The 43,687-nt window shown below is 57.9% G+C and carries 43 protein-coding genes and 1 pseudogene (1 of these 44 running past the window's edge); 12 read left to right on the top strand and 32 right to left on the bottom strand.

The features are described from left to right. The 4 genes from H4Q31_RS07380 to H4Q31_RS07365 all read left to right on the top strand — a co-directional run. A partial coding sequence (locus H4Q31_RS07380) for an MnmM family RNA methyltransferase (protein ID WP_221626760.1) occupies positions 1-235 on the top strand: 235 nt, incomplete at its 5' end. Between the two features lie 34 nt (positions 236-269). Next, a complete protein-coding gene (locus H4Q31_RS07375) occupies positions 270-674 on the top strand; it encodes a VOC family protein (protein WP_185178431.1) in 405 nt (134 codons plus the stop codon). Further along, the gene (locus H4Q31_RS07370) at positions 671-1,648 is read left to right on the top strand and encodes a type I phosphomannose isomerase catalytic subunit (RefSeq protein WP_185178430.1); all 978 of its coding nucleotides are present in this window, start codon (positions 671-673) and stop codon (positions 1,646-1,648) included. The genes H4Q31_RS07375 and H4Q31_RS07370 overlap by 4 nt, the downstream gene beginning before the upstream one ends. Before the next feature lie 92 nt (positions 1,649-1,740). Then, positions 1,741-2,271 (top strand): MogA/MoaB family molybdenum cofactor biosynthesis protein, encoded by a 531-nt coding sequence (locus tag H4Q31_RS07365; protein WP_185178429.1) that lies wholly within the window; start codon positions 1,741-1,743, stop codon positions 2,269-2,271. A gap of 433 nt (positions 2,272-2,704) precedes the next feature. On the opposite strand, the gene H4Q31_RS07360 is transcribed toward H4Q31_RS07365, so the two are convergent. The 5 genes from H4Q31_RS07360 to H4Q31_RS07340 all read right to left on the bottom strand — a co-directional run bounded on the left by H4Q31_RS07360 (position 2,705) and on the right by H4Q31_RS07340 (position 9,167). Continuing rightward, positions 2,705-4,228 (bottom strand): MDR family MFS transporter, encoded by a 1,524-nt coding sequence (locus H4Q31_RS07360; RefSeq protein WP_185178428.1) that lies wholly within the window; start codon positions 4,226-4,228, stop codon positions 2,705-2,707. 209 nt (positions 4,229-4,437) lie between these two features. Continuing rightward, on the bottom strand, positions 4,438-6,171 hold the full coding sequence (locus tag H4Q31_RS07355) for a B12-binding domain-containing radical SAM protein (protein WP_185178427.1): 1,734 nt from the start codon (positions 6,169-6,171) through the stop codon (positions 4,438-4,440). An 87-nt stretch (positions 6,172-6,258) separates the two neighbouring features. Further along, positions 6,259-6,438: a hypothetical protein gene (locus tag H4Q31_RS07350; protein WP_245347383.1), complete on the bottom strand. Its 180-nt coding sequence runs from the start codon at positions 6,436-6,438 to the stop codon at positions 6,259-6,261. Between the two features lie 191 nt (positions 6,439-6,629). Continuing rightward, the gene (locus tag H4Q31_RS07345) at positions 6,630-7,976 is read right to left on the bottom strand and encodes a GH1 family beta-glucosidase (protein WP_185178425.1); all 1,347 of its coding nucleotides are present in this window, start codon (positions 7,974-7,976) and stop codon (positions 6,630-6,632) included. 120 nt (positions 7,977-8,096) lie between these two features. Continuing rightward, positions 8,097-9,167 (bottom strand): hypothetical protein, encoded by a 1,071-nt coding sequence (locus H4Q31_RS07340; protein WP_185178424.1) that lies wholly within the window; start codon positions 9,165-9,167, stop codon positions 8,097-8,099. Positions 9,168-9,334: 167 nt separating this feature from the next. Between H4Q31_RS07340 and H4Q31_RS07335 the strand changes: the two genes are divergently transcribed. Together H4Q31_RS07335 and H4Q31_RS07330 are read left to right on the top strand one after the other, a co-directional pair. Next, a complete protein-coding gene (locus tag H4Q31_RS07335; RefSeq protein WP_185178423.1) occupies positions 9,335-10,183 on the top strand; it encodes an alpha/beta hydrolase in 849 nt (282 codons plus the stop codon). Continuing rightward, entirely contained in the window at positions 10,180-10,983 is an 804-nt protein-coding gene (locus H4Q31_RS07330; protein WP_185178422.1) for a Cof-type HAD-IIB family hydrolase, read from the top strand. Before H4Q31_RS07335 ends, H4Q31_RS07330 begins: the two co-directional genes overlap by 4 nt. 113 nt (positions 10,984-11,096) lie before the next feature. On the opposite strand, the gene H4Q31_RS07325 is transcribed toward H4Q31_RS07330, so the two are convergent. The 5 genes from H4Q31_RS07325 to cysT all read right to left on the bottom strand — a co-directional run bounded on the left by H4Q31_RS07325 (position 11,097) and on the right by cysT (position 16,038). After that, positions 11,097-12,098, bottom strand: a complete 1,002-nt coding sequence (locus H4Q31_RS07325; RefSeq protein WP_185178421.1) for a GNAT family N-acetyltransferase — start codon at positions 12,096-12,098, stop codon at positions 11,097-11,099. 101 nt (positions 12,099-12,199) lie between these two features. Continuing rightward, positions 12,200-13,303 carry a sulfate ABC transporter substrate-binding protein gene (locus H4Q31_RS07320; RefSeq protein WP_185178420.1) on the bottom strand — a complete coding sequence of 368 codons (1,104 nt, stop codon included), beginning with the start codon at positions 13,301-13,303 and terminating at the stop codon, positions 12,200-12,202. Positions 13,304-13,345: 42 nt separating this feature from the next. Further along, a complete protein-coding gene (locus tag H4Q31_RS07315; protein WP_185178419.1) occupies positions 13,346-14,410 on the bottom strand; it encodes a sulfate/molybdate ABC transporter ATP-binding protein in 1,065 nt (354 codons plus the stop codon). Between the two features lie 21 nt (positions 14,411-14,431). Further along, on the bottom strand, positions 14,432-15,226 hold the full coding sequence (locus H4Q31_RS07310; RefSeq protein WP_185178418.1) for a sulfate ABC transporter permease subunit: 795 nt from the start codon (positions 15,224-15,226) through the stop codon (positions 14,432-14,434). After that, positions 15,223-16,038, bottom strand: coding sequence for a sulfate ABC transporter permease subunit CysT (gene cysT / locus H4Q31_RS07305; RefSeq protein WP_185178417.1), 816 nt, complete (start codon positions 16,036-16,038; stop codon positions 15,223-15,225). The genes H4Q31_RS07310 and cysT overlap by 4 nt, the downstream gene beginning before the upstream one ends. Before the next feature lie 322 nt (positions 16,039-16,360). On the opposite strand from cysT, the pseudogene H4Q31_RS07300 reads away from it, so the two are divergent. Beyond that, positions 16,361-16,456, top strand: a pseudogene (locus tag H4Q31_RS07300) (YjbQ family protein); the annotation flags it as partial. Between the two features lie 21 nt (positions 16,457-16,477). On the opposite strand, the gene H4Q31_RS07295 reads toward H4Q31_RS07300, so the two are convergent. Beyond that, complete coding sequence (locus tag H4Q31_RS07295; protein WP_185178416.1) at positions 16,478-17,110, bottom strand: YigZ family protein; 633 nt, start codon at positions 17,108-17,110, stop codon at positions 16,478-16,480. 160 nt (positions 17,111-17,270) lie between these two features. Further along, entirely contained in the window at positions 17,271-18,620 is a 1,350-nt protein-coding gene (locus tag H4Q31_RS07290) for a glucose-6-phosphate isomerase (RefSeq protein ID WP_185178415.1), read from the bottom strand. 239 nt (positions 18,621-18,859) lie between these two features. Between H4Q31_RS07290 and H4Q31_RS07285 the strand changes: the two genes are divergently transcribed. After that, complete coding sequence (locus tag H4Q31_RS07285; RefSeq protein ID WP_185178414.1) at positions 18,860-19,747, top strand: NAD(P)-dependent oxidoreductase; 888 nt, start codon at positions 18,860-18,862, stop codon at positions 19,745-19,747. Between the two features lie 396 nt (positions 19,748-20,143). Here the strand turns inward: H4Q31_RS07285 and H4Q31_RS07280 are convergent, their stop codons facing one another. The 7 genes from H4Q31_RS07280 to H4Q31_RS07250 all read right to left on the bottom strand — a co-directional run bounded on the left by H4Q31_RS07280 (position 20,144) and on the right by H4Q31_RS07250 (position 26,486). Further along, positions 20,144-20,641 (bottom strand): DinB family protein, encoded by a 498-nt coding sequence (locus H4Q31_RS07280; RefSeq protein WP_185178413.1) that lies wholly within the window; start codon positions 20,639-20,641, stop codon positions 20,144-20,146. Positions 20,642-20,842: 201 nt separating this feature from the next. After that, positions 20,843-21,145, bottom strand: a complete 303-nt coding sequence (locus H4Q31_RS07275; protein ID WP_185178412.1) for a putative quinol monooxygenase — start codon at positions 21,143-21,145, stop codon at positions 20,843-20,845. After that, the gene (locus H4Q31_RS07270; RefSeq protein ID WP_185178411.1) at positions 21,142-22,152 is read right to left on the bottom strand and encodes a helix-turn-helix transcriptional regulator; all 1,011 of its coding nucleotides are present in this window, start codon (positions 22,150-22,152) and stop codon (positions 21,142-21,144) included. The genes H4Q31_RS07275 and H4Q31_RS07270 overlap by 4 nt, the downstream gene beginning before the upstream one ends. Positions 22,153-22,367: 215 nt before the next feature. Continuing rightward, positions 22,368-23,300: a glycoside hydrolase family 43 protein gene (locus tag H4Q31_RS07265; protein WP_221626759.1), complete on the bottom strand. Its 933-nt coding sequence runs from the start codon at positions 23,298-23,300 to the stop codon at positions 22,368-22,370. Between the two features lie 44 nt (positions 23,301-23,344). After that, entirely contained in the window at positions 23,345-24,178 is an 834-nt protein-coding gene (locus H4Q31_RS07260) for a carbohydrate ABC transporter permease (RefSeq protein WP_185178409.1), read from the bottom strand. Between the two features lies 1 nt (position 24,179). Continuing rightward, on the bottom strand, positions 24,180-25,073 hold the full coding sequence (locus H4Q31_RS07255) for a carbohydrate ABC transporter permease (RefSeq protein ID WP_185178408.1): 894 nt from the start codon (positions 25,071-25,073) through the stop codon (positions 24,180-24,182). A 78-nt stretch (positions 25,074-25,151) separates the two neighbouring features. After that, complete coding sequence (locus tag H4Q31_RS07250) at positions 25,152-26,486, bottom strand: extracellular solute-binding protein (RefSeq protein WP_185178407.1); 1,335 nt, start codon at positions 26,484-26,486, stop codon at positions 25,152-25,154. 475 nt (positions 26,487-26,961) lie between these two features. Between H4Q31_RS07250 and H4Q31_RS07245 the strand changes: the two genes are divergently transcribed. Next, positions 26,962-27,879, top strand: a complete 918-nt coding sequence (locus tag H4Q31_RS07245) for an ArsR/SmtB family transcription factor (RefSeq protein WP_185178406.1) — start codon at positions 26,962-26,964, stop codon at positions 27,877-27,879. Positions 27,880-27,936: 57 nt separating this feature from the next. Here the strand turns inward: H4Q31_RS07245 and ppnP are convergent, their stop codons facing one another. The 4 genes from ppnP to H4Q31_RS07225 all read right to left on the bottom strand — a co-directional run bounded on the left by ppnP (position 27,937) and on the right by H4Q31_RS07225 (position 32,525). Continuing rightward, a complete protein-coding gene (gene ppnP, locus H4Q31_RS07240; RefSeq protein WP_185178405.1) occupies positions 27,937-28,248 on the bottom strand; it encodes a pyrimidine/purine nucleoside phosphorylase in 312 nt (103 codons plus the stop codon). 28 nt (positions 28,249-28,276) lie between these two features. Continuing rightward, complete coding sequence (gene tkt / locus H4Q31_RS07235) at positions 28,277-30,292, bottom strand: transketolase (protein ID WP_185178404.1); 2,016 nt, start codon at positions 30,290-30,292, stop codon at positions 28,277-28,279. Positions 30,293-30,457: 165 nt separating this feature from the next. Continuing rightward, positions 30,458-31,354: a formyltetrahydrofolate deformylase gene (gene purU, locus H4Q31_RS07230; RefSeq protein WP_185178403.1), complete on the bottom strand. Its 897-nt coding sequence runs from the start codon at positions 31,352-31,354 to the stop codon at positions 30,458-30,460. A 40-nt stretch (positions 31,355-31,394) separates the two neighbouring features. After that, on the bottom strand, positions 31,395-32,525 hold the full coding sequence (locus H4Q31_RS07225; RefSeq protein ID WP_185178402.1) for a deoxyribonuclease IV: 1,131 nt from the start codon (positions 32,523-32,525) through the stop codon (positions 31,395-31,397). Positions 32,526-32,663: 138 nt separating this feature from the next. Between H4Q31_RS07225 and H4Q31_RS07220 the strand changes: the two genes are divergently transcribed. The 3 genes from H4Q31_RS07220 to H4Q31_RS07210 all read left to right on the top strand — a co-directional run bounded on the left by H4Q31_RS07220 (position 32,664) and on the right by H4Q31_RS07210 (position 35,045). Then, positions 32,664-33,101, top strand: coding sequence for a DUF2621 domain-containing protein (locus H4Q31_RS07220; protein ID WP_185178401.1), 438 nt, complete (start codon positions 32,664-32,666; stop codon positions 33,099-33,101). Between the two features lie 134 nt (positions 33,102-33,235). Further along, positions 33,236-33,676 (top strand): LytA/YqiH family protein, encoded by a 441-nt coding sequence (locus tag H4Q31_RS07215; RefSeq protein ID WP_185178400.1) that lies wholly within the window; start codon positions 33,236-33,238, stop codon positions 33,674-33,676. A gap of 22 nt (positions 33,677-33,698) precedes the next feature. Further along, positions 33,699-35,045 carry an epimerase gene (locus H4Q31_RS07210; RefSeq protein ID WP_185178399.1) on the top strand — a complete coding sequence of 449 codons (1,347 nt, stop codon included), beginning with the start codon at positions 33,699-33,701 and terminating at the stop codon, positions 35,043-35,045. A 146-nt stretch (positions 35,046-35,191) separates the two neighbouring features. Here the strand turns inward: H4Q31_RS07210 and H4Q31_RS07205 are convergent, their stop codons facing one another. The 9 genes from H4Q31_RS07205 to H4Q31_RS07165 form a co-directional block, all read right to left on the bottom strand. After that, a complete protein-coding gene (locus H4Q31_RS07205) occupies positions 35,192-36,904 on the bottom strand; it encodes a DUF6382 domain-containing protein (protein ID WP_185178398.1) in 1,713 nt (570 codons plus the stop codon). A 21-nt stretch (positions 36,905-36,925) separates the two neighbouring features. After that, positions 36,926-37,414 (bottom strand): prepilin peptidase, encoded by a 489-nt coding sequence (locus H4Q31_RS07200; RefSeq protein ID WP_185178397.1) that lies wholly within the window; start codon positions 37,412-37,414, stop codon positions 36,926-36,928. A 59-nt stretch (positions 37,415-37,473) separates the two neighbouring features. Next, positions 37,474-38,409, bottom strand: coding sequence for a pilus assembly protein (locus tag H4Q31_RS07195; protein WP_185178396.1), 936 nt, complete (start codon positions 38,407-38,409; stop codon positions 37,474-37,476). Further along, positions 38,372-40,654 (bottom strand): hypothetical protein, encoded by a 2,283-nt coding sequence (locus tag H4Q31_RS07190; RefSeq protein ID WP_185178395.1) that lies wholly within the window; start codon positions 40,652-40,654, stop codon positions 38,372-38,374. Before H4Q31_RS07190 ends, H4Q31_RS07195 begins: the two co-directional genes overlap by 38 nt. Positions 40,655-40,685: 31 nt before the next feature. Further along, positions 40,686-41,399, bottom strand: a complete 714-nt coding sequence (locus H4Q31_RS07185; protein WP_185178394.1) for a pilus assembly protein — start codon at positions 41,397-41,399, stop codon at positions 40,686-40,688. After that, on the bottom strand, positions 41,386-41,592 hold the full coding sequence (locus tag H4Q31_RS07180) for a Flp1 family type IVb pilin (RefSeq protein WP_185178393.1): 207 nt from the start codon (positions 41,590-41,592) through the stop codon (positions 41,386-41,388). The genes H4Q31_RS07185 and H4Q31_RS07180 overlap by 14 nt, the downstream gene beginning before the upstream one ends. A 25-nt stretch (positions 41,593-41,617) precedes the next feature. Next, complete coding sequence (locus tag H4Q31_RS07175) at positions 41,618-42,451, bottom strand: type II secretion system F family protein (RefSeq protein ID WP_185178392.1); 834 nt, start codon at positions 42,449-42,451, stop codon at positions 41,618-41,620. 35 nt (positions 42,452-42,486) lie between these two features. Continuing rightward, positions 42,487-43,227, bottom strand: a complete 741-nt coding sequence (locus H4Q31_RS07170) for a type II secretion system F family protein (RefSeq protein ID WP_185178391.1) — start codon at positions 43,225-43,227, stop codon at positions 42,487-42,489. A gap of 84 nt (positions 43,228-43,311) precedes the next feature. Further along, on the bottom strand, positions 43,312-43,687 hold the 3' portion of the coding sequence (locus H4Q31_RS07165) for a TadA family conjugal transfer-associated ATPase (protein WP_185178390.1). It continues 866 nt past the right edge of the window; only the last 376 of its 1,242 coding nucleotides appear in the window; its start codon lies beyond the right edge, outside the window; it ends in the stop codon at positions 43,312-43,314.

The raw sequence follows: 43,687 nt of genomic DNA, 5'->3' as shown, positions 1-43,687 counted from the left end.
CGTCATGACGCGGCCGGAGACGACGCTGGGCGCCATGAACGCAGCGCTCGGGCTGCTCGCCCCGCGCGGCGTCTTGACCGCCGTCGTCTACCCCGGCCACGACGGCGGGGATCTCGAAGCCGCCGCGGTTGGCGAATGGACAGCGGCATTGCCCGCGTCCGTCGCGCAGACGGTTCTGTACCGTTTCCCGCAGAAGCCGGATGCCCCTTATTTGCTAGCGCTGGAGAAGAGATAATCGAACCCTGAGTTGCCTGAGAGGAGAGATTCGCATGTCCGTCCTGAAGATCGAGCATGTCGGCATTATGGCGAACAATCTGGAAGCTTCCATTACCTTCTACACGAACGTCGTTGGCCTTACGCATCTGGAGACGATCACGCACACGAACGGCGTCATCCGGCTCGCCTTTCTGTCGTTCCCCGGCAGCCGCGACACGGAGATCGAGCTGATCGAGGGCTATACCGGCCAAGTGGCGCCGGAAGGCCTCGTACATCATGTCGCGTTCGCAGTAGATGACATCGAGGCGGAATACCGCCGGCTGCAGGAGCTGAAGGTGAACGGATTAGACTCGGAGCTGACGACGCTGCCGAACGGCAGCCGTTACTTCTTCTTCGCCGGTCCGAACGGCGAATCGATTGAATTTTTCCAATCGACCCGAGGAGGCCGCCTCGCATGAGCCAGTCGATCAGACCCTATCCCCTGCGCTTCAAGCCGGAATTCAAAGAACGTGTCTGGGGCGGACGAGCGCTGGAACAATTCGGCTACGATGTGCCGGAAGGCCATATCGGCGAAGGCTGGATGATCGCCGACCACCCGAACGGCATCTCTCACGTGCTGAACGGCGAGCTTGCCGGACAAGGCTTGGACGCCATCCGCGAGAAGCTTGGAGCCGAATGGTTCGGCTCGAAGGGCAGCCGCTCCGGGAACGGGCGTTTCCCGCTGCTGGTCAAGCTGCTGGACTGCAACGACGACCTGTCGGTTCAGGTGCACCCGACGGATGATTATGAAGGCCTTCCGAAGGGCGAGCTCGGCAAGACGGAGATGTGGTACGTGCTGGGAGCCAAGCCCGGCGCCAAGATCATCTACGGACTGCAGCCCAGAGTGACGCGTGAGTCATTCGCAGCCGCCATCGCTGAGAACCGGATCATGGATACGCTGCAGGAAGTACCCGTGGAAGCCGGCGACACCTTCTACATACCAGCCGGCACCGTACACGCGCTGTGTGCGGGCGTACTCGTCGCGGAGATTCAACAGAATTCCGACACCACCTATCGTTTGTACGACTATGACCGCCCGGGGCTGGACGGCAAGCCGCGCGAGCTTCATATCGAAGATTCGCTGAATGTGACCGCCTACGAGGGCGCTGGCGCGACACGCATGAAGACCGATGGTGCGAAGCCGGGCGAATGGCTGACGCTGGCGAAGTCGCCGTACTTCGTCACCGACAAGGGTGTCGTTCGCGGCGAATGGACGACGGGGACGACACCGAACAGCTTCGACATCCTCATCGCAGCCGAAGGAGCCGGCTCGATTCGTTGGGAGAGCGGCGTCCTTGACGCCAAAGCCGGCGACTGCTTCCTGCTGCCTGCTCCTCTTGGCGACTATACGTTAGCCGGCGAAATGACCGTGCTGCGCAGCCGTATAGTATAGGACAAGAGCGATGCTTTAAGACGCATTCGGACGGAAGCTTGGCTAGTCAGGCTTCCGTTTCTTAATATACGGCATTTAAGGAGTGTTCAAGGATGACTATCCCTTCTTCCACCGAACAGCATCGAAGCGAGGCGCCTTCCTCCGTCTCCTGCCTCATCATTACCGTCTCCGACACCCGCACGCCGGAGACCGACCGCAGCGGTCAATTGACCCGCGATCTGCTCCTCGAGAACGGCTACACCGTAGCCGGCATGCGAATCGTGCCTGACGAATACGACCGCATCCAGTCGCTTCTGGTTGAAGCCGCGCAGGATCCGGCGGCGGAAGCGGTGCTGCTGAACGGAGGCACCGGCATCGCGGGGCGGGACACTACCTATGAAGCCGTGCGCGGCGTCCTCCACAAGGAGATGCCCGGCTTCGGCGAGATCTTCCGCATGCTCAGCTTCACAGAGGACATCGGCTCTGCCGCCATCCTCTCCCGCGCCATCGCCGGCGTAGTCGGCACGACCGCCGTCTTCTCGATGCCGGGCTCGACCGGCGCGGTCAGGCTCGCCATGACTCGGCTCATCGTACCGGAGCTGCGTCATGTCATGCGGGAGATCTACAAAGACTCGCCTAAGTAATCTGAAGCTGCCTAACCATCGACGTACTGGGTTTCAATTAATATACAATATTTTCCACAGTATACTCCGACGGGTTCATTTTTTTCATTTAGTAGGCTTATCCCCACTACTCAGCATAGCTTTGTGCTCGACTCCGTACTTAGCTCCGCTCCTGCTCCGTTCTTAGCTCCGCGCCGGCTCCATGTTAGCTCCGCGCCGGCTCCATGTTAGCTCCGTACCAGCCCCGTACGCAGCTCCCGGCTTAATAGCTCCGGATCGGCCATGTGTTCAACTCATCCGAACGCCGACGGCTGAGCTATGGGGATAAGCCTGCAAATGGCAAAAAAACAGTACCCCGCTCCCCCCCCCATCCGTTCGGATAAAGCAAAAAACATCGCACCCCCGCAGGAGCGCGATGTTTGATGTTGCGTAAGTTCCAACAATTCCGAAGCTGCTAATTTGTTTGACGCTCGGCTGAATGCATCCCCGTCGAGGCGGCTTCCTGGCCTTCCGGCACCTTCCCCCGGCGGATGAACAAGCCGATGACGAGAGCGACGATTGCCAAGATAAGCCCAATCCAGAACGCATCCGTGACGCCGGCTACGACGCCGTTCGCAGCTTCGGCCGGTGTCGGTGCCGTCGGGTCGCTGGTCGTGCTCAAGTAGTCCTTCGTCCCATTCGTCATGATGCTGATGAACAGAGCCGTTCCGATCGCGCCGGATACTTGCTGCAGCGTGTTGAGAATCGCCGTTCCGTGCGGATACAGCTGCGGCGGCAATACGTTGAGGCCTGTTGTCTGCGCCGGCATCATGACCATGGATAGACCGATCAGCATGATGATATGAGCTGTAATAACATAACCCGTGCTCGTCGAAGCGTCGAATCGGGTGAACAGCCATAGCGCAGCGACCAAGATAATAAGACCTGGTATGACGAGCACGCGCGGCCCGAATTTGTCGAACAGCTTGCCCGATATCGGCGCCATAATACCGTTCACGATACCGCCCGGCAACAGCACCAAGCCGGATCGGAAAGCCGTCATGAACAGCGCGCCTTGCAGATACAACGGGATAAGCGTCATCGAAGAGAATAGCGTCATCATTAGGACAAGCATCAGGATCGAGACGATGGTGAACATCGGGAACTTGAATGCCCGAAGATCCATGACGGGCGCCTTCAGCTTCAGCTGGCGCCAGATGAAGAACAAGAGCGCTACGCCTCCCACGATGATCGGCCAATAGACTTGTGGATGGTTCCACCCATTCTCCCCGGCCTTGCTGAAGCCGAAGACAACGCCGCCGAATCCGATCGTGGACAACAGAATAGACAATACATCCACTTTAGGTTTGGTCAAGTTCGAGACGTTCTTCATGTAGATCGCGGCGAAGACGATGGAGAAGGCCGCTAGCGGAAGAACCAGGATGAACAGCCAACGCCAGGCAGACGCGATGTCCGCCAGGAACGTCGAGTCAAGGATCAGTCCCGATACCGTCGGGCCGATCGCCGGGGCGAACATAATAACCAGTCCCATCAATCCCATAGCGCCGCCCCGCTTCTCCGGCGGGAAGATCACCAGAATCGTATTCATCATGACCGGCAGCATAAGTCCGGTGCCGAGCGCCTGAACGATCCGGCCGACTAGCAGCAGCTCAAAGCCAGGAGATACAGCCGAAATTAAAGTACCTGCAAAAAACAATATCATGGCGGACAAGAACATCTGTCTAGTGGAGAACCACTCCTGCAATATCGCCGTTACGGGAACCAACACCCCGACCACGAGCATATAGGCGGTTGCCAGCCACTGAATCGTTGAATAAGTCACGCCCAGTTCATTCACCAGTTCGGGAAGCGCATTCCCGAGGAGCGTCTCATTCAGGATGGCAACGAAAGCTCCGATAATGAGCGCGAATACAATCGGCCCGCGCTTAATCTTGCTTAGATCGATCGAAGCCTCTTGCTGAGTGCCTGCGGCATTCATTTTATTTCTCTCCTCCTGCTTCTATTTACATATTATTTTCTCTACATCTGTACACCTTAACCCACAAATGCACAGTCAATAATATACACTGCTAACTGGCTGTAAAGTCAAGTTAGATTGTACATACCAAGCAACAGGGCTTCCCATCAGCCTAAGCAGCGCTGTTGGAAAGCCCCGTTATATCTTCCTGATTATAATGTTGAAAATGCTTAATTATCCGCTGTCGCAACGGGCAGCGCAATAAGCTGCGGCGGCGTCTCCTCGCCACCATACAGAACGACCAGCAGCGTTCCGGCGCCTAAAGACAATCGGCCTTCCGACGTCCACGAACCATAATCGAACGGCACCTTCTCCAGCGCCGCCTTCTTCGCCAATTCCCTCTCCTCGATGCCAAGCTGCTCTGCGGCTCTCTTCAGTTCAGCTGACCAGACGGCTTTGTCCATCCGTTCTTCCCACCAAACCTTGCGCGGCTTGTACTTGTGCTGGAGGAAGTAGTCGACTTTAAGCAAGCCGAGCGCGAGCTCCGGTTCCAGCGCAGGGTTAGCGTCGTCTCGGAGGAACGACCAGAGACGCACGAACAAATCCTCGAGCTGATGGCCGATCCGCTGCCAGCCGCGCTCCTCCCAGTAATCGCCGAACAGCTGGAAGAAGTCGAACGGCGAAGGGTAAGCTTGCGACGTCAGGTACTCCATCGTCCGGTCCATCCGGTGCGCGTTCCAATATTTCTCGAGCACATCCTCGACCCGCTTGATCCGTACGATATCGGAGAACGGCATCAGGTCGTTGCCGAGCATCTCGTACGGAGCGCGGTCCATATAGATATACCCGAACTGAGCCGCGTCATTGCGCAGGCCTGTTCCGCGCAGCATTTTCAAGAACCCAAGCTGCAATTCCTCCGGCCGAAGCTCGAACACGTCGTTGAACGTCTGGCGGAACCGGTCATAGTCCTCGTGCGGCAGCCCGGCGATCAGGTCGAGATGCTGATCGATCTTGCCGCTCTCCTTGACCTTCGTGACGGTACGGACGAGCTTCGTCCAATTCTGGCGGCGCTTGACGGCCAGATTCGTCTCGTCGTTCGTCGACTGTACGCCGATCTCGAAGCGGAAGACGCCCGGCGGCGCATGCTCCGCGAGGAAGTCGAGCACCTCGGGACGCATAATATCGGCCGTGATCTCGAATTGGAATACGCAGCCGCGGTGATTGTCGATCAGGAAGCGGAACATCTCCATCGCATAATCGCGCTTAATGTTGAACGTCCGGTCAACGAACTTAATCAGCTTAGCTCCATTATCGATCAGGTACAGAATATCGGCTTTGACCTTGTCCATATCGAAGTATCGCACGCCGACTTCGATGCTGGAGAGGCAGAATTGGCAGTTGAAAGGGCAGCCCCGGCTCGTCTCGAAATAGACGATCCGATTCGCGAGTGACGGCAAGTCCTCCTTCATCCGGTAAGGGGACGGGATCGTCGTCAGGTCCAGCTTCGGCCTGCCCGGATTGATAACAGCTTCCCCGTTCTTGCGGTACGCGAGCCCAAACACGAAATGATACTTGCCGCTTCCGGCTATCTCGCGCAGCAGGTCGCGGAACGTCTCTTCCCCTTCGCCCATCACGATGAAGTCGACCGATTGGAGCCGGTTCATCCAATATTCCGTGTCATAGGACACTTCGGGGCCGCCGAGCACGATCTTCACATCAGGCAGCACCTTGCGCAGCATATCGATCACGGTAATGGTCTCTTCAATGTTCCATATATAGCAGGAGAAGCCGATCACGTCGGGCTGCCGGCGGAATAGGTCGGAGACGATCGTCATGGCCGGATCTTTGATCGTGTATTCGGCGATCTCCACGTCGAACTCACTCTCGGTGTACGCTTTCAAGTAACGGAGGGCGAGCGAGGTATGAATGTATTTGGCGTTCAGCGTCGTTAGCACGACGTTCATATGCGGTTATCCTCTCACTATAGAAGTCTCTCTCCTATTGTAACGGATTCCGCGAGCAAATAACAAAGAGGCTTGCCTCCTTCAGCCTCAGTCCTCCAGTTCTTCATCGGCCGCGTATACGTTCTCTGACCAAGGAACCTTCGTCATCTCCTCGGCCTCGCGAATTTGCTTCTTCATCGCGCGATACCATTCGTCGTACGATTGATCGAGTTGCGCCTCTCTCCCCGGATCCTCGTTCCGGTCGGAGTCGAATTCCAATTCGTCCACTCGCTTCACCGCCTTATATCGCATTTGAATAGGGGGGGCAATTACGCTTCGTCGTACGAAGTATGCTTCGCTTCTCTGCGAGATATCCGCTTCGAAGCGCTGCCAATGTTATGCCGGGAACATACAAAAACGAGCGAAGCCAAATGACTTCGCCCTGTTCTCTCGTTACAAGCCTAACCTGATCGCTGCTTCTACACCTCGAATCCGCTGTCCTTAATGACTTGCTGAATGAAGTAGTAGCTGTCCTTCGGGAAGCGCTCGAGCGTCTCGTAATTCGTGTACACGATGCCGAAGCGCTTGTTGTACCCTTCCGCCCACTCGAAGTTGTCGAGCAGCGACCAGGCGAAGTAGCCCTTCAGCGGCACGCCGGACTCGATGAGACGGTGGCATTGAATGAAGTGCTTCTTGTAATATTCCGCGCGTTCCAAGTCATGCACGGTTCCTTCCGGCGTCAGCACGTCATCGTAGCAGGCGCCGTTCTCCGTAATGTAGATCGGCGTATCGCCGTAAGTGTCCTTCACCCAAGAGAGCACCTTGTACAGGCCGTCTGCATAGACGTTCCAGCCGATGTACGTCTTGTCGAAGCCGATCTGCACCTCTTCGCAATCGAACAGACCCTCGTCCTTCTTGTAGCGGCCGAAGCCGCCGCTGTAGAAGTTGACGCCGATGAAGTCGATCGGCTGCGAGATGGTCTCCATATCGCCCGGCTGGATCGGCACGGTGACGCCCTTCGCCGCGAACCAGTCAACCATGAATTGCGGGTAGGAGCCCTTGAACGTCGGGTCCATGAACCATTCGTTGTTGTAAGCGCGCTGGCGATGGGCCGCTGCCACGTCTTCCGGCTTCGTCGTGTACGGCTCGAACCAATACAGGTTGTGCGTCGTGCCGATCTCGCCCTTCGTGCCAAGCGCGCGGAACTTCTTAACCGCTTCGCCGTGCGCGACCATGCAGTTGTGAGCTACGGTTACAGCCAGCTGCAGGTCGGTATTGCCCGGCGCATGCGCGCCGATATAGTTGGATAAGAACGATACGCACCACGTCTCGTTGAACGTGATCCACTGTTTGATCTTGCCGTCGAAGGCGTTGAACATCACTTCCGCATACTTCACGAACGCGTCGATCGTGTCGCGGTTCGCCCAGCCGCCCTTGTCTTGCAGCGCTTGCGGGAGGTCCCAATGATACAGAGTAGCGCAAGGTTCAATGCCCGCTGCGATCAGAGCGTCAACGACGCGGCGGTAATAATCCAACCCCTTCTCGTTCACCTCGCCCGTTCCTTGCGGGAAGATCCGCGGCCAAGCGATGGAGAAGCGGTACGCCTTAACGCCCAGTTTTTTGAGAAGCGCAATGTCCTCTTCATAGCGATGGTAGCTGTCGCACGCGACGTCGCCGTTATCGTTGTTCACGACTTTGCCCGGCGTATGGGAGAACGTGTCCCAGATGGACATTCCCCGGCCGTCCTCCTGATAAGCGCCCTCGATCTGATACGAAGCCGTTGCGGTGCCCCATACGAAGTCTTGCGGGAATTCTAATTTAGCCAAAGCTGATCCCTCCGCGAAAAATGGTGTGTTGGGTAGCGTGTGATAAAAAACGTTTTCCATGTACCATTGTAATTCATTTCTCGCGGCTGCGGTCGCAGAGTTACTATGCGATCTTGCCTACTATTTATTCGGATTGGCGATTCCAAGCTCCTCGAGGATCCGGCTCTCCATGCCGTCCCAGAACGCCTTCACCTCCGGAATATCCGTCTCCCCGCCGGGGCCTGTCTTGAACATCCTATCGTTCGTCTCGGCCATGATGTCGAGGAAGCTTTGAACCATACTTCCCGTCAGCGTGTCCGGCTGCTCGGCTGCGAGTTTCTCGTATTCCGTCTTAACGTCTGCCTTCAGCTGAAGCGAATCATCCCAGATCGGCGTGTTGGATAGACCGGTAAGCAGATAGGACATATACCGAAGATAATACCGGCCTGCGTCGTCCTTCTCCTTCGAATCGGGGTAGTCGCGAATGAACTTCTCGGCAGCCAGCGCACGGTTCCCCGTCTCTTCCCATGAGATGACGAGAGCGGCGTCGGAAGCAGGCTTCTGATCAGACTCCAACGCGAGGAGCGCGATGTAATCCCGCATCGCGGGGCTAAGCGCGTCATTGAAGCGCTTCAGCTTGCCATAATCGACGACGGTGAAAATCATGCCTTCCGACGTCTCCAGCTTGTAGCCGCCGTCGAAAGCTTCCTGAGCAGCCTGACGAATCCGCTCATTCTGAAGCTTCGGAATCTCGTCCTCCGTGAACGGCCATAGCTCCAGGAATTGCTCCAAGTCGCCCTGCTGCAGCTCCAGCAGCGTGTCTTGCACATGATCATTATAGTAGCCGAGCAGCTCGCGGATCAGCTCATCGGCTGTCTCCGGCGCTGTCTTGGGCAGATCCGCATCCAACTGCGCGTTCAGTTCTGCTGCAGCCGCGCCTGATGCGATCATGTCTTGGAATGCATCCAGCACCTCTTGGCCGGGAGCAAGCGGCAGCCCGGGCGACTCGACGGCCGGCGTTGGCGTTGAGTCAGCTGTTGCGGATGCGGATGCGGTGGCGGATGCGGTTGGAGACGATGCAACTGCTTGGGATGAAGAGGATACGGATGGGCTCGGCAATTCATTGTTATCAGAGCTGCAGCCTGCGAGCGCCGCACCGAGCAGCGCGGCTAAGGTTAGGCCAATCGCGCCTTGAACGATTCGGTTGTTCATTGGATTTTCCCCCTATTTATTCTCTATCGATATCAATCCCGATGAGGCTACTCTTCCAACGGATGATAATGGCAAAAGGTTGCTTGTGCGGATCGTTTCGGTTGCTTTCCCCGTGATTTTCGATTACAAAGAGAAGAGAACGAACGCAGGCGGGAGGTACAGGTAGAATGGCAGATCGGGAATGGGTGTGGGAGCTCGAAGACGGAACCCGCATGCACGCTTGCGAGTGGAAGACGGAGATGAGAAGCCCGATACGCGGCATCATAGGCATCGTACACGGCATGGGCGAGCATATCGGCCGGTACGAGCATGTCGCCGGGGCACTGACGGCGGAAGGGTATGCCGTCCTCGGCTTTGACCAATACGGCCACGGGCAAACGGCGGGACGCCGCGGCCATGTGCCGCATTACGAAGCGCTGCTGGAAGGGCCGGACCGAATGATCCGGGAAGCGCGGACGCGTTATCCGGGCGTGCCGGTCTTCCTGCTCGGACATAGCATGGGCGGCAACGTGACGATCAATTATTTGCTGCGCCGCCAGCCCGACATCGCCGGCGCGGTCGTGACCGGCCCTTGGCTGAAGCTGGCGTTCGACCCGCCGAAGGCGCAGGTCGTTGTCGGCCGCTTGCTGGAGCGGATCTATCCGCAGTATAACAACCATCGCCCGCTGGCCGTCGAACGGCTCACCTCGGATCCCGAGATGATCCAGAAGATTGCCTCAGACGAGCTCGGCCACGGCCATATCACCGCGAAGTTCTTCTTCGGCGTCCGCCGTGCTGGACTGTGGGCGCTTGAGCATGCGGACCGGCTGTCCGTGCCGATGCTGCTCATGCATGGCGGGGACGACAAGGTCACCGCGATTGCCGCCAGCCGGCTGTTCGCTGAACGAGCGGGTGCGATCTGCACATTCCTGGAATGGCCGGGTTATCGCCATGAGCTGCACAATGAGTCCGGCCGCTCCGCCGTATTCAAGACGATCTTCGATTGGCTGGAGAAGGAGAGAGAAACAACGAGATGACGAAGTACCGTTTGATTGCCATGGATTTGGACGATACGCTGCTGACAGACGAGCTGACTGTCGGCGATAAGACGCGCGAAGCGATGGCACGCGCGCTTGCCCAAGGGGTGAAGCTGACGATCGCGACGGGCCGCATGTTCGCTTCCGCGAAGCAAACCGCCGAGCAGGTCGGCCTTAACGTGCCGATCATTACTTATCAAGGCTCGCTGATCCGCAATCTGCTCGACGAGCAGGTGCTCTACGAGCGCGCGGTGCCAGCCGATGCGGCGCGGCAATTATATGATTTTACCCGGGAGCATGGGCTGCATCTGCAGACCTTCATTCACGATAAGCTGTACGCCTTCAACGATGGCGAGAAGCTGGTCGCTTACGCCAAGCAGTCGAACATTCCTTATACGTATGTGCCGAGCTTCGACGACCTGCCGGAAGGTTCGCACACGAAGCTGATCATTATCGACGATCCGGAGAAGCTCGACAAGCTCATCCCTGTGCTGCAGCCGCTGCTTGGGGACCGGGTACATATGACGAAGTCGAAGGCGAACTTCCTCGAGTTCCTTCATCCGGAAGGCACGAAGGGGCACGCGCTGCGGTTCCTCGCCGCGCACTTCGGCATTCCGATGGAGGAGACGATCGCGATCGGCGACGCATGGAACGACCGCGAGATGATCGAAGCCGCAGGCCTTGGCGTCGCGATGGCGAACGGCGTTCCGGCGCTGCGCGAGATCGCCGATTATGTGACGCTGAGCAACAACGAGGACGGCGTCGCGCACGTATTGGAGAAGTTCGTGCTGCACATGTGAGCGTAACGAGATGGCGGTGCAAGGGAACAACCCCTGCACCGCCATTTCAAATTTATGCCCCGTAAGGCCTCATGGAGGGCTAACGGGTTGCCGCATTGCGCTCGCGCGCTCCATCAATAGTTGGTCAGCCGCTTCTCCATCGTCAGCGTCTTGACGGAGCCTTCCGGACGAACGACGAGCTCTTGATTCGTGATCTCGTAGCCCATATTCTCGTAGAGAACGAGGTTGCGCGAGACGGACTGGCGCACCTTGCATCGGCTGAGCTCCCGCCCTTGGCTTCTTCCCCGCATCTCGATCCATTCGAGCAATTGCCGGGCATACCCGCGTTTGCGCCGTGCCGGACGGACCGACAACCGGAAGAAATAAATCGCATCCTCCTCTAGCCGATAGCGGACGATTGCTGCCGGTATGCCGTCCTCGCTCAGGATGGCCGCCGATTCGTTCTTCGACGCCAGCCCCTCACGGACAGATTCCTCCGTCTCCGACAGCGCGCTGGATGGCGGAACGGCCGCGCGGTATTCCTCGAACGCTTCGAGCATGATCCCGTGCACGATGGCCGCATCTTCGGCTCCCGCTTCGCGAATCTCGACGACTGGATCCGCGCTCGGCTTCACGTTCGGCCGCAGAGAAGACGCCGACGGAACCGCCGCATCGGATGCTCCCGCAGAAGCGTTCCGCCGATCTTCCGCATCAGATGCTTCCGCCGTCAGTTCTCCTCGCGCCAGCTCGTCCGACGCAGGGTCGCGGTCTTCCTCCTCGTCCACCGTATACCCTTCCGCGTCGACGGCTTCTCCGGTCTCCGGAGCCGGCGCAGGAGCCGCAGGCAGCGCATCTCCCAAGAAATACAGCCTGCTGGAGCGCGTGAACAGAAGAACGATGATCGCGAAGGACAGCACCAGGTTAATAATGTCGGCAGTGAAGTAGAGCGTGACCAGCGCCAGTATGAAGGCCCACATTCTCTTGCGCTTATGTATGGCGTACAAGTTCGCGGCAATGAGAATAACGATAAGTGCGATCATAGGGATCGGAAGTACAGGAAGCAGAATAGTAGCGGTAAGAATGAGCTTGAGATACAGCAAGATCTGCGCTGTTTTGATACTGCTCGGCTTCGGCAATGTGGAACCTCCCGGTGAATGGTTTAGCTTATTATAACCCAATACCGGAGCTTGGTCGACCACAAGTAAAAGCGCTCTCATGCGAAGCACGAGAGCCGGCCCTACCGGCCGGCCAACACTTGATACCATATGCCGCGGTCGGCGTACAGCTTGCTTCCCAGCGCGTCCCATCCGCCGAGATAGCCGATATCGAACAGCTCTCGCGGCTGCGGGAACTGATCGGCGAATTGGGCGGCCACGTCTGCCAGCACCGGCCGGAAGCCGTATTCCGCGAACACCCGCTGCGCTTGCTCGCCGTGCAGATAAGCGACGAATGCGTCCGCCGCGTCTCGCACGCCGTGCTTGTCAGCGTTCACGTCCACGACGGCGGCCGGATTCTCAATGAGAATCGTGCGGCTCGGCGTTACGATGTCGTACTTCACGCCTTGCGCGATTCGCGCGAGCAGCTCGTTCTCGTACGTTACGATCACATCGCCCACACCGTACTCGAACGCGGCCATCGAGGCTCTCCCGCTCTTATCCATCGATTCCACGTTGCGGTGAATCGAAGCCAGGAACGCCTTGGCTGCCGCTTCATCCTTCACGCCAGTTTGTTCCTCCGCTATCTTCAGGCCAGCGCCATAGATCGCGTTGATGTCCCACTGCGCGCCTCCGGATGTCTGCGGATTCGGATAGAGCACTTTGACGCCGGGCTTCGCCAGATCTTCGATATCGCGAATGCCGAGCGGATTGCCTTGCCGGGTCCCCATGACAACGATCGACCGGGTGATCATGCCGCCATCCGGTCCCGCCCGCCAATCGTCTCGGATCAAGCCTGCTCTCTCCACTTTGTCCAGATCGCCTTCCATCGACAGCACGGCTACATCCGCTTCGAAGCCGCCGGCGATCGCGCGAGCCTGCGTGCCGGACGCTTCATACGATTCCTGGAACTTCACATCCTGCCCCGTCTTCGCCTTCCATTCCGCGCTGAACATCGGCATAATCTCCTGCAGCGCATCCTTCGCGACAGAATAGGCGCCGATGACCAGCGTGACGCTGCCGCGGCCGCTGCCCGCCGTGCCGGGAGCCGCGTTCTCTCCCGCCTCTCCTTGCGCCGGAGCGACTGCGCCTTGACCGCCGCAGCCGGCGATGAGCGCCATCAGCAGCAGCCATACGGCCGCTGTGCTCAAGCCTATTTTCACCAGTTGCCGATTGTGCGGATTCATCCCTCTGCCCCCTTGGCGCCTGCGAAGGCTTCCTTCAGAAGATTAAATATGAACAGGCAGCGGATCGACTTTGAGCCGATTCTCGGTCACCCAACTGTCCGTCTCGTTGAAAAGGTAGGCTCTGTGCACGAGCACATGAACTTCTTCTCCCGGATGAAGCGCCGGCTTCTCCAGCGAGCGGTATGTCGTCAGCTTGATATCGCCGATCTTCACCTCGACGAGCCACTCGCTCCCCCGGAAGTGGATGTGGCTCACGGTTCCTGTCTCCGTCGCGGACAGCAGCGCGAATTCGTTCGCTCTGCCGACTTCCACGTACTCCGGCCGAACCAGTCCCTTCGTCCCTCCCAGAGCAGCCGCGTCAGCGAAGCCCCGCAATTGACCGATGTCTTCGATCAATGTGGATTCACCAATGAATGAAGCGACGAACGGCGTCTGCGGATCCTGATAGATCTCCCTCGGCGTTCCCTTCTGCTCGAGACGGCCCTTGTTGATGATCATAATCTGATCTGCCACCTCGATCGCTTCGTCTTGGTCATGCGTGACGAAGATCGACGTGATGCCGAGCCGGTCGATCATCTCGCGAAGCCAAGAACGCAGCTCGTGGCGGATCTTCGCATCGATCGCGGCGAACGGCTCGTCGAGCAGCAGCAGCTGCGGCTCGGGCGCCAGCGCACGGGCGAAGGCGACGCGTTGGCGCTGGCCGCCGGACAACTGGTGCGGATAGCGTTTCTCGAAGCCGACGAGGCCCGTCAGCTCTACGAGCTCGGCGATCCGCTCCTTGATCTTGGCCTTCGGCCACTTCTTGACCTCCAGACCGAAGGCGATGTTCTGCGCGACCGTCATATGCTTGAAGAGCGCATAATTCTGGAAGACGAAGCCGATGCCCCGCTCCTGCGGCGGCAGGCCGTTCACCTTGCGTCCATGAAAGAGAATGTCGCCGGAGTCCGGGCTCTCCAGGCCCGCCAGCATCCGCAAGATCGAGGTCTTGCCGCCGCCGCTCGGGCCAAGCAGGCCGATCAACTGGCCCTTCCCGATCGTGAATTCCACGTTCGATACCGCTTGGAATTCGCCGAACCTCTTGTTTAACCCCCGCACCTCAACATGCATGCTAAGTTCTCCTCCATTCGCTCATCTGGCTCTGCGAGATTTGGCCCACTCCATGAACAGCAGCAAGGCGACGGAGCCTGCGGCGAGCACGAGAGCTACCGCGTTCGCGGCTGTCAGGTTAAAATTCTCAACATCCTGATAGACCAGTGTGGTCGCCGTCTGTGTCCGGAACAGAATGTTCCCCGACACGACCAGCACCGCGCCGAATTCCCCGAGCGTCCGCGCCACCGTCAACACGACGCCATAGACGACACTCCATTGTATGGAAGGCCAGGTCACCCGCCAGAAGATCGTCCAAGGATAAGCGCCCAGCATCTGCGCCGCTTCCTCCTGCTGATCTCCGATCTCCTGCAGCACTGGCATCACTTCGCGGATGATGAGCGGGAAGGTGACGAAGAGCGTCGCGATCACCATGCCCGGCAGCGCGTAGACGATATCGATGCCCGATCGGCTTAGCAGCGAGCCGATCACCGTATCCGGTCCGAGCAGCAGCACGATCATAAGGCCGCCGATGACGGGCGATACCGCGAACGGCAGATCAACGATGCTGTTCAGCACTCGTCTGAGCTGCTTGCCGAGCCATGGAGCCCGCACGAGATAGAGCGCCAGCATGACACCGAATAGCGTATTGATCACGGTCACGATAACGACGATCATGCCCGTCATGAGCAGCGCATGCTGCGCTTCCGGCCTCGTGATGCCGCTCGCGAAGCCGCTCCAGCCGTCCGCCCAAGCACCCGTTGCGATGCGGACGATCGGCGCGCCTAGCAGCAGCGCGAAGATTACGTAGGTTGCGCTAATCCACAGCTTCCTCATCGTCCCATCCTCCGCGCTTGCACGTAGCCGACCAACCATAGAATAAGGAACGACAGCGTGAGCAGCAGCACGGAGACGGCCGCTGCTCCGGCCGGATTGTCGCTCTCGATCTGGCCGAAGATGTAGACGGAGGCGACCAGCGTCCGCCCCGGGATGTTGCCGGCGACGAGCACAACGGCTCCGAACTCGGCCAGCGCTCTCGAGAAGGCAAGCATGGCGCCGCTCAGGATGCCCGGCAGCATGGCGGGAAGCAGCACGCGGAAGAACGTCTTCGCCTTGGAGGCGCCCATCGTATAGGCGGCTTCCTCTTCGGAGGCGTCCATCTCCTCCAGCAGCGGCTGCACCGCGCGAATGACGAACGGGAACGTCACGAACACCATCGCCACGACGATTGCCGGCTCGTGGAACAGGATCGAGATACCGGCTTCCTCCGCCCATTGCCCCACCGCGCCCCGCGGCCCGAGCAGCAGCATGATCATCAATCCGACAACGGCCGTCGGAAGCGCGAAGGGCAGATCAACCATACTGTTCAGCAACTGCCTGCCGGGGAACCGATAACGGATCAGCACCCAACCGGCCATCGTTCCGATCAACACATTGATCAAGGTCGCGATAACGGCCAGCTTGATGGTCAGCAGCACCGCCTGCCACGCCAGCGTATCGGACAAATTGTGAACGAGCTGCGGCCAACCATCCGAGAAGGACTGGCCATAGATTCCAAGGATAGGCAATACGATGAGAACGACAAAATAAAGCATGACGGCGCTGCGAAATCCCCAGCTCCACCATCGGCTCTGCAGCAGGTTAGTCACTTATGCGAACCTCCCGTAGATATCGGGCAAATGTACATGTCTATAATTCCTATAATATTAGTCGGCATTGCTAATGTAGCAGAAGTCTGTAGACACGTCAATCCAATACAGCCTGATATTGTCTCTTTTATCAACTTCGCTTATATAGCCTATACAAGAACGTGATGAACGGTTCAACAAAAACCGGGATTTGTTCAAGCTCGCGGCCGTTCGTTATAATGGGCTTGAATCTAAATGTGGAGCAATGAGGAGGGGATCCGATGCTGCAACGAGAGCAGCTCCGGACATCTAGAAGAGACGAGATCGTGGACATCACGCGGCAGGACGGCTGCTGCTGGGCAGGTGGCAAGGCGTTTATTTCTGCGAGCTCGACGGGCCTAGAGAGCGGGAGTTCTTTGTGATAATCTTGCCGGGATGAAGTCGGCAGGCCGCCCGCGGCTCATTCGCCTTCAATGAAGTACTTCTCTTCCCCGGTCTTAATGACTGCTTGCCCTTGGGTCAAATCCGTGATCCAGGCCGCGAAGCGCTCGGCCTCGGCGATCTCCGGGAGGCAGACGACCTGCACCCGATCGGTGAACGCCACGTCGCCGACGCGGGCATTGCGGCCGCGCAGCTCGTTCTCCAGCTTGCCGTACCACGTATAATCCACGTCGACGATCACTTCCTTATGCAGCGTCTTGACGATCGGCCCGGCTGCATCGATGCCCGCCACCGCCCCGTCCGTATACGCACGCACAAGCCCGCCTGCTCCCAGCATGATGCCGCCGAAGTAGCGGGTTACGACAACGGCCGTATTCTTGAGACCGCGGTTCTTGATCACTTCGAGAATCGGCTTGCCCGCCGTGCCGCTCGGCTCGCCGTCGTCAAGCGCCTTCTGGTGCTGATCCCGTTCGCCGACCACGTAGGCGGAGCAATTGTGCGTCGCGTTCCAATGGCGCTTCTTGATCTCTTCGACGAAAGCAACCGCTTCTTCCTCGCTCTCCACCGGCTTCGCATGGCCGATGAAGCGGGATTTCTTGATGACGATCTCGCTCTCCCCATATTGTCTGACAGTCGCGTATTTAGGCAGCAACGGCTTTTCTTCCTTCCTGGTCTCTTCCCCGAGTCTTACCGGTTCCTGCGATTGCTATCGCGGATCCATGCTTCGTTATTCTACCATTTGGCTTCATCTTGCAAAAAGACCCCCGACTCGCCAACGGCGCAAATCGGAGGTCTGTTCGGAAAGGAGCGGCTTACAGGCGCGCTTCCAGTTCCTTCTTCTTGTCCTCGAAGCCCGGCTTGCCGAGCAGCGCGAACATGTTCACTTTGTACGCTTCGACGCCCGGCTGGTCGAACGGGTTGACGCCGAGCAGATAACCGCTCACGCCGCAGGCAATCTCGAAGAAGTACACCAGCTTGCCGAACGAACGCGGGGACATATCCGGAATGTGCACGACCAGGTTTGGCACGTTGCCGTCCGTGTGCGCCAGAATAGTGCCTTCGAACGCCTTCTTGTTGACGAAGTCAACCGTCTTGCCGGTCAGGAAGTTCAGGCCGTCCAGATCGTCCGGATCGCTCTTGATCGTGATCTGTTCGCTCACTTCGCCGACTTGGATAACCGTCTCGAAGATCGTCCGATTGCCCTCTTGGATGAATTGGCCCATGGAGTGCAGGTCGGTCGAGAAGTCGACGGACGCCGGATACAGCCCTTTGAAGTCCTTGCCTTCGCTCTCGCCGTACAGCTGCTTCCACCATTCGGAGAAGTAGTGCAAGCCTGGCTCGTAGTTCACGAGAATCTCGACCGTCTTGCCTTTGCGGTACAGCGCGTTGCGGATCGCAGCGTACTGGTAAGCCGGGTTCTCGGCCACGTTGTAATTGTTATACAAGGCAGCGGCTTCTGCAGCGCCTTGCATCATCTCTTCAATGTCGATACCTGCCGCGGCGATCGGCAGAAGGCCTACCGCCGTCAGTACGGAGTAACGGCCGCCGACGTCGTCCGGAATGACGAACTTCTCGTAGCCTTCCGCGTCCGCCAGCTTCTTCAGCGCGCCGCGAGCCTTGTCGGTCGTTGCGTAGATGCGCTTGCGCGCTTCTTCCTTGCCGTACTTGTTCTCCAATGCTTCGCGGAAGATCCGGAAAGCGACAGCCGGCTCCGTCGTCGTGCCGGACTTGGAGATGACGTTGATCGACCAGTTCTTGCCTTCCAGCGCCTGCAGCAGGTGCGTCATGTAGGTGGAGCTGATGTTGTTGCCGGCGAAGAAGATTTGCGGCGTCTTGCGCTGTTCCTTCGTCAGCGTGTTGTAGAACGAGTGCTGCAGCATCTCGATCGCTGCGCGCGCTCCGAGGTAAGAGCCGCCGATGCCGATGACGACAAGCGCGTCGGAATCGGATTGAATCTTCTTCGCAGCCTTCTGAATGCGGGCGAACTCTTCCTTGTCGTAATCGAACGGCAATTTGATCCAGCCCAGATAGTCGGAACCGACGCCGGTTCCGTTATGCAGCTGCTCATGCGCCAGCTTGATCGCGGGCGCCAGATTGTCGATCTCGTTCTGGCCCACGAACTTCAAGGCCTTCGAGTAGTCCAATTTGATATTGTTGCTCACAGTAATGGCTCCTTTCCCTCTCTAACCATAACGCGTCTGATATCGTGTCATTAGAATCATACCGCAACCGGACAGGGGGGTACAAGTTCCGACGAATTCTACAGCCATTGATAATTTCTATAGCTGCTATAGATTCGCCCGGCATCCCCTCGGCCAGCTTTCCTTGCAAGGGCCTGAGGATTATAATGTAATCTAATTAAGGGAATCATTCGCCAATCGGAAGGAGCAAGAACGATCTTATGACCGCTATCGCATTCATCGGACTCGGCACCATGGGCGCGCCGATGGCCGCCAACCTGCTTCAGAAGAACTATACCGTTACCGTCTATAACCGGACGCCAGGCAAGGCAGACGTACTCCTCCAACATGGCGCATCCGCCGCCGCCTCTCCGCTCGAAGCGGTGAAGGATGCGGATGTCGTCGTCTCGATCATCAGCAACGACAGCGCAGTGGAAGAGGTCTACTATGGGGATAAAGGTGTATTGGCCGGCCTTAAGCCTGGCGCCGTTGCCATCGACAGCAGCACCATCTCTCCTGCGCTCGCTCGCCGGCTGGCGTCGGATGTCGCCGCGAAGGGAGGCTCCTTCCTCGACGCTCCCGTGACCGGAAGCAAGGACGGGGCGATTGCCGGCACACTCCTCTTCATGGTCGGCGGCGACCAAGCGACGGTCGAAGCCCACCGCGAGCTCTTCCTCGCGATGGGCCGCGAGATTATCTACATGGGCGAGAGCGGCACCGGCGCGACCGCCAAGCTGTGCCACAACACGATCGTCGGCATTAACGCGGCCGGCTTAATCGAGGGCATGGCCATCGCCGCCAAGGGCGGCTTGGATATGGAAGCGTTCGTGCGCATCGTGCAGGGCGGCGGCGCGGCGAGCAAGCAAGCGGATCTGAAGGGACCCAAGATTCTCGCGAACGACTATTCCGTTCAATTCTCGCTCGCTCTCATGCTCAAAGATTTGAAGCTGTCCACTGCCCTATCGGACGGCATGGGCGTTCCGGCGCCGATGCTCGGCATTGCCAAGAGCCTGTTCCAAGCCGGCCAAGCCATGGGCTACGGCGAGGACGACTTGGCCGCGCTCGCGCATGTATATGAGGAATGGATCGGACGCCAGCTTCGCGGTTAATCGGCAGCGTATCGGACGCCAATCGTTCTTAGCGCTAAGCACAAGAACAACCGCCCTATCGAGGCGATTGTCAGGTGTCGAGAGAACTGGCATCTTAGCTTTAACGGTACGTAGTTCCGTTATTGGCAAGCTGTAGAACGACCTGCGCGAAGTAGCGGAACAGCGTTCCGTTATTGCCGCATCTCAAGTTCGTTACTCGACTGAATGCCGCAAATAACGGAACCGTGTTCCTTTAACGCGTCTACGAGCAAGTAGTCACGATCAGATAACGGAACCGGATTCCGCTAACGCATGCAGCTGCGCGTGCTGCATGAGCGGCAACCTTGTCCGATCAGCGTCGATTGGGATGGGATCGATCTCGCATCCGTACTCGCACACGCACACTCGCCTGCTGTCCTATGGCCGCGGGGTCTCGCCGATCTCGATCCAATCGTCCCGCGTATAGCCAAGCAAGTTCGGCACCCTTAAGCCCGCTTGACGCATGAGCACCGTCATTTGTCCGCGGTGATGGATCTCGTGACGGAGAACGAAGCGGAGCGACGCTCCGTTCATCCATTCCTGTCCGAGGATCGTCACGGACTCCCGAAGCGTGTCATCCGTCCATTGGCTGCGAACGGCCCGCAGGAACGCTTGTCTGATCCGCCGGTATTCCGCAGCGATGTCGGCCGCCTTGTCTGGCACTTGATCCGGGACAAGCGGTTCGTCGAACTTCAGGCCCAGGCTGGCCATGAAGTTGAGCGAATGCGCCAGATGCCAAGCGATTCGGCCTAGCGTCCGATACCCGCTCGCAACGGCTTGCGAGAGCGACTCGTCCGTCAGCGCACCCAACGTTTGCTCCGTAAGGGCGGACTCCATCTCAAATTCCATCACGAAATCTTGAATCGAAGCGAACATGAACAAATCCCTCCATATCGTTTCCTTCCCGTCTCGACTCCAATTGTAGCCGAGCATTGCTGACAGCTGCGGTCAGCGATTCGGCCAGATACGAGAGCCCAATAGAAAAAAAAGAACGCCCCTGCTCGGGAGCGTTCCTCATGTATTCCGCGTTTACCAGCTCATTCGACAGCTTATGGCTCAGCCTCCGCAACAACCCGATTAGTACCCCTTGCCGCCAAGCGGTCGAAGCTTGACCGGTTCGACGCCGGCGATGAGCGGCATCGCGCGGCTAATCAAAGCGCGCGCGCCTTCGTTCTGGAGCGATGCGTCGTGCGCCGCCTCGTCGCGCCACAGCTCGGTGACCCAGATCGTGTCGGGATCCTCGGCCGCTTCGTTGATGAGATACAGCTCGCAGCCGTCGAACGACTTGCTCTGCTCCGCCGCCTCCAGCAGAATTTGTGCGAGCTCGCTTCCTTTGCCCGGATGGGCTTGGAACTTGCCGTACATCGCATATTTGCTCATGGACATCCTTCTCCTTTGCCCGTCTCCGCAGTTGGAGCCGGCTTCATGTTCTGGTAGTGCCCGGCCAGCTCCGCGCTGACCTCCGCCATTCGCTCGACCAGCCTGCGCGGTTCGTGAATCGTCAGCGCTCTTCCATACGGCAGCAAATAGTAAGGCACGTACTTGCTAAGCGTCGGCTCGCCGATTCGAAATAATGCCTCCGTATCGCATCGCTCCCTCAGCGCGTGGCCGAACAGCCAGTGCTGGCACAGCAGATCGAGCGCTTGCTGCGGGCCGCCAATCCTAACATCCGACAGCGTCTCTTCGCCCAGAGTATCGGGAAGCAGCGAGCCCAAGAGGAACCGCTTGGCGGAGAAGCCGGGCGGCCGCTCGAACCCCCCCTCTCCATACGTCAGCCGGATGATCCGATCGACCCGGAAGCTGCGAAGCTCGCTGCGCATCCGGCAGAAGCCCGCCGCATACCAAGCGCCCTTCCAATGGACGATGCCGTACGGATCGAAGATCCTTACCGCCGGAGCATCGGCGCCTTCCTTGCGATATTCCATCTCAAGGGAGCGTCCGAGAACCGCGGCGTACTCGAGCATTCGCAGCCATTCCCGCTGCTTCGGCTCGGACGGCGGATGAATCACGTCCAGCCCTTGCGAATGGCGTTCGATCTGCTCCAGTTGGCCCTCGTTCGTATAGAGCTTCAGCTTGTCGATCGCGCGAATCAGTTCCACATCGAACGGATATCCGGCCTCAAGCGCGAACGCCGAAGCGTGGACTAGCGCCTTCTGCTCTTCCGTATCGAATACCAGCGGCGATTCGGTGAAATGGTCGAGAATTCGATAGCCGCCGTTCGGCCCGGAATCGGCGATGATCGGAACGCCGCTGGCGCACAGGGAGTCGATGCAGCGATAGACGGTTCGGATGTGAATCTCCAATTCGTCCGCCAGCTTCTGCGCCGTCATTCTTCTGCCTGAGCGGAGCAGCCACAGAATAGACAGCATATTCGTCGCCTTGGACATGACTCCGCCCCCTCTCATCTATAGTTTACCTGATTATTCCTGACAGATATAGTCAGTGATCGTTAAGACGAGGATCTTCCCCTATTAGAGGCGCATCGCTTCGATATCCAGCGCCGTCCTAGCAAGACATAAGAACGTTCTCCGCGTGGAGAACGTTCTTATGGCGTTGCTGTATAACTTCCGCTGCCGACGCTCCATTGCTTTCGCAACTGCCGTCACAGCAGCTCCAGACTGCCGAAGTTCGGCGAGCCGTCCGGCTTCCAGCGCAGCTTCGCCATGAATGTATGGCGATTCGGATCATACAGCGGATCGCCGGCAATCTCCTTGTACGTTCTAGCGTGGAACACCATCACGGCCTCGCCATCCGCTTCGGTGAAGCTGTTGTGCCCAGGACCATACAGACCGATGCTCTCGTCGGTTCTGAACACTGGCTGAGACGATTTGACCCAAGATTGCGGGTCGAACAGATCCGCATCCTCCGGCGCTTCCAAGTATCCCATGCAGTAGTTAGCGTCCGTCGCGCTTGCCGAGAACGCGATCCCGATTTTCCCCGCATGCTTCAGCACGGCCGGCCCTTCGTTCACTCGGAAGCCAATGATCTCCCAATCGAACTCCGGCGTCGAGAGCATCACCTGCTCGCCCTCAAGCGTCCAAGGATTGGCCATCTTCGCCAGATAGAGATTCGAATTCCCAGCGATATCCGGGTCCTTCTGCGCCCAGACCAGATAACGCGTCCCGCGATGCTCGAAGGTCGTCGCATCCAGCGCGAACGTCTCCCAGCGAGTCCTGACTTGCCCTTTCTCAGCCCATTCGCCCGTCAGCGGATTGGCCGCAGCATTCTCAAGCACATAGATCCGATGGTCGAACAGCCCCTCCTTCGTCTCGGATGTGCGCGCGGCGGCGAAGTAGATATACCATTTCCCTTCGAGATAGTGAATTTCCGGCGCCCAGATGTTCGCGCTGAGCGGCCCGCTCTCGTGCCGCCGCCAGACGACGACAGGCTCCGCATCCCGAAGGCCTAACAGCGAATCGGAACGCCGGACTTCAATGCGGTCGTATTCCGGAACAGACGCGGTAAAATAGTACATGCCGTCCGTATGCTTATACACCCACGGATCAGCCCGTTGTTCGATGATGGGCTTACTCAAGCTTATGGCCACGTCTCTCTCTCCAATCTAACGCTGGTTTGGCTTTATCCTTTGACCGAGCCGGCCGTCATGCCGTCGATAAAGTATTTCTGGAAGGCGATAAAGAGGGCGAAGATCGGCAGAATCGAGAAGAAGGAGCCGACGATGAGCAGGTCATAGTTATTCCCGTACGGCGTGAGCAGCGTCTTCAAGCCGATCGGCAGCGTATACTTGTTAGCGTCGCTTAGCACCATGAACGGCCAGAGCAGGTTGTTCCAGCTGTTCATGCCATTCAAGATCGCCATAGCCGCGAAGGCAGGCTTCATCACCGGAAGAATAAGCCGGAAGTAGATACCGTACTCGCTGGCGCCGTCAACCCGTCCGGCGGTGATAATCTCTTCGGGAATACCCCTTAAATATTGCCGGAAGAAGAACACGGTGGCGGCGCTCGCAAGCCCCGGCAGAATGATCGCCCCATATGAATTCATCAGATGGATGTCGTACATCAATTTGTAGAGCGGAAGCAGCAGAATTTCGAACGGCACCATCATGATGAGCAGCACACAGATGAAGAGGAAGTTCTTCCCTCTAAATTCGTAAGCGGCGAAGCCGTAAGCGACGAATGCGCTGACCAGCAGTGTTACAGCCACCTGCACAAGCGTCAACAGCAGTGAATTGAAGAACCAGGTGAAGTAAGCATGTTCGCCGGTGAACAGAAACGTGAAGTTGTCGAAGCTCATGACCGAAGGGTCTAAGCTCAGGTTTAGCCCGCCCCGTACCAGCTCCTTGCCCGGCTTGAACGAACCGAGCGTAATTGCGTAGAACGGAACCAGCACTGCCAGACAGATAACGGTGAAAAGCAGCAGGAGGCCGAGCCTCTTCGGCAGTTGGCGGCTCATACTACTCCCCCTTTCGGAACATGCCGGTTAAGGTTAGTTGCGTGAGATTAATGATCATCGCGATCAAGAGCAGCACGATGCCGACGGCAGCGGCATAGCCCATCTCATTCTTCTCGATCCCTTGACGGTACAGATAACCGACGATTGTAAGGCCGATGTTCTTCGGTGAATTGTTGCCGTTCCACAGCATGAGGCTCTCGACGAACATCGCAAGGCCTGCGTAGATGCTGATCGTGACAACATAGATCGTCGTCGGCTTCAGCATCGGGATCGTAATCCGGAAGAACTTCTGGGCGGCAGAAGCGCCGTCGATCGAAGCCGCTTCGTAATATTCCTCGGGGATGTTCTTAAGTCCGGATAGAAAATAGAGCATGTTAACGCCCGTCCATCGCCAGGTCGCCAGCGTGAGCAGCGCGATGAATCCAGTCGTTTGCCCTTTCAGGAACTTAACCGGCTCGAGCCCGAACAAGCCCAGGAAGCTGTTAGTCAAGGAAGTCTCCATCTCGCCGAACATAAGCCGGAAGATCGTGCCTGCGACCACGACAGACGTCAAAGCCGGCAGGAAGAACGCGGATTTGAAGAACTCTCTTGCCCACATCATCTTGCTGTTAATCAAGACGGCGAACAGCATCGGGAACGGGATCAGAATCACAATCGTCAGCACCATATAGACGAAGCTGTTCTTGATCGCCTTCAAGAAGATCTCGTCGCCCAGCATCTTGGTATAGTTATCAAGGCCGACCCATTGCGCTTCCTGGCCGATCGTGATCTTCTGGAATCCCATCGAGACGGAGCTGCCCAGCGGGTACACCCAGAAGAGGAGAAACACGAGGATGAACGGCAGTACGAACACGTAAGGCGCTACCTTCTGAGAGTAAAGGAATCGTTTGACCATGCGATCTTCACCTCTTGCCTTTCCAAAATAGAGCTACCCCTCATCAGGGTAGCTCGCAGCGCTATTGCCGTGTGCGGATTACTGCAGTTGCTGTTCGATGGATGCCTGGGCATCGTCCAGCGCTTGCTTGACGTCCTTGCCGTCCTCGAAGATCTCGTTTAACGTCGTCGTGCCGAAGACGTTGTTGATCGTCGGCGAAGCTGCCGTCGATTTGATCTGCTGAATGCCGTCCTTAATCTCGTTCAGCACGTCGAACGCATTGTTCACGAAGTATTGATTGAACTTGTTCTCGGGGTTATGCGTGACGTCCTCCATCGACCATACGTCCATGTTGATCGGATCGAAGCCGAGCGTGTTCCAAATCTCGACATTGGCGTCCGCCGACAGCTTCGCGAAGGCGACGAACTCCTTGGCCAGCTGCACGTCTTTGGCCGTCTTGGTAACGACCGTCCCTGTGCCGCCGCCGCCGTACGATCTCGGCTGGCCCTTCTCGATAACCGGGATCGGCGCGATGGCGATCTTGCCCGCCAGATCCGGCATGTAGTTGACGAAGCGCGACGTGAACCAGAATGGCATCATGGCGCTCGCATAATTGCCTTGGTTGAATTCGCCGTACGCTTCCTCCGTATCCGGCTGGCCGCCGGCGACCGTCGCGAGGACGTTGCTGTCCTGCAGATCCTTCAGGATAGACAGGCCCTTCACCATCTCAGGGGAATTGACGATCGGTTTGCCGGAGTCGTCTGTCAAATCCGAGCTTTGCTCAGCCAGCATCATATTAATCTGCCAGAGCGCGCTCGTATCCGCCGTTCCCATATATTTGCCGGTCTTCTCGTAGACTTGCTGACCTGCTTTCTTGTAGTCCTCCCACGTGTCGATCGCCTTGTAATCGACGCCAGCGGCTTCAAGAATCTCCGTATTGTAGAAAGCGAGCGCTGCGCCAACGTGGGTCGGAGCGCCATAGTAATTGCCGTCTTTAGCATACATGTCTAACCGCGATTGAACGATCGTATCCTTATAAGGCTCCACCACATCGTTCAGCGGAACAAGCTGCGGCTCGCCCTTCAGGAAGTCCGGGAACTTGCCGACCTCGATATCCGAGATATCCGGCGCCCCTTGGCCCGTTTGAACCGCGATCGACAGCTTGTTATGCATGTCGTCATACGGCATAACCGTGACATTCAGCTTGATTTGCTTATCCGGATTAGCCGCGTTCCACTTCTCCAGCATCTTCTCGAAGTGCTGGCCATGCAGCTCGACGAACGTCCAATAGCTGAGCTCCGTCGCCCCTTCGCCCGCGCCGCCTTCGAGCACCGAGCTCTCGCCGCCGGACGACGTTGAAGACGATTTGGAGCACCCCCACAAGAACATAACCATTGACATGACCATCAGAACGATCAACCACTTTTTCCTCATCCGTGACCCTCCCAGGTTCTTTGCTTGATTACTTCGTAAAACAAAGATGAGTTCACCCACTGAACAGCAGCAAGGAAGAAATGGCATGATGTTTAGTGCAGATTGATGTTTGCGGTTCGAAGTGGAATGGCCTGCCGTATCCCGGCACGCTCGGAGCCATCTCTTTATTGCAAAATGTCCTAAACTAATTCACAATAAAGGAGATGTATGCGTTTGCATTACTAAATTATCACAGCTATGGATCGTTGTAAACACATAAACCTAAATCTTTTCATGTTTTTTTAAAGGTATATGCGATACATGTAACGAATTAGTTCTAAATAAAGATTTATCTGTAAAAAAGTTTGTTTTATTTTAAATTTATATGTAGTAAAATTAAAAAGGCAATCGCAAAGAGCGACAAGATCCGCCCGGCGGAATGCCGCCTTGCCAGTACATGCAGCCCGTTCGAGTAACGGACGGAAGGAGTACCAGGATGATCTATATCAAAGATTTGATGAGCGGCTTGGACATCTTCAAAGCGCTCAGTTCAGACATTCGAATTCAAATTCTCGAGCTGCTCGCCAAGCACCAGTCGCTCAACTTGAACGATCTCGCAGGCAAGCTGAATCTCAGCAACGGCGCCATCACCATGCATGTGAAGAAGCTGGAAGAGAGCGGACTGATCGAGATTAACACTTCGGTCGGCAAGCATGGCATTCAGAAGCTTTGCTATCTGAACGAAGACAAGCTGATGATCGAGCTTCGCAAGAGCGATGTTGAGAATCTGTACGAGGTTGAGATTCAGGTCGGCCACTACAGCAATTATCAAGCATCTCCGACCTGCGGCCTGGCGACCAAAGACAGCATCATCGGCGACTTCGACGATCCCCGATATTTCGCCGATCCTCAGCGGATCGATTCCGAGATCATCTGGCTCTCCGAAGGATTCCTGGAATATCGCGTGCCGAATTACTTGAAGTCCAATCAGACGTTCCGGGAGATTCAATTCTCGATGGAGCTAGGTTCGGAGGCTCCGGGCTATTGCGATAACTATCCTTCGGATATTTATTTCTACGTGAACGGCATCGAGATCGGCTCTTGGACGAGTCCGGGGGATTTCGGCGATGCCAGAGGAGCGATCAATCCGGATTGGTGGCCGCCGCACCTGAACCAATACGGCATGCTGAAGCTCATTCGCATTAACCGCGAAGGCAGCTTCATCGACGGGTGCCGAATATCGGACGTGACGATCGATCAGATCGACTTGGATTACAAGAGCGAGTTGACGCTCCGAATTGCCGTTACCGACAACCCGGTCAACAAGCGCGGGCTGACGATCTACGGCAAGAGCTTCGGCAACTATGCGCAAGGGCTGTTGGTTCGCGTGCTCTACGACGTCCATGTGGATTAACTTAATGAAAACCCCGAAGTTCCTCATCGGAACCTCGGGGTTATTCTTGACCCGTTCTTATTGATACGAGCAGACGTAGTCGGCTGTTTGCGTCACTTTGAGCTTGAACTTGGCGTTCGCCGGCACGGTGAATTCGCCTTTGCCGGAGATGGCGATCCATTCTTCGCTGCCTGGCAGCTGAACAGTCAGCTCGCCGGCTAGGATCTCCATCAGCTCCTGCGAATCGGTACCGAATTCGTATTCGCCCGGCAGCATGATGCCGAGCGTCTTGCGGGTGCCGTCCGCGAACAGCACGGTGCGGCTCGTCACTCTCCCGTCGAAGTAGATATTGGCTTCCTTGATGACGGACACGTTATCGAATTGCGACATGCGATTCCCCTCTCCCTCTCCTATGCGCTTACAGCAGCTTCTTGAATTGCTCCACCACGTTCTCAACGGTGAAGCCGTATTCCTTGATCACGCGATCGCCCGGAGCGGATGCGCCGAACTTGTCGATGCCGAGGACGGCCCCTTCGTCGCCGACGAAGCGATCCCAGCCGAACGGATGGGCCATCTCGATCGCGAGGCGCGCTTTGATGTTCTTCGGAATGACGCTGTCGCGGTAATCCTTCGGCTGCTTGTCGAACAGATCCCAGCTCGGCAGGCTGACGACGCGAACATGAATGCCCTGCTCTGCCAGCGCCTTCTGCGAAGCGACGGCCAGCTGAACCTCGGAGCCGGTCGCGATCAGAATGCCTTGCGGCTGTCCGTTCGCGGCCTCGGACAGAATATAGCCGCCTCTCTTGATGCCTTCGCGAGCCATCTCGGCTGTCCCTTCGAGGATCGGCAGGTTCTGGCGCGTGAGGACGAGCGCGACCGGATTGTCGTTGTTCTCGACCGCGTAGGCCCATGCCGCAGAAGTCTCGTTGGCATCGCCCGGACGAAGCACCGTCAAGCCGGGGATGACGCGGATCGAAGCGAGCTGCTCGATCGGCTCGTGCGTCGGTCCGTCTTCGCCGACAGCGATGGAGTCGTGCGTCAGCACATAGACGACTGGCAGCTTCATGAGCGCTGCCAGGCGGACAGCCGGCCGGAGATAGTCGGTGAACACGAAGAACGTGCCGCCGTATACCTTGAGGCCCCCATGCAGCATGATGCCGTTCATGGCTGCGGCCATCGCGAATTCGCGAATGCCGAAGTAGATGTTGCGGCCGTCGTACTGGCCGGCTTTGAATTGCGGCAAGCCCTTCAGGTGCGTCATCGTGGAGCTCTCCAGGTCGGCGGAGCCGCCCACGAGATGAGGCACCTTCGGCGCCAAGCCATTCAGCGCGTTGCCTGAAGCGACGCGTGTCGACAGCGCCTTATCCGCAGGCGTATACTTCGGCAGCTCGGCGTCCCAGCCGGCCGGCAGCTTGCGGCTCTCCGCGTTCTCGAACTGAGCAGCCAAGTCCGCATGCGCGGCTTTATACTTCGCGAACAGCTCGTTCCAAGCCGCGTTCGCAGCCTCGCCTTTCTTCTTCACTTCCGCGAAGTGCGCCCGTACCTCGTCCGGAACGGTGAACTCCGGATAATCCCACTCATAGACATCCTTGGTGAGCTTCGCTTCTTCCGTACCAAGCGGAGAACCGTGCGTGCCCTGATGGCCGCCCTTGCCCCCCTTGTTCGGAGAACCATAGCCAATGACCGTCTTCACTTCGATCAAGGTTGGCTTGGACGTCTCGGCTTGCGCAGCCGCGATCGCCTTCGCCAGCGCATTCAGGTCGTTGCCGTCGCCGACGCGCAGCACCTGCCAATTATAGCCCTCGAAGCGCTTCGCTACATTCTCGGAGAACGACAGGCTCAATTCGCCGTCGAGCGATATATCGTTCGAATCGTACAAGACGATCAGCTTGCCTAATTGCAAGTGGCCGGCCAGAGATGCCGCTTCGGAGGAGATGCCTTCCGACAGGTCGCCATCTCCGCAGATGACATACGTGCGATGGTTGATCAATTCGAAGCCTTCGCGGTTATAAGTCGCGCCAAGCTGCGCTTCCGCCATCGCCATGCCGACAGCCATGCCGAAGCCCTGGCCGAGCGGACCGGTCGTTGCGTCGACGCCTGCCGTGTGGCCAAATTCCGGGTGCCCGGGCGTCAGCGAGCCCCATTGACGGAAGTTCTTGATCTCGTCTAGAGGAAGATCGTAGCCGCTGAGATGAAGCAAGGAATAGAGCAGCATCGAGCCGTGGCCTGCGGATAACACGAAGCGGTCGCGGTCGATCCAGGAAGGATTGGATGGGTTATGCTTCATTGTCTTGGCGAACAGCTGGTAGCCCATTGGAGCCGCGCCCATCGGCATGCCCGGATGTCCGGACTTCGCCTTCTCGATCGCGTCGATCGCGAGCGTGCGGATCGTTGTGACGGATAGCTGTTCGATCGTTCTCAAGCTTGCTGTCATAGCGTTAGAAGACCTCCTTGTTCTTGTCCACGAGCATTCTTGGCCGGCGAAGGCGGCATATGTATAGAGGCTGCAATCGCAGCATGGCCAGTATGGCTATTGTGCCTCGCAGCCTCTTGTTTTAGCACAGCTCGAGCTTCGCATGCTGCGCTTGAACACCTTTTCTCACACGAATACTACGGTCTTGTTCTGATACACGACGATCCGGTCCTCCACATGCCACTTGACGGCACGCGCCAGAACGGTTCGTTCGATGTGCCTGCCCATACGCTTCAGCTCGTTCACGTTCTCGCGATGGCTGACCCGCTGGACGTCCTGCTCGATGATCGGGCCGGCGTCGAGCTCATCCGTCACGTAATGCGCGGTCGCGCCGATCAGCTTAACGCCGCGGCTGTACGCTTGGTGATACGGCTTGCCGCCGACGAACGCCGGCAGGAACGAATGGTGAATGTTGATGATCCGGTTCGGGAACCGCTCGATGAACTTCGGCGTCACGATCTGCATATAACGCGCGAGGATGATCAGATCGACTTTGCCCTCGGTCAGTTCAAGCTGCTGGCGTTCCGCCTCAGCCTTCGTATCAGGCGTGACCGGAATATGGTGGTACGGAATGCCATACGACTCGACCAGCTGGCGCATGTCGTCGTGATTGCTGATAACCATGCTGATCTCGGCGTCCAGGTCGCCCGACTGCCACTGCCATAGCAGCTCCAGCAGAGCATGATCCTCCTTCGAGACGAGCACGGCGATCCGCTTGCGGCGGCCGGCCCGATAGACGCTCCACTTCATCGAGAAGCGGTCGGCGACTCTCGCGAAATCCTCTTGCAGCGCAGGCAGCGCGCTCTCCAACCCGTCGAGGTCGAACTCGATACGCATGAAGAACATGCCGCCTTCGGGATCCATCGTGTATTGATCGGACTGCACGATATTCGCCCCGTGCTCGTAGAGGAATTGCGACACCGTCGCTACGATTCCGGCACGATCGGGACAGAGGATCAGCATCCGCGCGCGATTGCTCTTGTCCTCGCCCGTCGGCCTCGTTTGATAGACTGGTTGACTCATCGTTTGGTCTCTTCCTCTCAGCTATCCTTCTATCTTGATCTTACAATTTGGCCAGCAGCTCTTTGCCGGCTAAGCTCGCGGTAAGCCGCAGGTTGATCTGCTCTTCGCTATAATCGGAAGACAGCACGCGGTTCTCCACCGCCAGATCGTACAGCCTCTCCATCGGCTCGCGCGGGTCTGCCTTGCGGGCTTTGGCGTCCGACTTGAGCAGCTCCCACGTGTTCAGCACATACAAGCGAGGTTCAATATCGGATTTGTCATAGAAATGATGCAGCCGCTCCACGTCCTCGAGAAACTCTCCGCCAAATCTCTCTTCTACGTCCGCGCGCAGCAGCGCGATCTCCGCTTCGTACATCGGACGCTCGCTCGAGCCGTCTTTGCCGATCCACGGCGTCTCGAGAATGAACGGCCGGCCCTTCAACCCGTCGTGATGCACGACGCGGTTGATCGCCTCGAAGCCGATCCAGCCCGCTCCGATCGGGGCGTGACGGTCTTTGCCCGCGCCCTGCGGATTCTTGCTGTCATTAATATGGACTACGGCAACGCGGTCCAAGCCGACGACGTCGTCGAACTTACGCAGCACGCCGTCAATGTCGCGGACGATGTCGTAGCCCGCGTCGTGCATATGGCAAGTGTCCATGCAGACGGTCAGGCGATGGTTGTCGCGGACCTTCTCGATAATCGCCGCGATCTCCTCGAAGCTGCGGCCGATCTCCGTCCCTTTGCCCGCCATCGTCTCCAGCGCAATATTCACATCCAGCTCCTTGGTTCCTTCAAGGACCAGGTTCAAGCCTTCGGCGATGCGCGCGACGCCGTATTCCGGGTCTTTCTCCGTATAGGCGCCCGGGTGCAGCACGATATTCTTCACGCCGATGCTGGCGGTTCTGCGAATCTCTTCTTGGAGGAAGTTGACCGCAAGATCAAACGTGTCTTCCTTATAAGAAGCGAGATTGATAATATAAGGAGCATGAACGACGATCTCGCCGATGCCGGCCGATGCCATTGCCTCCTTGCCCTCCGGGATGTAGAGATCCTCGATGGGCTTGCGCCGCGTGTTCTGCGGTGCGCCGGTGTAGATCATGAAGCTGCTCGAGCCGTAGGTGAGCGCTTCCTTCGTTGCGGTCAGCAGTCCTTTGTCTGAAAAGGATACGTGAGAGCCGATCTTCAGCATAGCGTTACTCCTCTCTGGTCCGCGCCTATGTCCCGCCGGGAGCGGGGCATGTCCGTTTTGGGTCAAACCTTATTGTAGCGCGAACGTCGAAATAAATCTAGAAATCAGCTATAATTTCAAGATGAGGTGATCATTGGCATGAATTCCACGCCGGAATGGTTTCTGTACTTTATCGCGTTCTGGACGGTCGTGCTCGTCGTCTTCGTCAGCATCGGCGGCTTCTTCATGTTCCGCAAGTTCCTGAAGGTGCTGCCGAAGAAGGAGGACGGCAAGTCCAAGCTGGATTGGCAGAATTATTGGGTCGAACGGAGCCGTCCGCTGTGGACCGAGCAGTCCAAGGCGCTGCTCGACAAGCTGACTTCGCCCGTTCCCGGCGCGTTCCGCGATATCGCTAAGCATTCGATCGCTGCGCGCATTGGGCAGCTGGCCGTTGAGAGCGGCGCGGCCGAAGTGACGGAAGCGCATTGCATTGAAGGCTACATACTCGCGACCCCGAAGCGCGATCACACCTTCTTGATCAATTTCCTGGAGAAGAACCAGATCGATTACGCGCCGTACCGCCATCTGCTCGGCTAATTGCGGCGTCTAACCGCTGCCTGGCGGCAGATTCGCAATAGCGAAAAACGAAACCTTTGAGCGCGCGAACCGTCTAACCTCTTGAGACTACTTTCACAGCAAGGCTTTTTTGGACAATCTCTGGAGGTGCTACCATGAATCGCTTTGGCAAACAAACCGCCTGTACCGTCGCCGTCTTATCTTTGCTTCTAATGGGCACGGCTTGCAGCAACAATAATGAGCCCGCAGCTGTCAGTCCGAGCGCAAGCGCGCCGGCTGCTTCATCCGCTTCCGCATCGCAGGATGCGAATGAAGCATCTCCTTCCCCTTCCGCTTCTGCGTCCGCAGACGCGGAAACCGAGGCAGAGGCCGTTCAGGAAGGAACGGGCACTTATAACGGGCAGATCGATAATCATTCGATCGAGATCGAATTTGGCGGGGAGCCGACGGCTTTCCAGATTGATTCCAGCGTATCGGAACAAATCTCGGACTGGGATGCGGGAATCACCGTCACGTTCCAGTACAAAGAGTCCGCTCTGGAAGCCGACGGCCAAGAGTTGATACAGCGGACGATTGTAAGCATCGACAAGCAATAATGCAGACAAAGGATGAATTCAGATGCGCGTAATGATATGCGGGGGAACGGGCTTTATCGGAACGGCGCTCTCGCAAGCCCTGCTGGACCGCGGAGATGAAGTCATCATCGTCACGCGCCAACTGCCTGCGGCTCCGGCTGCGGGCTTTCTCTATGTCACATGGGAAGAATGGTCGGCGAACCCGGACCGCTGGAGCGGCGTCGACGCGATCGTCAGCCTCTCGGGCGAGACGATCAGCAAGCGCTGGAGCGATGAGGCCAAGCGTCGCATTCTCGTCTCGCGAACACAGACGGCCTTGCATCTGGCGGACATCGTGAGGCGTATGGAGACGCCGCCGAAGGCGCTCGTGAACGCTTCCGGCATCTCGCTGTACGGGCATTCCCACTCTCCCATTCTGAAGAAGAGAAAGAAGAAGAAGCGTCCGGCTTCGCGGGTCAAAGCTGCCGCCGATCTGCTGGATCAGTATCGGAACGAAGAAGCCGTCACGGCGAATGTCGCCGGTATCCGCGGGTTCTCCGCGGGAGAGTCGACCGGGCCGGATGCGCCGCTTCCGCCTCGTTCAAGCCGGAGCGGCCAGCGACAGTCCTTCGTTCAGGAGAACGAAGCGGCGTTCATTGGCATCGAAGAGGATTCCTCCGACGACGTGAACGAATTGCTTCAGCAGATGAGAATGGCTGTTCGCGAGGGCGGCGAATCCGATCGAGATGATGGATTCGAACAAGCCGCCGGATCGGATCCAGCGTATGAAGCAACGGAGGATCATGACGGCGATCCAGATCGCCCGTCGGACTTGGGCGCCCGCGGCGCAGACAGTCAGGCCGCCATCACTTCGTCGCTGGACTATGGCTGGTTCGACGAGGATTCCCCTGCGAGCCCCGAGGATTTCCTCGGACGCGTCGTCGTCGCTTGGGAGGAAGCCATTGACCAGATTCCGATCGAGCGCAAAGTGAAGCTAAGAATCAGCTTGGTGCTTGGTCGCGAAGGCGGCTCATTCCCGCTCCTTCGTCTCCCTTACAGGTTCTTCATAGGGGGCCGCATGGGCAAAGGAACGCAAGGCTTCCCCTGGATTCATCTGCAGGATATGATCGGACTCCTTCTATTCAGCTTGGACCACCCGCACGTATCCGGACCGCTCAATGCCGTTGCGCCTGATCCGGTCAACAACGACCAATTCGGCCGGACACTTGGGAGAGTAATGCGCCGCGGACATTGGCTGCACGTCCCGGAACGGCTTCTTCGCCGCGTGCTGGGCGAACAGTCCGTTCTGCTGCTGACCGGCCAGCACGCCTATCCGCGAAGGGCGCTCGAGAATGGTTATACCTTCGCGTTCTCTCGCCTGGAGGACGCTTTGCGTGATTTGACCAAATAAGCATATTGCTGCAACCGAGCAGAGGACTTCCGTTCGATTACCGGAAGTCCTCTGCTCGTTCTATTGGCTGTCGTTATTAAGAATCAAACATTTTCTCAACAAATGCGTAGATCGTAAGTGCATTCTACGGTTCCCCGTGCTGTTGTTCATGCCTCTCCGTAACGATACAAAGACGAGGCGACCTGAATGCTATCTCCTTTGTTCAGCGGATAAATCTCGTAGGGGGCCATCGGCACGCCGTTCAGCCAACTCCCGTTGCGAGAACCAAGATCCCTGGCTTGCCATGCGGCATCTCCGGATAGAATCTCCAGATGAGCCCTGGAGACGCCTTCCGTGTCGTCGATATGCTGAGCAGCCTCAGGTGAGCGGCCGATTACCAAAGAGACGCCAGTAAGAGGAATTCGCCGTTTGCCTCCTTCGGAGTCCCATTCCAAGTAATAGCGGCGCTGCGGAGTAGCCGTCTCTTCCGCTCCGCTGAGCAGCCTAGTCCCGTTCATGCTGGCATCAAGCCAGCTCGTCCCCGCTTCCGGTTCGTCATCTCTCGGCTCCGTGCGATCGTATACCAGCGAGGATTGCCAAGCAGCAGATGGCGAGGCGGGTCCGCCGCCGAACCGTCTCGGACGCCGCTCTGGTGATGCAAGCTCCGGAATAGCAGCAGATGCCGTCTCAGCTCTGGCTTCTTCGTCTGGATCCGGCTTAGACTGTTGCGGCCATTGCGGCTTGTCATCTATTGCTGAGGAGGATTGCCCGGTCTGACGTCGAAAGCTCCGATCCTTCCTCGCTAACTTCCCATCCCAGAGCAGAAAACAGGCTCCAGCGGCAAGAAACGTTAGACCGAAGCTCAGCAGAAGACCTCTCGAGCTAGGATGAGGCAAATAGGCGAATCGCCATACGGCAGCCGTCATGGCTGCTGCGCCGGCAAGCAGCCATATGCGCCGGCGGGAGGACGCTTCAGAAGAGGTGACGGAGCTCCCGGTCTTATCTTCCTCGCCATCCCATAACCGTTCTTCTCCCAACCACCCCGATAGTCCCTGCGAAGCTTGCTCTCCCCCATGCCCCCGGAGGCCGAAGGACCAAGAAGATTTGGATTCACGCGTCTCGGATATTCCGCTTCTCTCACGGGATGCAGCTAGCTCTCCCGCCTCCCATTCCGGCGCTGAAGGAGCCGGACTAAATGCTTCTTCCCGCTTGGGCGCGAGAGGGCCGGCATGAACGCCGGCTGCAGCCTGTGTTGTCCCGGCGGGTTCGCCAGTCCTGCCGCTCTGCGAATCCGTCCTGCTGGAGAACACTGTCCCCGTTAAATATTGACGCGCATATTCACGAAGCTTCGCCGGCGAGAAATCCGGCGATGAAGCTAAACGAAGCAGTTGCTGCATCGCTATGCCATCCGGCGTATCGACATTCATCATCCAACGGACGATCAGCTTCTCGATTCCCGATGCGACAGATGCCGAGGCCGTCTGCCTCCATAATGGCAAGTACGTAAAGGCCAGATCATGCCAGCCTTCGCCAACGAATATATAATCGTCGTCCAAGATGTAGCGCTCCAAATCCAGCATATACTCCCGGCCCATCTCCATCACGTCCGCCAAGCGACATAGAGCCGTCAGCGCGTCTGCCATCGACCACCGGATGGAACGAAGCGCATGGGACAGCATTCGGCGGCCCGACAACGAGTAGCGGAGACTGGCGGAGCCGTCCATCTCTTCCGTCTCCAGCGTCAGTAATCCTGTAATGTCACAATTCCTCAGCATTTGGTATTGAATCGCATCTATCTCGCCGCTGCCGATTGGAGGCTCCCCTTCAAGCACCATACGGTGGCCGCGGCCATGCTCGAATCTGACTTTGTATCCGTCCACTTCGCTGCTCTCCTTCCTCTCTTACGAATTGACTCCCAGCGTGACAAGAGCCGGAGCGACCGCCAGCATGAAGGGAAATGCCATCGTCCCGCGGAATCGTCCCGATGATGGCTGGCTCCATAGCCGCCCGATACCTGCTCCGATTCGCCGAAGTCCCGGGAGCTTTAACACGAGCAATAGAACGGCAATCCCGCCTGCGTACAAGATCGAGAGCACGACCAATTGCCACGCGGCATTCGCTCCCGCCCATGCGCCGAACGCTGCGAACCACTTAACGTCTCCTCCTCCGATGCCTCTGAGCCCATACATGATCAGGAGCGGGAGCAGACCGGCGGCGGCGCCCAGCCCGGCGTGTCCCAATCCCTCGATCCCGCCAGCAACGCCATGGTAGGCTAAGCCTGCTGCCGCGAAGGTTACGGTCAACCCGTTAGGAATCTCCATCCTGCGAACATCTGTCCACAACGCGATGCCGAGCAATAGTGCGACAGCGGCCCATACCGTCTCATTCAAAGCGGCTCCCCCTCTCATTCGAGCAGTCGTCATTGCAAGACCAGCGGCATAATTGCGCTTCATTTCCCCGGAGCCGCCACCTCGAACGTCTGCTTCAACTCTGCGCCGCTTGCCGCTCTCGCTTCCCAATCCCATGTTCCGGGCGTCGTGTTGCCGGACACATGCCAAGTCCAGCTGACTAGCCCGGCGCTATCCGCAACGGCTGATCCCAGATGCTTCGCCTGGCTGCGCCCGCTCTTGTACACGACCGACAGATCGACAGCTTCCCCCGGCTTCGCCTTCAGCGTAAGCGTTACTTTGCGTCCTCTCATGGCCGGGTTCGGGGAGATCGAGACGAAGGACAGAACTCCTCCATCAACTTCTCCTTCATCCAGCTTCGATTCGGATGGCAAGCCGCTGATCCACACTCTTTCTCTCGCCGATTCCTCCAGTACCAACCGCGTGCCTGCGAATGGCATTCGCATCGGTAAGCGATACTCCGCCTTAACCGTCAGGAAAGCTCGGCTTCTGTCGTTCTCCTCCGGAAGCGTCACGGAAATGACGGAGATGCCCGCTTCACTCAGCACGCGCTCATCTATGTACCGATGCAGATATTGAGCGAAGATCTCCCGGGCAGCCGTCTGCTCAAGCGACCAGGTGCCGTCCGCCGCTTCCTTAGCCCAATCCCCAATAGGCGAAGGAAGGAGAGAATCGTAATTCGAGAGCGCCTGTCCGACATCAGCCACCTTGTCATCCCATTGCTTGGTTGTCTCATAGACCTTGGAGCCGCTAACGGATTCAAGCCCCAGAGATACCGGGTACCATTGCGACGCCGCTTGGCGTACCGTCTGCGTTAGAGCGCCATGAAGCGCCATGGAAGCGACCGACACTTGGATTTGGAAGATGAGGAACAGAATCGCCAGCAGGAAGATTGGCATGACCAGAGCCGCTTCCAGCGACATCGATCCCTCTCTGCCTTCACAGATACGAATCATCCGCTTGGTAAACTGCTTCATATCGACCGTCCTTGACGACACCCCCCCAGTTGCCGGTTCGTCCAAGGAGCCTGGTTAATCCGGGGAAGAACCAAAGCTTAAGAGACGCCGTCGCTTCGCCGCTGACATACGTATAGGCGCGCGTGAGATCAATTCCCGTCGCCGCCTCTATAACGGCAATGCTTCGAGCTGTCCCGCTCGCCGAATCGCCGTGCAGAAGAAGGAAGATACGCAAGTAATCGAGATAATAGGTGTCTACCTTCGCGTACTTAGATAATTCGATTTTCCCTTCGTTCACCAGTTGGTTCATATCCGCTATCGCATGCTCAATCGCATAGACAAGCGCAGCTGCCAGAATGACAAGGGGGTGTCCATAGGCTCTGCACTCGATCAGCCCTTCCATCGTACGAATCGCGAGCCGAACAGCGAAGATCTCGCCATATGCGGCGGCAATATTGCCCGAGGCGTTGCCGATTCCGTATAGCACATATTCCAATTGCTGATTCGCTGCAGGGATCTCTCCCTCTCCTCTCAGCAGAGAGCGTACGGCAGAAGGGTCGGCATAGGTGAACCGCTCAGCCGCGTATTCAGCGGCGTAGAGCGAATCTCTGCTGCCAGCTGCCGCCTCGCCGAGGGCATCCAGCAAGCCGTCGGAATCGGCCAGCGCTTCGTCTCTTCCTTTGTCGGGAGCCGCCGCTTCGCCGCTAGACTCCAATGCTTCCTCTTCCGCTTCGTTCCACTTCATATTGTCAAGTGCAAGTTTATGGAGCCGCTCATAAGCCTGCTTCGCCTCTTCGTCCTCCGAGCTCGAATTGCTCTTCAAAGCCCCAAGCCAAGACACTGCGTCATCCCACTTCTTCTCCGCCTCGTTCTCCAGCTGCTTGCGCTGTTCATCCCCTGAACGATGCGTCTCGAATGAATCCTTCCTCGCTTGGAGCACCGATCCGGCAACGCTGCCATAACGGTCTCGGTATTCCTCTTCCGAAGACTGAAGCTGCCCCGCGGCGCTCCTCAGCGCGCCCCCCTGTCCAGCGGAACCGGGAACCGCGCGGAACATCGCGGCCAACCGGGATGCGGCCGACGTCTTCTCGTCCCCTTCGCTCCGCTGGCTGTTCAGCTCCTCTTCATACTGGTCAAAGAAAGATTCATCGAGCGCCAGCTCCTTCACCGACTGCCGTATCTCCTGAATCGATCGGGACTGATCTTCACCAATCGAAGCGTCGGCATCAACCCCGTCGTCGAAGCCCCCGGCGTCGACGTTCATGTTCTCGGCTTCTTCAGCGATTCGAAGTATCTCCTCGTTGGCCTCTTGCGCTTCCGCCAGGGCTTGAATAGCCTTCGCCAGCTCCTCATTCGCGATGGATTGCGCTTGGCTCGCTTGCTCTTGCAGCGTATTCGCGATCCGCACAACCGACTGCTCATATGCGGCTGTCTGCTCCGCATATAGCGGTTCGCCGCCCGTAGGAGGCTCTTCCTCGAACTGTTCTCCGCTCTGTTCCGCTGCTAGCTTCCTCTGCTGCCAAGCGTCGAACGCTTGCCGATACGCATCCGCCCTTCGCTTATCAGCTTCCCGCTTCTGCACGTAATCGTCGTACATCAGCGCAACGTCCGCGATCCCGCTCGCGCTTCCCGCCCCTTTGGCTCCCGACATCGTGCCAGTCGAGCTCTGCGCCAGCTCTGCAATCGCTTTAGCCTGCCGCAGGCCAGCCTCCGACTGCCGATCCAACGCCTTATCCAATGAAGCTTCCCGCTTGTCATAAGCCGCCCTCATTCGCTCCAGCACATCGACGGAGGCTTTCGCCTCCTTAAGCGCAGGGGCAACGCCCCTAAATCGGGCCGCGAGCTCGATTGTCAGATCGATCGGCGCTTTGTACTTCATCTCCTCCAGCACTTCCCGTTTGAAGACATCGTGCGTTGCCAGCGGGCGGCTCTCGATCACGCCTGAATTCTCGCTCCACTGGACATCGAGAAGCGGCCAAGCGCCTTCGTCCGAAGGCTCGATATTCCCCTCCAGCGTCTCGCGGAACAGCTCGTCTGCAGGATTGCCGCCTCGTGCGAATAGGCCATAGCTCGCATACAAGGAAGGCTCGAAAGCAGACAACACGGAACGGGAGCCGGCTTTGACTGCCAATTCCGCCTGCTTGCGGAAGGCCGCAATCCTCGAGAAGTCGATCAGCAAGCCAGTCAGCAGAACGAACGCCGCCGTCGTCGCAATGAAGTAGATCGATACGGAGCCCGACGTCCCCGTTCTTCTCTTCCCCGCCATCTGCCTTCCTCCTTTCTTGCCTCGGCTGCGATTAGCCCGCCTGCTGCCGCTTAAGCAGCACGGATTTGGCTTTCGAGATGAGTGATGCTTCGCCTTCCTTGGCTCCCTTCATCTTGGCCGTGTAATACCGTACAAGGTCGAAGGATCGAATGAATTCCGTCGGCTCGACGACGACGGCGGACGGCTGGGCCGACGGCTGCGAATCCCGCAGGAAGCTTCGAAGCGGCTCCGGCGCCATGGAACTGTAAGCTTCCATCTCGATTCGGCGTTCCAGTAGCTTATTCGTATAATTCATCCGTCCATCCAACGAAGAGCTCAGCATATCGGCCGCAGCTTGCAGCTTCGTTCTCGTAAGTGAGTCGCCCTCCGTCTCTTCCGCTCCGGCGCCGGAATCGCCGAAGCCAACGCCGACGCCTTCTTCTTCACTCGAGCTCATCCCGAACAATCCGGCGAGCATGCCGTCATCCAGTAGCCGCCAATACAGACCGTCGAAGCTGCCTTCCGGATAAGCGCCTGTACGCAGGTCCTTCGCCGAGTTATTCCAACTGAAGGCCGCTCTCTCTCCCGCTATCGATGCGCTGTAGTACCGGATCGCGCCTTGAGCCATATAAATCGCAAAGAACAGCAGTAGAAATGTCATTAACAGAATAATAGGGAATGTGAGCGAGGCATCCAGTGTCGCCGATCCCGCCGAATCCCGTTGCAGTCGGCGAGCGGCCGCGGCAATCCGCTTAAGAGAATACATCTTCGGATTTGCTCTCGACTTGTCCGAATAAGCTCTGGAGAAATTCAATGATCCAATCCTTAAACAATATGGCGATCGCTATAATAACCGCAGCGATCAGCACGATCTCCAGTGTCCCGAGCCCTTCCCGGCTCTTCCAGAGACCCGTCATAGATCTCGAACTCCACCGTTGAAGCCGCTTGATAGTTGCCATAAGTAATCCTCCTTAGGAATGAATCTTAATGAGACATCATCAGCATGGATGGGGCTCCTACAAGCACCATAATGATGAGAAAAATGACGGCCAGCGGAAAAGCCATCCTCGAGGAAGCTTGTTCGCCCAGCGTTCTTGCCGCCGCCTTCCGTTGCTCCCACAGCGTGCGCGACAGCTCTCGCAGCGCCGAGACGAACGTCTCGCCCCCGCGCCGCGAGTTAATCAGCAGCGTTGTCGCGAACAGCTTCGCTTCGGGAACCGAGCAGCGCCGGCCGAATTCCTCCAACGCCGCTCCAAACGATTCCCCTCGCTTAACCGCAGCCAGTGCAAACCCGAGCTCTGCGTACAGCGGATGGCCTTTCCCCGCCTGCTGCTCCCTCTGCAGACATCGCTCCAATGCCCGCAGCACATTCTCTCCGGCGTTCACCATAAGCAGCAGCCGATTCAGCAGCTCGGGCAGCTCCAGCACAATTGTCTGACGCCGGAGCTCCAGCCGCTTGCGAAGCTCCTTCTGCCTAAGAAGCGGCAGCAGCGCGGCCACGAAGGCCCCGAGCAATGCAAGCGCTCCGTTATTCGCTGCAATGCCGAGCCAACCGGCTGCCAGCCATGTCGCAGCGGACAAGCCTAGCGCTTCCGAGAACCATCCTAACAGCATATCTTTGGTGCAGATGCCGCCATTCAGCGCGGCCAAGACGGCCTTCGGCTTCTCCAACCAAGGCAGCGCCGCCCGATAAACGCCAGGCCGTTCGATCAGATACCGAACCGGCTCGCGCAGAACGTGGAACTTGCCCTTGACCGCTCCTCCCTTCCGGAGAGCCTGCTTCCATGCGAGCAAGACCAGCCCAACATAACCGGCCAACGTCATTCCCCATATCGCCGATAGAAGGAGCCTAGTCATATGCGAATATCCACGATGCGCTGGATCCACCAACAGCAGCCCGCTAGTGCCAGCAGGCATACGGTAAGCAGAACCCAGCCCATGCCCTGATGCAATCCCGCCATGTAGTCGCCCGCGAACCACCCGATCAGCCCAACGAAGGCGAAAGGCATGCCCATCATCAGCTTGGATTCCATGCGCTTCTGCGCCATTAGCACACCGAGCTCCTGCTCAACCTCCATCTTCTCACCGATCAATCCCGCCGTCCGGCGGACGACTTCGACGAGATCGCCTCCCGCCCGCTTGCAGATGATGAACACCTCTGCGAAGCTGCGAACTTCTTCAAGGCCGCTTCGCTCCGCGAAGTCGGCGAGCGGCGCTTCCAGCGGCTCGCCATTGCGGCATCGGTTCGCGATCGCTCGTATCTCGCGCAGAATATCTGCTTGCGGATCTCCGATCAGCAGCGCTAGATCGTCTTCCAGCGCGGCGAACGCGTTCTCCACCGACCGGCCCGCAGACAGCAGGGAGGAGAGCGCCTGAAGCATATCCTTGAATGATCTCCGCAGCCGTTCCTGGCGCTGCCGCCGCAAGTGCCCGCCGAGCAGCTTCGGGGCGAACCATCCTGCGGGAATCGCCAGCAGCGCGACGACGGCTTGGTCGTACAGCGTCCATATCGCGCAATAAGCTAGCAATCCGCCGGCCGCTATCGCGCCGATCCGCTGCTTCCGGCTCAAGCGATAAGTCCGGTAATCGACCACCGCGATTCCTCCTCTTGTACAGCTTGTACAGCTTGTATCGCCCTGTTTGACGTTCCGCCATCCTTCAGATTTCAGATGATCAGATCACCTAGCCGACTCCTTAAGCAATCCGGCGAATCGAAGCTTGGATGTATCGGACAATTCGGCTGTCCGGACAAGACCGCCCAGGACGACGCCATCCTGCTCCCCCTGCTCCTCGAACCGGAACAGCGTTCGCAGCTCCACCTCCCCATTCCGGTATCCGGCCACTTCGCAGATCTCCTCGACCCTGCGCGTCCGATCCCGGAAGCGGCTTAAGTGCACAATAACATCCAGCGCAGCCGCCATCTGTTGGCGTACGACCGGGACGGGCAGATCCGCACCGCTCAGCACCATCGTCTCCAGACGCGAGATCATATCCCGCGCACCGTTAGAATGGCCGGTCGATAAGCTTCCTTCATGTCCCGTGTTCATCGCCTGA

Source organism: Cohnella lubricantis (assembly GCF_014212015.1).
Classification (GTDB): domain Bacteria; phylum Bacillota; class Bacilli; order Paenibacillales; family Paenibacillaceae; genus Cohnella; species Cohnella lubricantis.
This window is presented reverse-complemented; position numbering and strand designations above follow the sequence as displayed.

Coding starts and splice junctions, on each gene's coding strand:
- H4Q31_RS07195 (WP_185178396.1), bottom strand. CDS start 38,409: ATGAAGCAGTTTACCAAGCGGATGATTCGTATCTGTGAAGGCAGAGAG.
- H4Q31_RS07315 (WP_185178419.1), bottom strand. CDS start 14,410: ATGCATGTTGAGGTGCGGGGGTTAAACAAGAGGTTCGGCGAATTCCAA.
- H4Q31_RS07375 (WP_185178431.1), top strand. CDS start 270: ATGTCCGTCCTGAAGATCGAGCATGTCGGCATTATGGCGAACAATCTG.
- H4Q31_RS07340 (WP_185178424.1), bottom strand. CDS start 9,167: ATGAACAACCGAATCGTTCAAGGCGCGATTGGCCTAACCTTAGCCGCG.
- H4Q31_RS07355 (WP_185178427.1), bottom strand. CDS start 6,171: ATGAACGTCGTGCTAACGACGCTGAACGCCAAATACATTCATACCTCG.
- tkt (WP_185178404.1), bottom strand. CDS start 30,292: ATGACAGCAAGCTTGAGAACGATCGAACAGCTATCCGTCACAACGATC.
- H4Q31_RS07210 (WP_185178399.1), top strand. CDS start 33,699: ATGCGCGTAATGATATGCGGGGGAACGGGCTTTATCGGAACGGCGCTC.
- H4Q31_RS07190 (WP_185178395.1), bottom strand. CDS start 40,654: ATGGCGGGGAAGAGAAGAACGGGGACGTCGGGCTCCGTATCGATCTAC.
- H4Q31_RS07270 (WP_185178411.1), bottom strand. CDS start 22,152: ATGTCCAAGGCGACGAATATGCTGTCTATTCTGTGGCTGCTCCGCTCA.
- H4Q31_RS07245 (WP_185178406.1), top strand. CDS start 26,962: ATGATCTATATCAAAGATTTGATGAGCGGCTTGGACATCTTCAAAGCG.
- H4Q31_RS07250 (WP_185178407.1), bottom strand. CDS start 26,486: ATGAGGAAAAAGTGGTTGATCGTTCTGATGGTCATGTCAATGGTTATG.
- H4Q31_RS07330 (WP_185178422.1), top strand. CDS start 10,180: ATGACGAAGTACCGTTTGATTGCCATGGATTTGGACGATACGCTGCTG.
- H4Q31_RS07215 (WP_185178400.1), top strand. CDS start 33,236: ATGAATCGCTTTGGCAAACAAACCGCCTGTACCGTCGCCGTCTTATCT.
- H4Q31_RS07225 (WP_185178402.1), bottom strand. CDS start 32,525: ATGCTGAAGATCGGCTCTCACGTATCCTTTTCAGACAAAGGACTGCTG.
- H4Q31_RS07280 (WP_185178413.1), bottom strand. CDS start 20,641: ATGTTCGCTTCGATTCAAGATTTCGTGATGGAATTTGAGATGGAGTCC.
- H4Q31_RS07220 (WP_185178401.1), top strand. CDS start 32,664: ATGAATTCCACGCCGGAATGGTTTCTGTACTTTATCGCGTTCTGGACG.
- H4Q31_RS07260 (WP_185178409.1), bottom strand. CDS start 24,178: ATGAGCCGCCAACTGCCGAAGAGGCTCGGCCTCCTGCTGCTTTTCACC.
- H4Q31_RS07365 (WP_185178429.1), top strand. CDS start 1,741: ATGACTATCCCTTCTTCCACCGAACAGCATCGAAGCGAGGCGCCTTCC.
- H4Q31_RS07275 (WP_185178412.1), bottom strand. CDS start 21,145: ATGAGCAAATATGCGATGTACGGCAAGTTCCAAGCCCATCCGGGCAAA.
- H4Q31_RS07185 (WP_185178394.1), bottom strand. CDS start 41,399: ATGTATTCTCTTAAGCGGATTGCCGCGGCCGCTCGCCGACTGCAACGG.
- H4Q31_RS07255 (WP_185178408.1), bottom strand. CDS start 25,073: ATGGTCAAACGATTCCTTTACTCTCAGAAGGTAGCGCCTTACGTGTTC.
- H4Q31_RS07285 (WP_185178414.1), top strand. CDS start 18,860: ATGACCGCTATCGCATTCATCGGACTCGGCACCATGGGCGCGCCGATG.
- ppnP (WP_185178405.1), bottom strand. CDS start 28,248: ATGTCGCAATTCGATAACGTGTCCGTCATCAAGGAAGCCAATATCTAC.
- purU (WP_185178403.1), bottom strand. CDS start 31,354: ATGAGTCAACCAGTCTATCAAACGAGGCCGACGGGCGAGGACAAGAGC.
- H4Q31_RS07370 (WP_185178430.1), top strand. CDS start 671: ATGAGCCAGTCGATCAGACCCTATCCCCTGCGCTTCAAGCCGGAATTC.
- H4Q31_RS07310 (WP_185178418.1), bottom strand. CDS start 15,226: ATGAGGAAGCTGTGGATTAGCGCAACCTACGTAATCTTCGCGCTGCTG.
- H4Q31_RS07320 (WP_185178420.1), bottom strand. CDS start 13,303: ATGAATCCGCACAATCGGCAACTGGTGAAAATAGGCTTGAGCACAGCG.
- H4Q31_RS07180 (WP_185178393.1), bottom strand. CDS start 41,592: ATGGCAACTATCAAGCGGCTTCAACGGTGGAGTTCGAGATCTATGACG.
- H4Q31_RS07360 (WP_185178428.1), bottom strand. CDS start 4,228: ATGAATGCCGCAGGCACTCAGCAAGAGGCTTCGATCGATCTAAGCAAG.
- H4Q31_RS07335 (WP_185178423.1), top strand. CDS start 9,335: ATGGCAGATCGGGAATGGGTGTGGGAGCTCGAAGACGGAACCCGCATG.